This window comes from Sulfurimonas sp. NWX367 (assembly GCF_039667065.1).
Taxonomy (GTDB): Bacteria; Campylobacterota; Campylobacteria; order Campylobacterales; family Sulfurimonadaceae; genus Sulfurimonas; species Sulfurimonas hydrogeniphila.
Genome location: NZ_JALCZM010000002.1, coordinates 633,805 through 691,475, shown reverse-complemented (window position 1 = coordinate 691,475; position 57,671 = coordinate 633,805). Strand labels below are relative to the sequence as shown.

Annotated in this window: 57 protein-coding genes (1 of these 57 running past the window's edge); 26 read left to right on the top strand and 31 right to left on the bottom strand. The window is 37.0% G+C overall.

Translation table 11 applies throughout. The features are described from left to right. The 5 genes from MNY28_RS08205 to MNY28_RS08185 form a co-directional block, all read left to right on the top strand. Positions 1-2,015, top strand: partial view of an EAL domain-containing protein gene (locus tag MNY28_RS08205; protein WP_346389501.1) — the 3' portion only. The gene continues 58 nt to the left of window position 1, outside the view; the window shows 2,015 of its 2,073 coding nt (coding positions 59-2,073); the start codon falls outside the window, past its left edge; the stop codon is at positions 2,013-2,015. A gap of 83 nt (positions 2,016-2,098) precedes the next feature. Continuing rightward, positions 2,099-4,048 carry a methyl-accepting chemotaxis protein gene (locus MNY28_RS08200; RefSeq protein WP_346389500.1) on the top strand — a complete coding sequence of 650 codons (1,950 nt, stop codon included), beginning with the start codon at positions 2,099-2,101 and terminating at the stop codon, positions 4,046-4,048. A gap of 3 nt (positions 4,049-4,051) precedes the next feature. Further along, the gene (locus tag MNY28_RS08195) at positions 4,052-4,606 is read left to right on the top strand and encodes a chemotaxis protein CheB (protein WP_346389499.1); all 555 of its coding nucleotides are present in this window, start codon (positions 4,052-4,054) and stop codon (positions 4,604-4,606) included. After that, a complete protein-coding gene (locus MNY28_RS08190) occupies positions 4,599-5,405 on the top strand; it encodes a CheR family methyltransferase (protein ID WP_346389498.1) in 807 nt (268 codons plus the stop codon). The genes MNY28_RS08195 and MNY28_RS08190 overlap by 8 nt, the downstream gene beginning before the upstream one ends. A 3-nt stretch (positions 5,406-5,408) precedes the next feature. Continuing rightward, positions 5,409-6,149, top strand: a complete 741-nt coding sequence (locus MNY28_RS08185) for a transporter (RefSeq protein WP_346389497.1) — start codon at positions 5,409-5,411, stop codon at positions 6,147-6,149. Here the strand turns inward: MNY28_RS08185 and MNY28_RS08180 are convergent. The 7 genes from MNY28_RS08180 to pta all read right to left on the bottom strand — a co-directional run bounded on the left by MNY28_RS08180 (position 6,146) and on the right by pta (position 16,409). Next, positions 6,146-7,063 (bottom strand): HAMP domain-containing sensor histidine kinase, encoded by a 918-nt coding sequence (locus tag MNY28_RS08180; RefSeq protein WP_346389496.1) that lies wholly within the window; start codon positions 7,061-7,063, stop codon positions 6,146-6,148. The two genes, MNY28_RS08185 and MNY28_RS08180, sit on opposite strands and share 4 nt — an antisense overlap. A gap of 70 nt (positions 7,064-7,133) precedes the next feature. Further along, positions 7,134-7,802, bottom strand: a complete 669-nt coding sequence (locus MNY28_RS08175; RefSeq protein ID WP_346389495.1) for a response regulator transcription factor — start codon at positions 7,800-7,802, stop codon at positions 7,134-7,136. 73 nt (positions 7,803-7,875) lie between these two features. Beyond that, positions 7,876-10,062: a response regulator gene (locus MNY28_RS08170; RefSeq protein WP_346389494.1), complete on the bottom strand. Its 2,187-nt coding sequence runs from the start codon at positions 10,060-10,062 to the stop codon at positions 7,876-7,878. 3 nt (positions 10,063-10,065) lie between these two features. After that, positions 10,066-11,154, bottom strand: coding sequence for a methyl-accepting chemotaxis protein (locus MNY28_RS08165; RefSeq protein WP_346389493.1), 1,089 nt, complete (start codon positions 11,152-11,154; stop codon positions 10,066-10,068). A 340-nt stretch (positions 11,155-11,494) separates the two neighbouring features. Next, positions 11,495-12,994 carry a tyrosine-type recombinase/integrase gene (locus MNY28_RS08160; protein WP_346389492.1) on the bottom strand — a complete coding sequence of 500 codons (1,500 nt, stop codon included), beginning with the start codon at positions 12,992-12,994 and terminating at the stop codon, positions 11,495-11,497. 299 nt (positions 12,995-13,293) lie between these two features. Next, positions 13,294-14,328, bottom strand: coding sequence for an acetate kinase (locus MNY28_RS08155; RefSeq protein WP_151900842.1), 1,035 nt, complete (start codon positions 14,326-14,328; stop codon positions 13,294-13,296). Further along, on the bottom strand, positions 14,325-16,409 hold the full coding sequence (gene pta / locus MNY28_RS08150) for a phosphate acetyltransferase (protein WP_346389491.1): 2,085 nt from the start codon (positions 16,407-16,409) through the stop codon (positions 14,325-14,327). Before pta ends, MNY28_RS08155 begins: the two co-directional genes overlap by 4 nt. A gap of 316 nt (positions 16,410-16,725) precedes the next feature. On the opposite strand from pta, the gene MNY28_RS08145 reads away from it, so the two are divergent. Further along, the gene (locus tag MNY28_RS08145) at positions 16,726-17,070 is read left to right on the top strand and encodes a YchJ family metal-binding protein (protein WP_151900844.1); all 345 of its coding nucleotides are present in this window, start codon (positions 16,726-16,728) and stop codon (positions 17,068-17,070) included. Between the two features lie 209 nt (positions 17,071-17,279). Here the strand turns inward: MNY28_RS08145 and MNY28_RS08140 are convergent, their stop codons facing one another. After that, the gene (locus tag MNY28_RS08140; RefSeq protein ID WP_346389490.1) at positions 17,280-17,645 is read right to left on the bottom strand and encodes a GNAT family N-acetyltransferase; all 366 of its coding nucleotides are present in this window, start codon (positions 17,643-17,645) and stop codon (positions 17,280-17,282) included. A gap of 117 nt (positions 17,646-17,762) precedes the next feature. On the opposite strand from MNY28_RS08140, the gene MNY28_RS08135 reads away from it, so the two are divergent. From MNY28_RS08135 to MNY28_RS08105, 7 genes are read left to right on the top strand one after another with little or no spacing between them, the layout of a single operon-like run. Then, complete coding sequence (locus tag MNY28_RS08135; RefSeq protein ID WP_346389489.1) at positions 17,763-19,535, top strand: hypothetical protein; 1,773 nt, start codon at positions 17,763-17,765, stop codon at positions 19,533-19,535. Then, positions 19,525-21,477 carry an ATP-binding protein gene (locus tag MNY28_RS08130; RefSeq protein WP_346389488.1) on the top strand — a complete coding sequence of 651 codons (1,953 nt, stop codon included), beginning with the start codon at positions 19,525-19,527 and terminating at the stop codon, positions 21,475-21,477. Before MNY28_RS08135 ends, MNY28_RS08130 begins: the two co-directional genes overlap by 11 nt. Continuing rightward, positions 21,470-22,741, top strand: a complete 1,272-nt coding sequence (locus MNY28_RS08125; protein ID WP_346389487.1) for a diguanylate cyclase — start codon at positions 21,470-21,472, stop codon at positions 22,739-22,741. The genes MNY28_RS08130 and MNY28_RS08125 overlap by 8 nt, the downstream gene beginning before the upstream one ends. A 47-nt stretch (positions 22,742-22,788) precedes the next feature. Further along, positions 22,789-24,396 (top strand): ABC-F family ATP-binding cassette domain-containing protein, encoded by a 1,608-nt coding sequence (locus tag MNY28_RS08120; RefSeq protein ID WP_151900849.1) that lies wholly within the window; start codon positions 22,789-22,791, stop codon positions 24,394-24,396. Positions 24,397-24,398: 2 nt separating this feature from the next. Beyond that, positions 24,399-25,247 carry a DUF5718 family protein gene (locus MNY28_RS08115; protein WP_346389486.1) on the top strand — a complete coding sequence of 283 codons (849 nt, stop codon included), beginning with the start codon at positions 24,399-24,401 and terminating at the stop codon, positions 25,245-25,247. Next, positions 25,247-25,462 carry a DUF1653 domain-containing protein gene (locus MNY28_RS08110; protein WP_151900851.1) on the top strand — a complete coding sequence of 72 codons (216 nt, stop codon included), beginning with the start codon at positions 25,247-25,249 and terminating at the stop codon, positions 25,460-25,462. Before MNY28_RS08115 ends, MNY28_RS08110 begins: the two co-directional genes overlap by 1 nt. Then, on the top strand, positions 25,455-25,802 hold the full coding sequence (locus tag MNY28_RS08105) for a translation initiation factor (RefSeq protein ID WP_346389485.1): 348 nt from the start codon (positions 25,455-25,457) through the stop codon (positions 25,800-25,802). Before MNY28_RS08110 ends, MNY28_RS08105 begins: the two co-directional genes overlap by 8 nt. Here MNY28_RS08105 and MNY28_RS08100 read toward each other — a convergent pair. Next, entirely contained in the window at positions 25,799-27,034 is a 1,236-nt protein-coding gene (locus tag MNY28_RS08100; protein ID WP_346389484.1) for a diguanylate cyclase, read from the bottom strand. The genes MNY28_RS08105 and MNY28_RS08100 overlap by 4 nt on opposite strands. 173 nt (positions 27,035-27,207) lie before the next feature. On the opposite strand from MNY28_RS08100, the gene MNY28_RS08095 reads away from it, so the two are divergent. Continuing rightward, positions 27,208-27,639 (top strand): hypothetical protein, encoded by a 432-nt coding sequence (locus MNY28_RS08095; protein WP_346389483.1) that lies wholly within the window; start codon positions 27,208-27,210, stop codon positions 27,637-27,639. Here MNY28_RS08095 and MNY28_RS08090 read toward each other — a convergent pair. Genes MNY28_RS08090 through MNY28_RS08030 form a run of 13 tightly spaced genes read right to left on the bottom strand, consistent with a single transcriptional unit; the run spans position 27,611 to position 41,696 of the window. Beyond that, complete coding sequence (locus tag MNY28_RS08090; protein ID WP_346389482.1) at positions 27,611-28,897, bottom strand: aminopeptidase P N-terminal domain-containing protein; 1,287 nt, start codon at positions 28,895-28,897, stop codon at positions 27,611-27,613. The genes MNY28_RS08095 and MNY28_RS08090 overlap by 29 nt on opposite strands. Beyond that, positions 28,887-29,504, bottom strand: coding sequence for an ABC-type transport auxiliary lipoprotein family protein (locus tag MNY28_RS08085; protein ID WP_188109974.1), 618 nt, complete (start codon positions 29,502-29,504; stop codon positions 28,887-28,889). Before MNY28_RS08085 ends, MNY28_RS08090 begins: the two co-directional genes overlap by 11 nt. Then, positions 29,494-30,456: an MlaD family protein gene (locus MNY28_RS08080; protein WP_346389481.1), complete on the bottom strand. Its 963-nt coding sequence runs from the start codon at positions 30,454-30,456 to the stop codon at positions 29,494-29,496. The genes MNY28_RS08085 and MNY28_RS08080 overlap by 11 nt, the downstream gene beginning before the upstream one ends. Then, positions 30,453-31,187, bottom strand: a complete 735-nt coding sequence (locus tag MNY28_RS08075) for an ATP-binding cassette domain-containing protein (RefSeq protein WP_346389480.1) — start codon at positions 31,185-31,187, stop codon at positions 30,453-30,455. The genes MNY28_RS08080 and MNY28_RS08075 overlap by 4 nt, the downstream gene beginning before the upstream one ends. Then, positions 31,187-32,293, bottom strand: a complete 1,107-nt coding sequence (locus MNY28_RS08070) for an ABC transporter permease (RefSeq protein WP_346389479.1) — start codon at positions 32,291-32,293, stop codon at positions 31,187-31,189. Before MNY28_RS08070 ends, MNY28_RS08075 begins: the two co-directional genes overlap by 1 nt. A gap of 12 nt (positions 32,294-32,305) precedes the next feature. Then, positions 32,306-32,800, bottom strand: coding sequence for a chemotaxis protein CheW (locus MNY28_RS08065; RefSeq protein ID WP_151900859.1), 495 nt, complete (start codon positions 32,798-32,800; stop codon positions 32,306-32,308). Continuing rightward, on the bottom strand, positions 32,800-35,205 hold the full coding sequence (locus tag MNY28_RS08060) for a chemotaxis protein CheW (protein ID WP_346389478.1): 2,406 nt from the start codon (positions 35,203-35,205) through the stop codon (positions 32,800-32,802). Before MNY28_RS08060 ends, MNY28_RS08065 begins: the two co-directional genes overlap by 1 nt. A gap of 11 nt (positions 35,206-35,216) precedes the next feature. Then, entirely contained in the window at positions 35,217-36,158 is a 942-nt protein-coding gene (locus MNY28_RS08055; protein WP_151900861.1) for a chemotaxis protein CheV, read from the bottom strand. 3 nt (positions 36,159-36,161) lie between these two features. Then, positions 36,162-36,902 (bottom strand): metallophosphoesterase, encoded by a 741-nt coding sequence (locus MNY28_RS08050; RefSeq protein ID WP_151900862.1) that lies wholly within the window; start codon positions 36,900-36,902, stop codon positions 36,162-36,164. After that, on the bottom strand, positions 36,892-37,905 hold the full coding sequence (gene argC, locus MNY28_RS08045; RefSeq protein ID WP_346389477.1) for an N-acetyl-gamma-glutamyl-phosphate reductase: 1,014 nt from the start codon (positions 37,903-37,905) through the stop codon (positions 36,892-36,894). Before argC ends, MNY28_RS08050 begins: the two co-directional genes overlap by 11 nt. Continuing rightward, entirely contained in the window at positions 37,905-38,408 is a 504-nt protein-coding gene (gene greA, locus MNY28_RS08040; RefSeq protein ID WP_151900864.1) for a transcription elongation factor GreA, read from the bottom strand. Before greA ends, argC begins: the two co-directional genes overlap by 1 nt. A gap of 50 nt (positions 38,409-38,458) precedes the next feature. Then, the gene (locus MNY28_RS08035; protein WP_346389476.1) at positions 38,459-41,302 is read right to left on the bottom strand and encodes a nitrate- and nitrite sensing domain-containing protein; all 2,844 of its coding nucleotides are present in this window, start codon (positions 41,300-41,302) and stop codon (positions 38,459-38,461) included. After that, the gene (locus MNY28_RS08030) at positions 41,295-41,696 is read right to left on the bottom strand and encodes a PAS domain-containing protein (RefSeq protein ID WP_151900866.1); all 402 of its coding nucleotides are present in this window, start codon (positions 41,694-41,696) and stop codon (positions 41,295-41,297) included. The genes MNY28_RS08035 and MNY28_RS08030 overlap by 8 nt, the downstream gene beginning before the upstream one ends. A gap of 144 nt (positions 41,697-41,840) precedes the next feature. Between MNY28_RS08030 and MNY28_RS08025 the strand changes: the two genes are divergently transcribed. The 5 genes from MNY28_RS08025 (at position 41,841) to MNY28_RS08005 (ending at position 46,740) form a co-directional block, all read left to right on the top strand. Further along, positions 41,841-43,226 (top strand): hypothetical protein, encoded by a 1,386-nt coding sequence (locus MNY28_RS08025; RefSeq protein ID WP_346389475.1) that lies wholly within the window; start codon positions 41,841-41,843, stop codon positions 43,224-43,226. Between the two features lie 10 nt (positions 43,227-43,236). Continuing rightward, positions 43,237-43,749, top strand: coding sequence for a DsrE family protein (locus MNY28_RS08020; RefSeq protein ID WP_346389474.1), 513 nt, complete (start codon positions 43,237-43,239; stop codon positions 43,747-43,749). Between the two features lie 69 nt (positions 43,750-43,818). Then, positions 43,819-44,910 carry a cache domain-containing protein gene (locus tag MNY28_RS08015; RefSeq protein ID WP_151900869.1) on the top strand — a complete coding sequence of 364 codons (1,092 nt, stop codon included), beginning with the start codon at positions 43,819-43,821 and terminating at the stop codon, positions 44,908-44,910. Further along, positions 44,907-45,569 (top strand): response regulator transcription factor, encoded by a 663-nt coding sequence (locus MNY28_RS08010; protein ID WP_151900870.1) that lies wholly within the window; start codon positions 44,907-44,909, stop codon positions 45,567-45,569. Before MNY28_RS08015 ends, MNY28_RS08010 begins: the two co-directional genes overlap by 4 nt. Continuing rightward, a complete protein-coding gene (locus MNY28_RS08005) occupies positions 45,556-46,740 on the top strand; it encodes a HAMP domain-containing sensor histidine kinase (RefSeq protein WP_346389473.1) in 1,185 nt (394 codons plus the stop codon). The genes MNY28_RS08010 and MNY28_RS08005 overlap by 14 nt, the downstream gene beginning before the upstream one ends. Here MNY28_RS08005 and MNY28_RS08000 read toward each other — a convergent pair. Beyond that, positions 46,715-47,395, bottom strand: a complete 681-nt coding sequence (locus MNY28_RS08000; RefSeq protein ID WP_346389472.1) for a MerR family transcriptional regulator — start codon at positions 47,393-47,395, stop codon at positions 46,715-46,717. The genes MNY28_RS08005 and MNY28_RS08000 overlap by 26 nt on opposite strands. A 93-nt stretch (positions 47,396-47,488) precedes the next feature. Here MNY28_RS08000 and MNY28_RS07995 point away from each other — a divergent pair, with 93 nt between their 5' ends. Genes MNY28_RS07995 through MNY28_RS07975 form a run of 5 tightly spaced genes read left to right on the top strand, consistent with a single transcriptional unit; the run spans position 47,489 to position 49,999 of the window. Continuing rightward, positions 47,489-48,007 (top strand): YeeE/YedE thiosulfate transporter family protein, encoded by a 519-nt coding sequence (locus MNY28_RS07995; RefSeq protein ID WP_346389471.1) that lies wholly within the window; start codon positions 47,489-47,491, stop codon positions 48,005-48,007. Continuing rightward, positions 47,997-48,593, top strand: coding sequence for a YeeE/YedE thiosulfate transporter family protein (locus MNY28_RS07990; protein WP_151900874.1), 597 nt, complete (start codon positions 47,997-47,999; stop codon positions 48,591-48,593). The genes MNY28_RS07995 and MNY28_RS07990 overlap by 11 nt, the downstream gene beginning before the upstream one ends. A gap of 16 nt (positions 48,594-48,609) precedes the next feature. After that, positions 48,610-49,137: a carboxymuconolactone decarboxylase family protein gene (locus MNY28_RS07985; protein ID WP_346389470.1), complete on the top strand. Its 528-nt coding sequence runs from the start codon at positions 48,610-48,612 to the stop codon at positions 49,135-49,137. A gap of 4 nt (positions 49,138-49,141) precedes the next feature. Next, on the top strand, positions 49,142-49,588 hold the full coding sequence (locus tag MNY28_RS07980; protein ID WP_346389469.1) for a DsrE family protein: 447 nt from the start codon (positions 49,142-49,144) through the stop codon (positions 49,586-49,588). Between the two features lie 12 nt (positions 49,589-49,600). Continuing rightward, positions 49,601-49,999 (top strand): DUF1566 domain-containing protein, encoded by a 399-nt coding sequence (locus MNY28_RS07975; RefSeq protein WP_346389468.1) that lies wholly within the window; start codon positions 49,601-49,603, stop codon positions 49,997-49,999. On the opposite strand, the gene MNY28_RS07970 is transcribed toward MNY28_RS07975, so the two are convergent. The 4 genes from MNY28_RS07970 to surE are packed head-to-tail and all read right to left on the bottom strand — an operon-like array spanning position 49,991 to position 52,033. Further along, a complete protein-coding gene (locus MNY28_RS07970; RefSeq protein ID WP_346389467.1) occupies positions 49,991-50,233 on the bottom strand; it encodes a thiamine biosynthesis protein ThiF in 243 nt (80 codons plus the stop codon). The genes MNY28_RS07975 and MNY28_RS07970 overlap by 9 nt on opposite strands. Beyond that, positions 50,217-50,600 (bottom strand): hypothetical protein, encoded by a 384-nt coding sequence (locus MNY28_RS07965; protein WP_151900879.1) that lies wholly within the window; start codon positions 50,598-50,600, stop codon positions 50,217-50,219. Before MNY28_RS07965 ends, MNY28_RS07970 begins: the two co-directional genes overlap by 17 nt. 3 nt (positions 50,601-50,603) lie before the next feature. Next, the gene (locus MNY28_RS07960) at positions 50,604-51,248 is read right to left on the bottom strand and encodes a ThiF family adenylyltransferase (protein ID WP_346389466.1); all 645 of its coding nucleotides are present in this window, start codon (positions 51,246-51,248) and stop codon (positions 50,604-50,606) included. Beyond that, a complete protein-coding gene (gene surE / locus MNY28_RS07955) occupies positions 51,248-52,033 on the bottom strand; it encodes a 5'/3'-nucleotidase SurE (RefSeq protein WP_346389465.1) in 786 nt (261 codons plus the stop codon). The genes MNY28_RS07960 and surE overlap by 1 nt, the downstream gene beginning before the upstream one ends. Positions 52,034-52,123: 90 nt before the next feature. Between surE and MNY28_RS07950 the strand changes: the two genes are divergently transcribed. Both MNY28_RS07950 and rho read left to right on the top strand, forming a co-directional pair. Continuing rightward, entirely contained in the window at positions 52,124-52,648 is a 525-nt protein-coding gene (locus MNY28_RS07950) for a hypothetical protein (RefSeq protein WP_346389464.1), read from the top strand. Between the two features lie 123 nt (positions 52,649-52,771). Continuing rightward, complete coding sequence (gene rho, locus MNY28_RS07945; protein ID WP_346389463.1) at positions 52,772-54,124, top strand: transcription termination factor Rho; 1,353 nt, start codon at positions 52,772-52,774, stop codon at positions 54,122-54,124. A gap of 103 nt (positions 54,125-54,227) precedes the next feature. Here the strand turns inward: rho and MNY28_RS07940 are convergent, their stop codons facing one another. The 4 genes from MNY28_RS07940 to MNY28_RS07925 all read right to left on the bottom strand — a co-directional run bounded on the left by MNY28_RS07940 (position 54,228) and on the right by MNY28_RS07925 (position 57,624). Beyond that, positions 54,228-54,557 (bottom strand): thioredoxin family protein, encoded by a 330-nt coding sequence (locus MNY28_RS07940; RefSeq protein WP_151900884.1) that lies wholly within the window; start codon positions 54,555-54,557, stop codon positions 54,228-54,230. A 3-nt stretch (positions 54,558-54,560) separates the two neighbouring features. Further along, positions 54,561-55,790 carry a UDP-N-acetylmuramoyl-L-alanine--D-glutamate ligase gene (gene murD, locus MNY28_RS07935; protein WP_346389462.1) on the bottom strand — a complete coding sequence of 410 codons (1,230 nt, stop codon included), beginning with the start codon at positions 55,788-55,790 and terminating at the stop codon, positions 54,561-54,563. Continuing rightward, positions 55,768-57,114, bottom strand: coding sequence for a hypothetical protein (locus tag MNY28_RS07930; protein WP_346389461.1), 1,347 nt, complete (start codon positions 57,112-57,114; stop codon positions 55,768-55,770). Before MNY28_RS07930 ends, murD begins: the two co-directional genes overlap by 23 nt. 66 nt (positions 57,115-57,180) lie before the next feature. Further along, positions 57,181-57,624: a host attachment protein gene (locus MNY28_RS07925; protein WP_151900887.1), complete on the bottom strand. Its 444-nt coding sequence runs from the start codon at positions 57,622-57,624 to the stop codon at positions 57,181-57,183. Positions 57,625-57,671: the final 47 nt, after the last annotated feature.

The window sequence follows — 57,671 nt, the reverse complement described above, 5'->3', positions numbered from 1 at the left end:
TATTTTTAGTCTTTATCATCGGTGAGTGGAGCTTATGGCAATCTTCTCAGATCAACAAACGAGTCGATAATATCTACACACAAGAGATTGTTCCTTTAGAGAACATATCACATTTAAAGGGTGCTTTGTATAGAATACGAGATAGAAGCTTACGACTACTTGATGCAAAAGAGTCTTTAGAAATCAAACATCACAAAGAGATTATAGCCAAGCAGGTACAAAGAATTAAAAAAGAACTCGACTCTTATGACAACACCAGACTCTCAAAAGAGGAGCAGTTAGAGCTTGATAAGTTTCAAACAAATTTTCAAGAGTATCTTTCAATTATCTACAACAAAGTTTATCCTAATCTTTTAAAAAAGAGTGTAAATGAGCTTGAGCCAATTCTCTACAAAGAGGCTATTTTTGAGTTTCGTCAAGCAAGAGAAGCACTCAATGAACTCTCAGAATACCAGATACAAAGAGCAAAACTGAGACACCAACACTCTGATGAGATTTTCAGTAAGCAAGTTATTATAATTCAGCTTATTATTTTAGTTATAGTGGGTTTAAGTGGTTTTTTTGCAAAAATGCTCATGAATTCTATTATAGAACCAATTAAGCAGATAAATGACGTACTTGCTACCATTTCTCATGAAGATTTTTCTAAGCGTATTCGTGTTACATCAGAAGATGAGTTGGGGAAGATGTCTCAGATGCTTAACAACAGTATAGCGATGCTACAAACGACTTTTCATGAGCTTTCAACTCTAGTCAATTATGATAAACTGACAAATCTGCCAAATCGAAAAATGTTTCAAGAGGAGATAGAGAAGTGTATAAGCAAATGTCTTAAGAGTAATGAACTCTTTGCAGTGATGTTTATTGATGTTGATAATTTTAAAAATATTAACGACACTTATGGACATACAACGGGAGATAAACTTTTAGAGATTATTGCAAAAAGGATGAAAACACATATTCGCTCCAACGATATACTTGCACGACTTGGTGGTGATGAGTTTGCCATACTGCTTCAAAATATCAAAAATCCAACAGTACCTGGCAATATCGCAAACAAAATTTTAGATACTATGCAAAAACCCATATATATAGACCAGCATACTATCTTTACCTCCATATCTATCGGTATATATGTTTCAGACCACCAAAATGAATCAAGAGAAAAGATACTCTCATATGCTGATGTTGCGATGTATGCTGCAAAAAATTCAGGAAAAGCAAAATATATCTATTTTAATAAAAAAATGTATGAAAAACAAGAATCTGAAACATTGTTAGATATTCAACTAAGAGATGCTGTAAAAAACAAAGAATTTCGAGTATATTTCCAGCCTATAGTCGAGCCAAAAACAGAAGCACTCTACGGCGTTGAGACACTACTGCGATGGAAGAGAGATGGAGAAATTATCGCTCCTGCTAAGTTTATAGCCAAACTTGAAAGTAATGGGATGATTCTTGACGTTACTTATATGATTATAGAAGAGGTTTTTGAGATGATAGAGCGAAGAGGCTTTAAAAATGTAGTTTCCATAAACCTTTCCATCTTACAGTTTTATGATGAAAACTTTATCCCATTTTTAAAAAGAGTATTACAGAAGTATCCATCAATCAACCCTCAAAAAATCTATTTTGAGATAACAGAGAGTGTTTTTGCTCAAAACAATGATCTTATTTTTAGCACTATGGAACTTATTAAAAAGTTAGGCTTTAAGTTTTCTTTGGATGATTTTGGGACAGGGTACTCTTCATTGTCTTACATTAAAGACTATCCAATCAATACTATAAAAATAGATAAAAAATTTGTTGATAATCTTTTAGATGATGTAAGAGCACAAGAACTACTTGAAGGGATTGTCTATTTGGCAAAAACACTGCATCTTACTATTGTTATAGAGGGAGTTGAAGATGCTGCAACACTCAAAAGTGTCACAAAACACAACAGTGTAAAAATTCAAGGCTACTATTTTTACAAACCAATGACAAAGGAGTCATTTGAGAGACTTTTAGATTAAATATGAAATATATTTCATATTTAAATCATCATAAATTCATATCGGTTTGCTAGTATTAGATAACTTTAAACAAAGGTGCTTATATGTTGAAAAACATTACTATTAAACAACAACTCCTCATTGTTCCTGTCGTTATCTCCCTTGCATTTATCTATCTCTATTTTGCTATTGATTCTAACTTGGACAAACTTGAAGATAAAAGTCAAAAAGCTTCTATCTCCAACAAAATCGTCAAAGAGATGCTTGAAGCAAGAATAAACGAAAAAAACTATATACGACGAAAAGATGCAAACTATGCAAATGAGCTTCAAAAACTTGTGCAAGAGAGTTTACAAGAAGCAAAAGCTTTAAAGAAGAGTTTTAAAGATCCACAAAACAAACAGCTTGTTCAAGATGTTATAACAAACATAGAGCAGTACCTTCATCTGTTTAAAAAGTTTCAAAAACTTCGAGATGCTTCTTTAGAAGAAGAGGCAAAGATGGTAAAAGAGGCAAAAGATGTCGAAATTATCGCTTCAAAAGTAAGAGATATTCAAAAAAGACAGCGAGATAAAGTCATACGCACCTCAAAAGATGTACGAGTTATAGCAGATGAGATAGAAGAGGCATCTTTAGCAAACAAAATAGTAAAAGAGCTTTTTCTTATGCGAATAGCAGAGAAAAATTACCTTCGACGTAAAGATATAAAGTATCAAGACCAAGTAGAGGAATACATCAGAAATATTGAAAAACTCTCTTTACATGTAAAAGATATTTTAGGCTCTCCAAAAAACAAAAGAATGATAGATGATATTTTAAAGGCTTTGAGTGAATATAAAAAAGCTTTTTATACTTTTAGTGAGCTGCGAGAGAAGTCACTTCAGGTAAATAAGCAGATGAAAAAAGAAGCACAAGAGGCTCAAGAAGCTCTTGTTACATTAAGAAAAGATCAAAAAGAGGAGAAATTAAAACTCACTAAAAATCTTCAAATGCAGTTGATTACTCTTTTTATAGCTATAGGTTTAGGTGTTGTTATTTTTATGCTGATAATATCAGCAACGATTAGTAAAAGATTAGCGAACATCATTGATGCAGCAAAAGAGCTCTCAGAAGGGGATGGTGATTTAACCAGAAGAATTCATATAGAGGGCAAAAACGACTTAGCTACTGTGGCTTTTTACATAAATAGGTTTATAGAAAAAGTACAAAATGCCATAAGCGAAGCAAAATCTGTAAGCACAGAGGCCTCATCTATATCAAACGAACTCTCTGCTACATCCTTAGAGATTGGTAAACGGGTAGAAGATGAAGCTACTCTTGTAAAATCAATCAACAGCGATACAGATCAAACAACAAAAGAAGCAGAGTTTGTTGATGATACAGTTCAAGAGATGCAAAAGATCTCACAAAACTCTTTTGAAGCATTAAGACAAACAACAGAAAAAATAAATATCCTTATTAGTACCGTAAAAGACTCCAGTGTAAAAGAGGAAGAACTTGCACTGAAGATGCAAGAGCTTAAAGAGAGTACTAATGATGTAAAAAGTATACTTGAACTCATAGGAGATATAGCTGAACAGACAAATCTGCTCTCACTCAATGCAGCCATTGAAGCAGCACGAGCAGGAGAGCATGGTCGAGGTTTTGCTGTTGTTGCTGATGAAGTAAGAAAGCTTGCAGAGAGAACCCAAAAAAGTCTTACAGAGATAAATGCCACCATCAATGTTGTTGTGCAGTCAGTTGATGAATCGAGCGATAATATGCAAGAAAACGCAAAAGAGATAGCTCAAGCAGCTGAACAGGCAGGTGATGTAGAAGAGAGTATAGACAGTGTTATGGATGCTATAGAAAAATCAAAATCAATGGCTCAAGATAGTTCTGTTGCAGTTGAAAAACTGAAAAACGGTGTTGTAGAAATATCTAAAAAAATGTCAAAACTAAATGATGTCTCTATAACTAATGCAAGAAGTGTTGAAGAGATTGCCGCAGCAGCTGAGCATCAAAATGATATCATTGAAAAATTAAATGCGCAACTTAGTAGTTTTAAAAGTTAGAAAATGCACAAGCTAATACTCATTGGAGCATCAACAGGTGGACCAGGACATATTAAAAAGATAGTCCAACATTTGGATAAAAACACTAAAGCATCATTTGTCATAGCACAGCATATGAACAGTAATGTAATGGAGAGTTTTACTACAGAACTCTCAAGTATTTCCAAGCTACCTCTACACCTTGTAGAAGATAAAACAAAGATTGAACCATCTTCTATCTATATATGTAAAACAAGTTCAAAGTTCTCAATCCAATTAGATTCTATCTATTTAGACTTTTTAGATAAAGAGACACTTTATACACCAAGCATTGATTCACTTTTTGAGTCTGCACTTGCATGTTTGCCTCAGTATGGAGTTACAGCTGTAATTTTAACAGGTATAGGTGATGATGGATCAAAAGGAATGGATTTACTTTATAAAAAAGGGGCATTGTGCATAGCTGAAAGCAGTGAGAGTGCTAAAGTTTATGGTATGCCAAAAGCCGCTTATGAGCAAAATCAAAACATTGAAATCATGCATATTGACAATATAGCCAAATATCTTCAAAATGTTTAATTTTTTTAGAAAAAAAGCTTTAAATTCTCTTGAGTATTCTCACGAGACTAATAGTGTCGAAGTAAATAGAAGTACTAAAAAAGAACTTTATATATACATTGAGAAGCAATCAGGAATAATTTTAGATGAAAACAAACCTCTTATTGAACAAAAAATAGTCGATTATTGTAAAAATAATAATATAACCTCTTTTTCTAAACTTCTTGAGCATATTCAAGAGAGTACATTTAATTTTGAAGAGTTTATAACCCTCATTACGATTAATGAAACCTACTTTTTTCGTGAGCATATACAGATTCAAGAAGCTTTAGAAAATTATAAAAATACTCATAAAAAATTACATATTTTATCTCTCCCATCTTCAACAGGAGAGGAAGTTTATAGCATTGTTATTACTGCATTAGAGATGAATATAAGTAATTTTACAGTTGTCGGAGTTGATATTGACAAAAATGTTATACAAAAAGCAAAAGAGGGGATCTATAATGAACGTTCACTTCATAGAGTCAAACAAGATATTATAGAAAAATACTTTACAAAGAAAAATAATAGTTTTTATGTAAAAGAAGATGTTAAAAAGTTTGTAGAATTTCATATTGCCAATATATTTGAAACAAATCTTACTAAGCTTGGAAAATTTGACATTATTTTCTCTCGTAATATGTTTATATATTTTAATGATGAGAAGAAGATACAAGCATATAAACATCTCCAACAGTTAAAAAAAGAGAATACAACAAAAATTTACCTTGGGCATGCGGATGTATCAAGTCAATTAGAGCATTATATTAGGAATTGAAGTATGAAAAAAATCTTTTTAGGTACTGCTTTGGTAGCATTTATATCTGTCAATATACAGGCAGAAATTATTGCTGACAGACCAGGTTTTAGTACAGGAACATATACAGTGAAACCTGGAAAGTTTAACATTGAGATGGGATACAATTACACTTTTGACACACTTTCATCTCAAAACAATACTCAAGATTTTCCTCTTTTTGAACTTCGTACAGGGGTTACAGAAGATATTGAATTTGATTTTTTATGGGATGGATGGAGTACTACAAAAGATTTTAATGAGAGCCCTACATCTGATATAACCATAGGTGGAAAGTATAGCCTCATTAAAAATGAGAAATATAATTTTACATTTATGACACTCGTAACATTGCCAACAGATAGGCAAAGCAGCTTTAAAATAGAAAATATTTCACCACTCATTGGATTTTTGTGGGATTATGCACTGAATGAAACTATCTCATTTTTTGGAACATTTCAATCAAGTACTTACAGGGATGAAAAACGAATCTATGATTTTCAACCTGCAGCTGGAATTACTTTTAGCCATACAGAGAATTTTGCCAGCTTTATAGAACTCTATTCCATCATACCATCTTCCTCAATAGTACCTATGGAAAAAGTAGTAGATGGAGGTTTTACATATTTACTACAAGAGAATATTCAACTTGATATAAACGGAGGATTAGGACTCAATAGAGAGTCTGAAGACTTCTTTGGACTCGGCATTGCAATAGGGTTTTAGCTAGTATAAAACTTGACTCCTACAAAGGTTCCTTTGCCTTTTTTACTCCGAATTTTTATAGAAGCACTGTGAAGCTCCAAGATCCAAGTTGCCAAGCTAAGTCCAAGTCCATACCCTTCACTGTTTGAAAAAGCATTTTCACCTCTATAGTAAGGATGAAAAATTAACTTGAGTTCTTTTTTATCTATTCCTATGCCGTAATCAATTATTGCAAGAAAAATAAAGTTTTTCTTTTTTCTAAGGATAATTTTTATCCTCTTATTTGGTAATGAATATTTTATTGCATTATCAATAATATTTCCAATAGCATGTTGAAGTAGTTTTTCATGACCGTGTATTGAGATTGCTTGATTGATCTCTATATCTGTTTTGAGGTGTTTAGCTTCTATCTCACTTTTTTTTGTGTCCAATATAGAGTAGAGGATATCATTGAGTAAAACCCGTTGCATAGAGTTGTTGAGCTTTTTTATATTGTTATTTGAGACATAGAGCATTTGAGAGACTATGTTTTCAAGACTATTTATTTTTTGTATAAATGCTCGCAACTCTGTTGCAAGATTATCTTGAAGTGCTGTGTAGTAAAGAGAGTATTCTAGCTTAGCTTTAAGCTCAGCAAGAGGTGTTTTTAGCTCATGTGCCATATTCGCATTAAATGATTGTGCAACTTTGTTTTTTTGATTCAAATAAAAAATTATTTTATTTACCTCTTCTACAAACTGTTTAATCTCTTGAATGTTTTTAGGTATACAAAGCGGTTGGATATTATCATATAAAATCTCTTTTTCAATACTGACAATAGTATCTGTTATATAACTATTGAGATGCACTAGTTTTATTTTTAGCCAGAGAAAGTAGAGAATGGTAAAAATATTAAATATAATGTAGTATTTTATATATGGCTCTAAAGAGTTCAAATTTTCTAAAAAAACTATATGAACTAAAAGCAGTGTTAGTAAAAAAAGAACTTTTTTATATCTCAAAAGTCTACTCAACAATTTTATAACCAATGCCTCTTACAGTGTGTATGATTTTTGTATCTTTAGAATTTTCTATTTTTTTTCTGAGATTATAAATAGTAACATTCAAAAGATTTGGGTCTATAAAGTTTTCCATATTCCATATATAATCTATAATCTCGGTTTTTGAGACAACACTGTTTTTTCTTTTCATTAGTAGCAGAAGAAGATTAAATTCATTATTTCTTAATTCTATAATTTTATCTCCTTTTTTTAGCTCTCTTGACATAATGTTGAGCGTCAAGTCTCTTGCTTTGAGAATATGACTTTTTATGTTAGTTGAGCGTTTTGAGAGTGCACGGACTCGAGCTACAAGTTCTATGAAACGAAAAGGCTTTGTGAGATAATCATCAGCTCCTTTGTTGAGTCCATCAACAATATCGTCACACTCATCACAGGCACTTAACATTAAAATAGGTACACTATTGCCATTGTTTCTTAGTTCAGTACAAAAAGAGCTTCCATCACCATCAGGAAGTATTTTATCTAATATAATAACATCATAAGTTTTCATCTGAATATATGATTTGGCTTCATCAATTAGAGATACACTATCGACATGCATCCCCTCTTCATATAAACCTCTAGTGAGTGTTGCTTTTAGTTCTTTATCATCTTCTACTAAAAGAATGTTCATTTGTACTACTCTCATATTCAGGTTTATAGTTATTATTTTACAGAAAATTTACAAAGAAAATCATTAAGTTAGATTAATCTTTAAAGCTATCACGAATTTTTAAAAATTTATCTAAATTCTCAAAAAAGAGATCAACAAGTTTTGGATCAAAATGTTTAGCACTCTCTTCTTTAAAAAGTGCCAATATTTTTTCAAGTTCCCATGCTTTTTTATAGACTCTATCACTTCCAAGTGCATCAAAAACATCAGCAATTGCTGTTATACGACCAAAAATATGAATCTCATTTCCTTTTTTTCCTTGAGGATATCCACTGCCATCCCATTTTTCATGATGTGTATATGCAACTACAGCTGCGGCTCTGAGTGTTGGTCTTTTTGATGCTTTTAAGATATTAAAACCTATTTCAGCATGTGTTTTCATAATCTCAAACTCTTCAGAGGTGTGTCGTCCAGGCTTGTTCAAAATAGCATCAGGGATGGCAACTTTTCCGATATCATGCATCGGAGATGCAATAAAAAGTAGATTGGCATTTTTTTCACCAAGTCCAGCTAAAAGTGCAAGAAGCTTAGAATATTCTGCTACTCGTTTTACATGGTTTCCTGTCTCTTGAGACCTGCTCTCACCAATCTCACCCATAGTGTAGATAATCTCTTTTTGTGTCTCTTCAAGTTCTTGATGCACTTTGACAACTTCAGTTACATTATGCATCAAATGTACATACTCCTGTATGTCTTCATTTTTATCTATAAGTGGGTAAATAAATGTATCGGTATAGAAACTATTTCCATCTTTGTCAATATTTTCAAATAAAAAAGAGACTGTTTTTTTATCTTGTAACTGCTTGTGCAATTTGTCGCAATCACCCTGTTTTATATGTTTAATCGCTCTAATAGATTTACACTCTTTTCCATATAACTCATTTTTTGAGTAGCCACTAAGTTGTAAAAAGTTATCATTTACATAGATAATTTTTCCACTTTTATTGGTTTTCATAACAGAGATAAAACTATTTGTAGCATCCTCATGCTGTTTTAAGTAGTTTAAATTATTTCCTGATATCTCAAGGTTTTCTTCTAAAAGTTCCTTATATGCTTCAAGTTCACTGATATCAGTACGAATTGATATAAATTCTACAATATCACCATTTATATCTAGTATGGGCTTAATAGTACTTTTTACATAGTAAGGATGTCCCATTTTAGTACGATTTTTGATGACACCTTTCCATGTTTTTTTTGCTAAAATTGTTTTCCACATTGTTTTAAAAACTTCTGCTGACATATCGGGATGCCTAACTATATTGTGGGGTTTTCCTATAAGCTCTTCTTGGGTGTACCCAGAAACCCTGCAAAACTCATCGTTTGCATAGGTAATAATCCCTTTTGTATCTGTTTTTGTTACTAAAGAGCTCTCGTCAACTATCTCTTTATACTCAGAAACCATCTGTTGTGAGCAAAGCAGTTGCACTCTTTTTCGATATGTCGTTACACTTAAGTCAACTTTTAATGTGAACTCTTCTATGTTAAAGGGCTTTTTTATAAAGTCTGAAGCTCCTAGTTTTAAAGCAGAACGAACCACTTCAGGATCGTTACTTGCAGAGAGGATAATGACCGGAAGATGACAATATTCAGTCGTTACTTTTAGCTCTTGAAGAAGCTCTAAACCATGTTTGTCAGGAAGTTCCATATCTAAGATAAGAGTACTGATACTATTGCTATATAGTATCTCTAAGCCCTCTTTTGCATTTAAGGCAGTAAGTACATTGTAGTTCTTTACATGTAATAGAGTTTCTAACTGTTTACACATAAATTTTGAGTCATCTATAACCAAAATTGTATCTTTTTTATTGAGTTCTACATTTTCAATAATTTTTGCAATTGATTTTAGAGAATATGAAAAAGTCTTATCTTTTACAAGATAATCTAAAATTCCTTTTTTAAAAAGTGTTTCTCTAATCTGAACATCAACTTCAGCCGTTAAAATAATCAATTTGGCTTGGGAAATTTGTTTTATTGCATCAACAAGCTCTTCACCAAAAGCATCAGGAAGATTAAGATCTAAGATGATAAAGTCAAAGTGATCTTCTTGAAGAAGATTTTGTGCATCATTGAGAGTGTATGCTTGTTTACTCTTAAAGTTTTTGTTTTTAGAGAGTTCGCTAGAAATAGCTTTATTAAACATCTCTGAATCTTCAACAATTAATATATTGTACTCAACTTTTTCATCAATTGTATGATAGATATCATCACAATAAAGCATTATTTATTCCCCCCCATTAGAGGTCTTTTCCTGTAATATTTTATCAAGTATTTTAAAAACATCCATACTGTTTTTCTCCATTGTTTCAAAATCTTCGAAGTATTGTTCAAAATGAAGATTTTGTTTCATTTTTTCAAAAATCTTTTTTGTTGAGTTATGCACAATGGCATGAGGAGACTCTAAAAATTTGTAGCTTTTTGTTTGTGAAAACTGTTTTTCTCCATCACCTTTCTCATACCACTTACCAAGTCTACAATTATGATGATCCACAAAAGAAAACTGCTCTTTTGCAGTTAAAATAGAATAGTAAGTATTGATTTTCCATAACACATGATCTAGTTTTGCCAAAGACATAAAAGTATGATTATTTGAAAGATACATTGTATCAAAAGTTTCAAGAAGTTGTAAAAAGTCTTGTTGTAAGTATCTACTTAATCGATTCATAGATTCATTGGAATTTTGAATTAAGCTTTGCATCTCTACAGATTGTTCTGAGACACTACTGACATCCTGCTTCATAGATTGCAATGAAAGTCCTATCTCTCCTACAGCTTTATCAGTTTTATCTGCTAGTTTTCGCACTTCATCAGCAACAACAGCAAAGCCTCGACCATGTTCACCTGCCCGAGCTGCTTCAATGGCAGCATTTAAAGCAAGCAAGTTGGTTTGATCTGAAATATCTTTAATGAGTTGTAGAATGAGTGAGATATCTTCTGTTTTGGAAGATAAGCTTTCAATATTTGTAATAGACTCATCCGCTAAAACTGTTAAACCCGATAATTTTTCTACAATTTCATTAATTCTCTCTATGTCCATTTTTATACTGCTTGAGAGTTCTGTAGTTTTTTCTAAACTGTTTTTAGAAGCATCAATAGCATCTGCCATATTTTTTTGTATATCACTAATGTTGTTTTTTAAATTATTGTTTTGTAATTGTGCAAGTGTGTCAAATGAAGAGTGCATACAAGAGGAATCAGTATCTTGCACTTTGAACTCTTGCAATTCCTTTGCAAGCTTATCATAAGATTCCTGTAACTTTTCATGTTCAGATAAAAGTTGATAATATTTTTCTTTGTATTTATTTTTAAACATCTATAATGCCTTATGTACTTTTAATTACTTAGGATTATAGTTAAGTATTGTGAAATTTATATTTATTATTTATAAAGTTTATTTCATAAATATTTTGATATTAGAATTGGCGGGTGTTTTTTAGTGAAATGAGTAAAAATTTAGCTAGTTAAATTAGGTGGAAATTGCACTTGATATTAGTATTGGCGTATTTTTTTCAAAAAGTTGTAAAATGTTACTGTAAGGGTCAGTTATATTGTCAGTAAAAATCCTATAAAATCAGCTGACAGTTATTAAATCAATTGCTTGAAAGTGCCTATTTTATGGGTATTTGAAGTAGGTGTATGGGGTAGAGGGATTCTTACTCTTCTAAAAATTCATTTACAAAACTGGACACATCATCTTTTGCGGTGGATGGAGCTAACTGAGAATATATTTCAGTTGTCCTTGTGGATGCATGATCTAAAACTTGAGCGATATGAGCGATAGATGTACCATTCATTGCTAAATGAGATGCAACAGTATTTCTAAATTCTTTAATTGTCAAATAATTTAAATATGATCTATTGCAATTGACCGTATAATCTAAAACTTCCTTCATCTTTGGAGGAAATGCAGTTATTGCTACACCTGAAGAACCTTCAAACAAAAATCTACTAGGCTCTCTATTATTTTTCACCCTAATCAATTCAGCTTTAATCACTGGACTTGCTATTGAGCTTGTAAAATTATGTTCAGTTTTAAAATTCCGTAATTGTATATTATTGTTCTCTAAGTCTATATCTTCTATCTTAATATTTAAAATAGTATCTCTTCTGGCAGCTGTCGATAATGCAAGAAGCGATATTAAATAGAGATAATTATGTACTTCAGGATTATCATATGTAACCTTTTTGACTTCTTTCAAATAGCTTTTGATCTCTTCTTTAGTTAAATATCTAGGTTTTACATTATTAACACTAATGTAGTTTTTATTACCTCTAAGTATATGAAACTGATTAAATATATTTAAATGTTTATGAGTATTTGCATATGTAACTATCGTACTAGCCATAAGCAATAACTCTTTAATGGATTTCCTTGATAAAATTCCGAGTAGAGCATTTAATTCATCAATTCCTAAAGTCTTGTCTTTTAAAAGCTTTTTTCTTGCTTCTGGAGAAAATCTATATTCCAGAACTCTATTTCTTTCTTTCAATACTTTAATCTTATTCTCTTCTCTCCAGCCACCATTTTTAGATTCAAGTTCTTTGATTTTAACAAGATTATTTTCATATTCCTCTTTTTCTCTCTCTTCAAGAGATAAATCGAGAGCTTTAGATTTTCTTTTTCTTTTTGGAATAAAACCTTGTTCATGCAACTTAGTCACATTACTTGAGTTTGATCGACGGTTATCTGCTCTTTGTTTGCTTTTTCTTAGTATAAAATCTTCTATATCATTCTCTGTAACTAAGTGTATATTTTTATTTGCAAAAGCTTCGTCTGAAAAATGATAATTGTATTTATTCTGCATAGCTCGTTTACTTTTACTCTTATTTTCATGAAAATAATATTCAGCAAGATCATTGAGTGTATAAACCTGTTTATCAACTTTTTTTCTAAGCATCTTAGGAATTGGTGAGTTTGGATTTTTTTCTAATTCTTTTTTTGCTTCAATTTCTTGACGTATTTCATTCAAACAATCCAAAGCTTTTCTTTTTGTCATCTCTGGTGCTACACCAACTTTTTTTCTTCTTACTTTGGACTCAATATCTCTAAATGTAATATAAAAAGCCAAATCACCATTCTTTAGTTTTTTAGTCAATATTCCCGAGTATTTACCACCATAACTATTATATTCTGACACTTTATTTTTCTCCAATACATAGAAAATATCTTCATTTATATGCTAAAATTGACTTCTCATTTCAGGACAACATTAGGACAACAATAATATCTAAAAGGACAACAAAATACAAGTTAGGACAACATTTTTCTATTTTATTTTAAGTTATTTTTGTTTACTTGGGTATTCTTCAAACCCCTAAAAATAGGTATTTTAATGGAAAAACCCCTAAAAATAGACATTCTGAAAAATAGTCTAAGAAAGAGAACGTAACTCCTCTTTAGTAGTTAACCTCACACCCCTTTTATGCAGGCTTTTATGCCTGTATGATTTTTCTATCTTTTTAAAACTTCCAAACACTCGTTTACTATTTGCAACTCTTCATCTGTTTTTATCACTAATGATTTTATATTTTTAAGTATTTTATTATTCATAACCGCTTCTCGAACATATGCAGAATTTTCGCCTATACCGCCGCTGAATATTATGGCATCCACATCCTCAAGCAACACCATATACGCACCTATATACTTTTGAATCCGTCGCACCATAATGTCGAGTGCCAGTTTTGCCGCATCATCTTTGCGGTTTTGTATCTTTCGTACATCATTTTCGCCGCACAAACCAAGCAGTCCTGACTTTTTATTGAGCATTTCATCTATTTCATTCGGCTTTACATGTAAAGACTCTTGCAGATATAAAACAATAGCCGGGTCAATGTCACCGCTCCTTGTTCCCATCACAAGCCCTTCAAGCGGAGTAAATCCCATAGAAGTATCGCAGCTTTTCCCGTTTTTAACAGCACAGGCACTTGCTCCGTTTCCAAGATGCAAGCTTATAATATTTGTATCTTCTGCTTTTTTCCCAAGCAATAATGCCGCTTGTTGCAGTAAATAGGCATGAGACGTCCCGTGAAAACCATAACGGCGGATTTGATGTTTTTCATACAGCTCATGGGGAAGTGCATATAAAAATGCCTCTTTTTTCAGTGTTGCATGAAAAGCCGTATCAAAAACAGCTATTTGGGGGATGTTTGGCGCATAGTGACGAACGACTTTTATACCTTCAAGATTTGCCGGATTATGCAAAGGTGCCAAAGGAATTAAATCACTTATAGCCTGCATAACCTCATCATCTATAAGAACAGAAGCTCTAAACTGCTCACCGCCGTGAACTACTCTGTGCCCTACTGCATCAATCTCTGCAAAGTTTACATGTAAAGACTCTATCGCCTCAAAATGGTTTGCTACAGGCGAATTTGGCTCGCCTATATGTTCTACAAGTTCGCTTTGCAAAATTTTTGCACCCGGCATTGCAAAAAGTTTGAATTTTAAAGAAGAACTTCCGGCATTGATTACTGCAACTCTCATTGGTTTTCCCCCGCTTGAATAGCCGTAATAGCTACGGTATTGACAATATCCTCCACCAGACAGCCTCGGCTCAAATCATTTACCGGCTTGTTGAGTCCCTGCAAAACCGGTCCTATGGCAATCGCTCCGCTTGAGCGTTGTACGGCTTTATAGGTATTGTTGCCTGTGTTTAAATCAGGAAATACAAATACCGTCGCCTTCCCTGCCACTTTTGAGTTCGGCAGTTTGATTTTTGCCACCTCTTTGTCAATTGCCGCATCATACTGAATAGGCCCTTCTACAAGTAAATCCGGTCGCTTTTGGCGTACAATTTTTGTGGCAGTTCTTACTTTGTCAACATCAGAGCCGTGCCCGCTCTCTCCCGTCGAGTATGAAAGCATGGCAATTTTTGGCTCAATACCGAACATTTTTGCACTTTGCGCCGATGCAATGGCGATTTCTGCGAGCGTTTGCGCGTCCGGGTCCTGATTGATTGCACAGTCACCGTACACAAGCACCTTTGTTTTGAGACACATAAAAAAGACACTTGAAACAACAGAAAATTCCGGTTTTGTTTTTATAATCTGCAAAGCGGGACGAATGGTATCTGCCGTTGCATGAATAGCACCACTGACCATACCGTCGGCATAACCGAGTTGTACCATCATTGTGGCAAAATAGTTCACATGTAACATTGCATCTTTGGCTGCCTCTTTTGTGATGCCCTTGTGTTTTCTCAGCTCGTAAAAAACATCCGTAAACTTTTCTATCAATGGGGATGAGAGATGATTGACTACAGTTGCCGCGGACAAATCAAGCCCCAAACGCAGATAACGCCCTTTGAGTTCTTCTTCATCACCTATAAAAATAATCTCTGCGACCCCTCTTCTTAAAATTATTTCTGCTGCCCTTAAAATGCGTTCATCACTTGATTCGGGCAACACGATTCTTTTTTTATTTTGCGATGCCATGTAAAAAAGTTTGTATTCAAACATCTGAGGTGTCATAATATCACTGTAGGCTGTTGCTATCTTTTCTTCTATGCTTTTTATATCCACACTGCTGTTAAAAAGTCCCAAAGCAAGTGCGATTTTTCTCTCAGAATGAGCACGCAGTCTTGAGTGCACTTTCATGACATCTCTTGCTGTTTCAAAAGTATCGGTATCGACACAGAGTATAGGCACTTTGAAGCTGTTTAGCCCTTCTATGAGCTTTTGAATATTTTTATTAAGCTTCATGCTAAAAGGAAAAATAATCGCAGCAATATTCGGATAACCTGAAGAGTGCAAGGCCCCAAAAAGCCCTAAAATAATGTCAGATCTGTCAGCGGGAACAATGACCAAATCTTCTTCTTCGATATGTTCTAAAAAATTATCGAGTGTCAATGCTGCAACTTTGACATTTCTTATCACTCTGGTATGGTCATAGCTCTCAAGCAGTATCTTTTTTGCGCCAAGCGTCTCTATCACATCTTCAATAGTAGGCAAGTTCAATTCCTCTACCTCTTTTAAAAAATAAATTGTATAAGGCACTTTTTCAAACATTTTTTGCAGCTGCTTGTACTTTTCATCATTGACACGGTTCACAAAAGTGGCAAAATGGGTACATCCCTCAGAAGTCAGATACTCATTTTCAATCAAAACATTTTCATATATCTCTTTTGTTGTGGCACTGTCGGCTTTAATGACGCTTATCACGGGTGCAGCAAAATTTTGGGCGATTTTGACATTTAAATCATAACTGATGGTCGAGGTTAAAAAAGAACGCCGAATCCCTTCACACAGTACAAAATCATACTCACGTTCAAGCTTTTTGAATTTGTCTATAAGACGGGTTATCAGAAGATTGTCCTCTTTTTTAGAAATCATCTCTTCGACTTCTTTAATGTCAAAACCATAACATGCTGCATAGTCTATATCGAGATTATAACGCTGCAAAATAAAGTCTATATCACCGTCACGTATGTTTTTGTCAAAGATTATCGGGCGAAAAAAAGCGACACGATGCAGTTTACGCTTGAGTATTTCCATCATGCCCATAGAGACAAAAAGTGTCCCTGCATTTTTTTCCTGTGCGGCAATATAGAGTGATTTTATTTTCATGTTTTTACCTTTTTGCTTACGAACAAGTTTATAAGCTTTCAGTCTGGGTTCCGTTATATCTCGGAATCGGTACTTTCTATGCTAAAGCATGACTTGTGAAAAAAACTAAATTTTTTTCTGCAGTGCCGACTGCTGTTACTTCCCTGCCATGCTCGCCCGCACTGAAGTACGGGTTCCAAACAAGATTATAAGCTTTCAGTCTGGGTTCCGTTGTATCTCGGAATCGGTACTTTAGTGCCGACTCTCAAGGCTATAAAAGTCTGAGTTCTGAAATGGTTCAATATACAGTATAATTCTATCTAAAAAACGGAACCTTATGACACCAAAAGAGTTAATGATAAGCAGATATGAGGCATTTGTAAAAAAAGACTGGGAATATTTGGCACACACTTCTGTTTCACAGACAGTTGAAGATTTGCGACATACGCCTGCATTAGAGTGGCTGAGGCTTGATGTGTTACATGTAACGGCAGATACGGTCGAATTTAAAGCCTATTACAAAGAAAACGACACCTTACATGTACTGCATGAAAAAAGTTTTTTTGTGCAGAAAGATGGCCAATGGAAATATAAAGACGGAACACTTTACAACTCCAAAATAGAGCGAAATATCAGCTGTCCCTGCGGAAGCGGCAAAAAATACAAAAAGTGCTGTGGCTGAATATTTGTTTGTTATGCAGGTTTTACACAGTTAAGACACAAAGTCGGCACTAAAGTACCGATTCCGAAATACAAAGGGACCCATCCTTCAGGGTGGGCTGAAAGTGGCAGGAAAGCAACAACAGTTTTTTTTTGGAACCCGTACTTCAGTGCGGGCGAGCATGGCAGGAAAGCAACAAACAGTCGGCACTGCAGAAAAAAACCAAATTTTTACACTTGAATAACATTTTTTCCTTGCCATTTGAAGGAGAGTACAAGTTTTTCGCAGGCGGCAGTTTTGGCATAATCCTGCAGATACTCCAGCATCATTTTAGCATAACCTTTTTCACGATATTTTTCATCCGTGACCAAATCAAAAACATAGAGATGTCTTTTATGGCAGAGGCTTGTCTGCACCGCTGCACCTCCGTAGCATACCAGTTCACCGCGTTCCAGAATACCGAACATCTTATATTCCATGTGTCGCATATCGTATATAAGGTCTTCAAATTCATCGTAGCTCAGCTCTGTGTAAAGCTGTTTTACCAGGTCATACACGGGATAAAGTTCTTTGAGTGTCATTTCTCTTATTTGCATAATGTTATTGTAGCACATAATAAGAAGCTAAAGAAACCCGTACTTTTAACGCTCAAATGTGTATTTAAGAAAGTACAAAAGTTTTCTGTTCTATAATGAAAAGAAAACGGGAAGAATATGAAATTTATACAGCTTTTTTTACTCTTTGGGATATTTTTATACGCTTCGGTAAAAACACCTTCTGATGTCTATTCTCAGTCTATTGTCCTCAAACAGATGGTTGAAGAACTGCGCAAAGAAAACGGCATCACAAAACCACTTAAAGAGGTTGAACAGCAACATAACAAACTGCCGCGGCATGTTATTCAAAAAACACTTGAGGTGTTGACAAAAGTAAACAAATACAGAGAAATACACAACTTTGGTCCTATTGCCATTCCGCCTGTTCCTCCAAGAAAAATTACCCCGCAGGATGTATATAACAATGTCATACGACTAAAAGAAGAGATTCACTACCTGCTCAAAAACCAAAAAAAGTACTTTGCTTACAAACAGTACAAAGACAAAACACCGAGTGATGTTTACCAGGTACTCTGGACAGTTTCTCTTGGTTTTGATGAGTTGCTGGGACAGGGATTTACCCCAAGTGATGTCTATATCCAGTCACAGCAGATTCTTGAGCGCATTGAGTTTTTACGCTCTTCACAAAGAGAGTACAGTGATGTAAAAATGCCGCCAAAACGACCAAACCTTCATCCGAATCATGCACTCTATGCCTCAATAGATTTGATAAAAAAGATAAGTGAAGTTGAAAAAAAACTCTGGATGACGCCCGTACCTGTACCAAAAGCCAAGCACAAAGTCATCTCTCCCACAGAAGTATATGACTCTCTGCAAACCGTCAAAGCAGAGCTTAACAGACTCTCTCGCCGTTTGGGAATAGAAAGAAGCTTTCCACCAAAAAAACTCCAAACAAAAAAGACACCTTCGGATGTCGTCCAAAATCTTGAGTATGCAAAAGCACTTCTGCCTGCTTTTGATTTTTCTCATCCGCTCAATCAGTATCCACAAAAATCACTTACCAAAACACCTAATGAAGTTTATGCTCTCAGCGAATATATTTTGCATAAAATTATGCGAATCAAAGAGAGAAGAGGCATCCAGCTCAAAGCGAAAAAAGTACCGTATGTCTATGGACTTGAGCCTATTTATGTCTATGTTAAAGGACTTGAAGATTTGGAAAAAACAGCAAAACTAAAATCACTCGAAGGATTTTACCCCTCACAAATCCCTGATGCACCAAATACAAAAATAACACCAAGCGAGGTATATGAACTCATTTTACGACTTGATGATGAAATCAACCTAGTTTACAATACAAAAAAATATAATTATAATTTTATCTCCTACAGAAACTACCTCGAGAAAAAAATATACCAGGACAAGACACCTTCTGATGTTTATAATCTCTTATGGAAAATATCGTATGAACTTGATACAATTTTAAACCAGGAGTATACTCCGAATGAGACCTATATTCTTGCTGTCAAACTCTACAAAAACATCCAGACTGTCAGTTATCATTTGACGCAAAAACAGATACTTGTTCCTTTGCTAAAGTATGAATCAAAAGCTCCCTCTGATGTCTTTATGCAAAGTCTGCAACTCATGCAGACACTTACAAAAATCAAAAAAAGAGGCAATCTCAACTCAGCAACACTTACTATTCCGCGTGACAAAATCATCACACCAAACTCTGTATATAATGCCTTGCGCCTCATCAGCGGGACTGTTTCAGAACTGCGCGTTTACTATAATATACAAGAGCATACAACTGCGCTCTCACAAAAAACACCAAAGAACAAAACACCTTCAGATGTTTTTAGTGTCTTAGAGGCAACAAACAAACTCGCACAACAAATTCTCAAAGACAGTACCTATGCGCATTAGTCTCTCAACAAAGGTTGCCATCGGCACTTTTATTATTGCCACGGTCGGAATACTTGTGATTGTCTTTTTATCTTTTTCTCTTATGATGCAGTATTCAAAAGAGAATTCCCTTGAACATCTCAACTTTGAGCTCAAACAAAACAAAGAAAGTATTCACAATGACATCCAACAGGTTATTTATGATGCAAAAGTTCTCTCAAAAAATGAAGATGTTGCAGCATATTCGCGGGCATTTTACAATCCTTACAATTATGATAAAAAAACAAACAGAACTTTAGAAGGAATAGAGTCTTCTCTTGAAAAAAACTTTATCGCTCTTTTATCGCACAACGATGCCTATTTCAACATCCGTCTTTTATATAAAACCGGTTGGGAACTCCTTGTCACATATAAAGACAAACAGGGAGTACATATTCAGAAAAAGAGTCTTTTGCAAGACAAAGCAGCAAAAAAATACTTTCAAGAAACAATAAAACTCCATCCGGAAGAGGTTTCTGTCTCAGATATAACACTCAATGAAGAGTATGGACAGCTTTCCTATCCGCTTACGCCGACTATTCGCATCTCTTTACCAATATATATTGACAAAAAACTCTTTGGTATGCTCATCATCAATGCAAATATCAATAAACTTTTTCGGGTGATTAAACAATATGATGACAAAAACAGCCCTAAAAACATCTATCTTGCAGACAAAAACAAATACTATATTTACAATAAGGACCAAAGCAAAACATTCGGATATGTGTTTGGGCACAAAGACTACAGGCTTGATTATGATTTTGATCTGAGTAAACAGAGTTATTATAAAGACGATATATTGTTTACCTATACAACACTTCACTATACAAAAGATAAATTCATATACATTGCACTGACATCTACAAGCAGTTTTTTACAAAAAGACTATGAAAATTTTATTCGCTCGCTTGCTCTTTACAGTTTGTTAGTCTCCCTGCTTATTGCTTTGATCTCACTTATACTTGTCCGCCGGCTTATTACACCACTCAGTAAAATCACCCAGGCTGCAAAAGCCATTGCCGATGATACGTCAAAAAACAACATTGACTTCAATACTATTCATACGCATGATGAAATCGAAGAGTTGGCAAATTCTCTGCAGATTATGCTTCAAAAGTTAGAAGAGTCAAAAAAAGATGTCGAGAAAAAAGTCAAAGAACGCACAGAAGAACTTAACAAACTCAATGAAACACTCGAACAACTGGTGAAAGAAAAAACAAATGAAAATATCAAACAGCTTGAAACACTCCAACAGCAGAGTAAACTTGCATCCATGGGAGAGATGATAGGCGCCATTGCCCATCAGTGGAGGCAACCCCTTAACGAGATAAGCATAGCCGTCCAAAATCTCAAATATGATTATGAAGACGGATTAATTACAAAAGAGTACCTTGATGACTTCATAAAATCAACAAAAAAAGTAATTCAGTTTATGTCCGATACCATTGACGATTTTAGAAATTTCTACCGGGTTGACAAAACTCAGGAACGCTTCAGTGTAAAAGAAGCGGTACAAAGAGTTCTTTCTATTCAAACAGCGCAACTGCAAAACAACAATATCAAAGTTACGCTGCTTGGTGAAGATTTTGAAACAGTCGGGTACAAAAATGAACTGCAGCAGGTTATTTTAAACCTTATAAACAATGCAAAAGATGTTTTGCTTGAAAGAAATATCAGTGACGCTAAAATTACAATTATTTTAAAGAATCATACAGTAATAGTACGTGATAATGGTGGCGGAATCACTCCAGAGGTTATAGACAGGGTTTTTGAGCCCTACTTTACGACAAAAGAACAGGGCAAAGGAACAGGGATGGGTCTGTATATGTCTAAAATGATGATTGAAGAAAATATGAACGCAAAACTGAGCGTAAAAAACACCGGAGAAGGTGCAGAATTTAGGATAGACTTTGATGAGTAAGAATGATATTGCTATATTGTATGTGGAAGATGAAGTACATGTAAGAGAGATGCTCTCACGCTTTTTGCAGCGTTTTTGCACTAAGCTTTATATTGCAAAAGATGGAGAAGAGGGGCTGTCTTTGTACAAAAAGCACCATCCGGATATTGTTATTTCAGATATCCGTATGCCAAAAATGAGTGGACTCGAGATGGCTGAAGCCATCAAAAAAATCAATCCTTCCCAACTTATTATGCTCATAACAGCCCACAATGACAGTGAATTTTTACACAAAGCCATTAACCTTGGAATAGACGGCTACATTCTCAAACCGGTAGATTTGGATGCTGTGAATGAAAAATTAAAAACTCTTATACAACGCATACAAAATGAAAGAGCGGCGCAGCAGCTCAAAGAGAGCGAAGAAAAGCTAAAACTTCTTTCACAGGCTGTGGAACAGATGCATGAAATGGTACAGATTACAGATGTTGACGGAAAAATCATTTATGTAAATCCTGCTGCAACCGAGAATACGCAATATGAAGAGAATGAACTTATAGGAAAAAGCAACCGTATACTCAAATCAGGAGAACATTCAAAAAAGTTTTATGGTAATTTATGGAAAACTGTTTTGGACGGGAAAACCTACCAGAATACTTTAATCAACAGAAGAAAAGACGGAAGTCTGTACTATGATGAAAAAATCATCTCTCCCATAAAAGACAAAGATGGAAAAGTGCGCTACTTTGTCTCCACAAGCCGTGATATAACACAACGGGTTGCCCTGGAAAAAGAACTTCAAAAACTTGCAACCAAAGATGCGCTTACAGGTCTGTATAATCGATATAAAATGTCAATACTTATAGAAGATGAAATAAAAAGAACAAAACGCTACGGTGAAGTTTTCAGCCTTCTTATGCTTGACATAGACAAATTTAAGAATGTCAATGACACCTATGGACATGATGTGGGCGATTATATTTTGCAGGAGTTGAGTCGTATTGTTTTGCAAACCATAAGAAAAACGGACAGTTTCGGACGATGGGGCGGTGAAGAGTTTATGCTGCTGGCCCCCCATACAAATACACAACAGGCTATGGAACTTGCCCAAAAAATACGTAAAAGTGTAGAAGAACATCCTTTTGAACATGTAGAAAAAATCACAGTAAGTATTGGCGTTACAGAGTACATAAACGGAGAAAAGGAAACATCACTCTTAAAACGCGTTGATCAGGCTTTATACGAGGCAAAAGCTTCCGGGCGCAACCGGGTAGTCTTTTTTTAACCATATTTTAGATATAATCGCGAAAAATATTAACTAGGCTAAACAATATGGTAACAGTACAAAACTTAACAATGCGCTTTGGAAACAGAGTGCTTTTTCAAGACATAAACTTAAAACTAGACCGTCACAAAAGATACGGTCTTATCGGAGCAAACGGAGCCGGTAAAACAACATTTTTGAAAATTCTTTCAGGTCAAATCAATGAATATGACGGGGAAGTCATCATTCCAAAACAAAACAAAGTCGGCGTTTTGGGACAAAACCAGTATGCTTATGAAGACTTTACAATTATGGATGCTGTTTTGTACGGAAACAGACGCTTGTATGATGCTATCAAAGAAAAAGAAGAAATTTATATGTCCGGTGATTTTGAAGACGATGCTGTCAACAACCGTCTTGCTGAACTTGAAACTATCTGTGTGGAAGAAGACCCGACCTATGAATACGATGTAAACATTGCAAAAATTCTGGAAAATGTCGGAATTGCGGCTGAAAAGCACAATGAACTGATGAGCACACTTGACTCTGCTGACAAATTCAAAGTTCTTTTGGCGCAGGTTTTATATCCAAAGCCTGATGTATTGTTTTTGGATGAACCGACCAACAACCTTGATATTGAAACAATCAGCTGGCTTGAAAACGAACTCAAAAGACATGAGGGAACGATGGTTGTCATCTCGCATGACAGACATTTTCTCAATGCAGTAGTCACAAACATTCTTGATGTTGATTACCAGAAAATCCGAGAGTTTACCGGCACCTATGACGACTGGTATATTGCGGCAAATGTCATGGCAAAACAGATGGAACTCGACAATGCAAAAAAGCTCAAAGAAAAAGAGCAACTAGAAGCTTTTGTTCGTCGATTCAGCGCCAATGCATCAAAAGCAAAACAGGCAACTTCAAGACAAAAACAGCTTGAAAAATTAAATATAGAAGAGATTAAACCGTCATCCCGCCGTGATCCTTCTATCGTTTTCAAACCAAAAAGAGTCATGGGAGATGAAGCCTTAAATGTTGAGCATATCTGTCATTCATACGGAGACAATGAAGTCTTAAAAGATGTTACTTTTAAAGTAAATCCGGGTGAAAAAATCGCCATTATCGGCGGCAACGGTGTAGGAAAAACAACACTTGTAAAAATAATTATGGAAGAGCTCAAACCAAGCTGTGGCGGTACTGTAACCTGGGGAGCAACAATTGAATCTTCCTATTTTCCACAGGATACAGCGGACATTATCAAAGGCGACGGCACACTTTATGACTGGCTGCGTGCCTTTGATCCTAAACGGGAAATATCAGAAATCAGAAACTGTCTCGGAAGAATGCTTTTTAACGGAGAGCAGCAGGAGAAAAATGTCGAAGCGATTTCGGGAGGAGAAAAGCACCGAATGATGCTTAGCAAGATGATGCTTGAGGGTGGTAACTTCCTGGTGCTTGATGAACCGACCAACCACCTTGATCTTGAAGCGATTGTTGCCCTTGGTGAAGCACTGCATGAGTTTAAGGGCAATGTTATCTGTGTCTCGCATGACCGTGAACTTCTTGACGCTTTTGCCACACGCATCATAGAACTGCATGATGATCATACCTATACCGACTTTCAGGGAAGCTATGAAGAGTTTGCTGCTGCCAAAGAAGCCGGAACACTCTGAAAATGAAAAAATACGAAGAGTATTTGGGTCTTGGAATCGCCGGCAATTTTGCCCTGCACCTTGCCCAGGCCGGAGAACTTGAAGAGTTCAAAAATATTGCAACAGAGGATGAGGCCGCGCCAAAAGGGCTTTTTCCTTTCTACCTGCCCTGTGAAAAAAAGAAAGAGACTTCTCGTCCGAGTGAGATACTTTTCACCTATCCGCTTTCTTCTACACTGATACAACTGCCAAAAGAAGATGTCAATGTCCAGGCAGAACCCGAAGTAGGACTTTTGTGTGAACTGACCTATCAAAACGGACAAATCACGGCTATTGAACCAAAATATTTCGGTGCATATAACGACTGCTCTATTCGTGTCAGCGGTGCCAAAAAAATCAGTGACAAAAAAAACTGGGGACAAAACTCCAAGGGATTTGCTTCGCAACTCATTTCAATTGACAAATTTGAAGAGGGCGGCGTAATGGATGACTTCAGCATCTGCAGTTTTTTACGTCGCAATGATGCCTTGCATCCCTATGGCGAAAATGTAGCACTTAGCGGTTACAGCTACTTTTATGAAAAACTCACACAATGGATATGCAAACAGATAAATACCCAAAAAGATTTTGGACCGCTCGAAGATTTAAAAAGTTATACAGTTACATGTAACTACCCCAAAAAAGCGCTTGTCAGCATAGGGGCTACACGATATACGCCCTATGGAGAGACTACTTTTTTACAAAAAGGGGATGAAATATTTGTTGTTCTTTATAATCACAAAACTTACTCCCTGCGCGATGTCACAGATACGCTTCATGATAAAAATTACACACAAGAACAGATGAGTATTTTGGCACAGAGCGTTTGCTGATGAAAACAGGTATTTATGAACACTACAAAGGTAAAAGGTATCAAGTGATTGATACCGTAAGGCACTCTGAAACAGAAGAGCTTATGGTTCTTTATCGCGCCCTGTATGGAGACGAAGGACTCTGGGTACGGCCTTACAGTATGTTTTTTGAAACTGTATCTGTCAATGGCTGTATGCAACCACGATTTCGCTATCTTGGAGAAAAAAATGAGTAGAGGGAAAAAAATCGATCTCTTTATCGGTGCGAGTATAGATGATGACAGCTGGGCTGAAGTTCATAATCCCGGCCCTCCAAAAACTTCAAACATTACGGAAGAACCCGCGAAACATTTTTTACTTTTTAAAAAAGAAAAACGCAGAGGCAAAACAGTTACACTGGTTGGAGAATTTCACAGACCAAAAAATGAACTGGCACTCCTCTTAAAATTACTGAAAAAAAAGCTTGGTTGCGGAGGCACTCTTAAAGAAAACTGGATGGAATTTCAGGGAGATATAAAAGAAAAGCTTCGCCCGCTTTTAACTGAAGAAAAATTTCGTTTCAAAAACGGACACTAGGCAATTTTTGCCTTTGAGGCATTGGATGTGATTATATACCTGTCTCTTCCGGCCTCTTTTGCTTCATAAAGCATTTCATCAGACCGTGAAATCAACACATCTTCATCCAGCGCTTCATCTGCTACACAACAAACGACTCCAATAGAGAGTGTAAGATACTCATGTACTTTTGAAGCTTCATGTTTTATTTCAAGGCCTCTTACAGCATTGCAGATTTCCCGGGCAATATTTGCACTGTTTGTCTCACTCGTATCACTCATAAGTACTCCAAACTCTTCACCGCCAAGTCTAAAAACATAGTCTCCCGGTCGTTTGAGTGTCTCTTTTAAAACTTTTGCAACACTTTTAAGTGCTTCATCTCCTGCCAGATGTCCATAAGTGTCATTATATTGTTTAAAATAGTCAATATCAAGCATCATAAATGTAATATAGGCTTTATTTCGTTTTGCACGTTTGACTTCTCTTTCATAAATGAAATTAAAATATCTTCTGTTGTGAAGATTTGTCAAAGAATCTGTATAAGAGGCATTTTCAAGCTTTTTATTGACAAGTTTAAGTTTCTTCGCTGCAATTTCCAGTCTTGTCTGATCTTTTTGAATACTCTCAAATACATAAAAAAGAATTATCAGCAGTCCCACAATAATAAGTCCGAGTGAAGTACCAATTTTTAGCAAAATTGAATCATAGGTATATAAAAACTTCTTTCTCTCATAATTCGCCATATTGACTTCATAATTGATCAGTTTTTCCAAAACATTATGAATTGTCTCAACTTTTTTTTCAAGTGTTGTTATTGATATATGCGCTAAATTTTTGGAAACTTTCACGGCTTTTAGAACTTTGGAAAAATAATTATTGGCACGATTAATCTCCAAATCAGCATATTCGAGATAATATAATTCCTCTTCTGTCTTAAAATGAGACTTATAACTTTGCCATTTTTTATTGATATATTTTAGAGATGTTTCTATTTTAAAAGCTGCCTCACTGGGGCTGATTTCATCTCTACGCACCTTGTAAACAGTAGCTGCCAGGTCGTAACTGTATGTTTTGACTATCTCATTCAATTCTGTTACAGGTATCAAAGAACCAAAGTACAAAGAATCCATATTTTTTTTCATTGCATTGACATAGTTTGTTCCTATAAAGCCAAGAGCAAACAGCCCGACAGTAATCAAAAGAAAAAGAAAAAAAAGCTTGCTTCTAAGTTTAAGTGCTTCGATAAACTGCATATATATCCTTCTTTGATACAAATAATTAAGCATATTTTGTACCATAATCTTTATAGATATTGCCATCCCGCACTGAAGTACCGACTGTTTTTTTTCTTGTTCTTCCCCCTCTTATATGTTAAAATTCCAAACAAATTTAAAAACTGACATTTTGTCATAAAAAAAGAGCAATCATGAAAGCCCAGGCAATAAAAACAGACCGATATCTCAACAGACAACAGATAAAAGAGCATTTAAAAAATGTAGAGTACATCATTATGGCGGCACCGGCACCGGATCATTTCAAACAGACACCCATACACTTTACACTCTTTTTAAATACAGAAGAGGCACTGCCAAAAGATATTCAGGATGCCGTACTGAAAAAATTTTTGCAGGAACATAAAATAGGCAAACCTGCAGAACTCATGAGTCAGCTTATGCCAGTGGGGTTTGCACTCAGCAAGGCACAAGATACCCCCATGCCTATGTTACTGGTAAAGCCGGAGGATCAAAAAAGTATTCCCTATACAGTAATGCATGTCATGGATTTCTTGGCAGATTCAGATGCCTTTGATGAAGCAAAAAAAGAGAATCTCACCGGCTGGAGTTACTCTTACGAGTAATTTCCTCTATCTCTTTTGCAATATGTGAAGAGAGATTTTCACAGCCGTTTTTCGTAACTAAAATATTGTCTTCAATTCTTATGCCTGTACCTCTGTACTTTTTAGGAATACTTATATCTGCTGCATCAAGGTAAATACCGGGTTCTATGGTCATAACCATACCGGGTTGCAGCGGAATCTCTTTGCCGTTTGGTTTTTTATAGGGACATTCATCATGCACATCGAGCCCCATCCAGTGTCCGATACCGTGCGGATAATATTTTTTGTGTGCTTTTTCTTTTAGCAGTTTTTTGAGTTCTCCCTGCAATATTCCCAAATCTATCATTCCCTGACACAGTAACTCTTCAGATTTTTTCTGCAGTACACTTTTGAACACGCCCGGAAAAATCATCTTTATAATCTCTTTTTGTACATGTAAAACCATTTCATAGAGTTCTTTTTGTGCTTTTGTATAACTTCCGCTGACAGGAATTGTGCGCGTTATATCACTTGCATAATACCGGTATTCGCATCCGGCATCTATGAGTATCAGATCACCTTGCATCAATTTTTTATCGTTGTTTACATAATGCAAAGTATTGGCAGAGTTTCCACAGGCTACAATAGAGGTATAAGCATCGCTGTAGGCACCGTTTTTTTTAAAAATGTACTCTAAATTTGCCTGCAGTTCATATTCATAATGCAGTTTCGCACTCAATTTCATCGCTTTATGATGTGCTTTTTTTGTAATATTTATAGCTTTTTTGATAAGCTTAATTTCAGATTTTGACTTTATGAGACGCATTTTTTCAATATATGTCGCCAGATTCTCATAACTTTGTATGCTTTTTTTGAAGCGTTTTAAGATTTTAACCTTTGCATATTCCAGTTTGAAATCATGATAGATATGTTTTTTATTTTCTATAAACTCTTTAAGTTTTTCTTCAAACTCATCAATTTCAAAAACATCATCCACCATGAAAAGCTCTTTGGCTTTCTCTTTTCCCAGCCTTTTTCCATGCCAGAGTTCCTGCATTTTGTCTTTTTTGGCAACAAACAAAAAAGTGTGAAATTTTTTTGCATCTTTTACAATAACCAAAGCAGAATTGTCTTCTGTGAAACCGCTCATATAGTAAAAATTACTGTTTTGCCGGTATGGATATTGTGTATCATTGGAACGTGTTTTTTGCTCTGCACTCAACAAGACAGCTACACTCAAAGGCTTCAGTTTACGTCCCAAACGTATTCTTCTTTGTTTGTACTCTTTTTCACTTATCAAGACATACTCCCTGCAGCCATAAACCACACTCTTTTAAAATTTCATCTAAGGCATTGCTGAGTGCAACAACCCCGCCTTTTGCATCATCTGACAAAGTTTTTTGTTTAAAATAAAAAGTTTTTGTCGCTACTGTCTTATGGCTTGCTTCATCAACCAGGTTACATGTAATGACAACATTGACAAAAGAATTTTTTTCGTTTTCATCAAAATACTGCATAAAATCTTCTATATTTATTTCCAGTCTGTAGTCGTTTTTTGTTTTTGATTCTGCACTTTGCACACTCTTAAAAAGCTTCAGATCCCGCAAATACTCTGTAACAGCATATGTTAGAGCATCATTTGGCGTCTGCGCCCATCTTGACTGGGCATAAGAGTATTGTGCATATTTTCCCTCTACATAGTACATTTTCAAGGACATATAGAGTTTGTCACCAAAAGAGCGCTCTACTTTGAGTGTTTTTTTCCGACATTTGCCTGTCTGTACTTTTACTGCTTTTGGCTGTATATTGAGTCGGTACTGATTCTGCGCCGGTGTCGGCGATGTGCATCCGGTAATTGTTATTACCGCGATACATGTAAGGCATATAATTAATAATCTATTTTTCACCAGGTCCCCTTTTGTATCTTTCTTTTTTATATAAAATATCACTCGGACTGCGGTCATAATGTTCTAACAGCTCATCTAAATTTATCAATGTCTGTTGCATTTGTGTCACAGTGCTGTTAATCAACGGTACGGACTGCACTGTAATATCTTCAACATTATTCTGTACATCAGAAAAAGATTTTGCCATATCATTCATAATATGTCCCATTTCCAGATATGTTTGTTTGATACTCGAAAAAGAGTCATTGATTTTCTTTTCCCATGCAATGCTGTGTGCAACCAATTTATTCATATTGGGAATACTTTTATCAATCTGAGCTGTGATATGTTCCATATTTTTCGCACTTTCCTGCAGGTGTGCAATGGTTTTTTCATCAAGTATTGTATCAATTTTTGCCATAACCATAGCACTCTCGTGTAAAAATCTAGAAAACTGTTCCTGGTTTTTTTCACTCAACAGCTCATTGGTTCTGTCAAGCGTCATAAGCAACAGTTCAGAGACCGAATCCAGCGACTGTTCCACATTTGCGAAAAAAGAAGGAGCTGACTTGATTACAGGATACATTTCTCCTTTTTTTGCTTTAAGCGGCGGTGCATTATTGCTTCCCTCTGTCAGATTTATATAACTCAGTCCGGTAATGCCCTGTGCAGTAAGCTTTGCCACCGTATCTTCTTTGACAGGTGTCGTCTTTAGCATACTGACTGTCACCTCCACCTGTTCGGTGTTTTTCGGATTTATGCGCAAGCGTATTACTTTGCCTACTTTTATACCCTTGTATTTCACAGGTGCATCAAGATTGAGTCCCAACACCGATTCGTTAAAATATATAATATACTTTTGTGTCGCCTCTGCTTTTTCAGGTTTGAGCATCCAGTAAACAAATCCGAGTATGCTGAGTATTCCCAACAAAACGACAAACCCTATCAATGTATAATTTACTTTATTGTTCATATTGTATCTCTAAAAAAAGTCTGTATAAAATCATTCTTCACAGAAGTAACCTCTTCTAAACTGCCCTCATAGGCAATTTTTTTATTATCAATTATAGCCATTCTATCCAAAGTATTATATATAGAATGTAAATCATGTGTGACAATTACCATAGTAAGTCCCAGCATTGAACGCAACTGCAATATAAGTTCATCGAACTCTCTGGCAGAAATCGGATCAAGTCCGCTTGTAGGTTCATCCAAAAAAAGCAGTTTGGGATCCATTGCCAAAGCTCTGGCAATCCCCGCTTTTTTTCGCATACCTCCGCTTATTTGCGAAGGATACAAAAATGCATCACTTGGTTTCAAACCTACCAGATCAAGTTTAAATGCCACTATTTCTTCTATCATTTTTTGGGAGAGTGTTGCATACTCCCGCAGCGCCAACGCAATATTTTCCGCCAGAGTCAAAGAAGAAAAAAGAGCACCAAACTGGAACAATACACCCCATTTTCGCCTGAGTTCCTGTGCCTGGCTTTCACTGATACTCTCTATTTTCTGTCCCAAAATCTCAATACTTCCTGAGTGAAACTCCTGCAGCATGACCATTTCACGCAGCAGTGTTGTTTTTCCGCAGCCGCTTGGTCCCAAAAGCCCGTAAATTTCACCTTCGTTTACATGTAAATTGAGCCCGTCATGCACTACTTTGTCACCAAAAACTGTTTTGACACCGCGTACTTTAATCAGTTCCATTATATCCCCAGATTTGTAAAGGCTATAGAAAAAACCGCATCACATACAATTACGGCAAAAAGTGACTCGACAACACTTTTTGTAGTATTGTAGCCTATACTTTGTGTATCATCTTTGACAATCAACCCTCTGTAAATACCGATAGAAGCAATCAAAAATGCAAAAAACGGTCCTTTGACAAGTCCCACATAAAAATGTTTCATTGCCACTACCTCTTGCAGTCTGTCAATGAAAAGTGCCGGCGGCAGGTCCAGACTCAAATCGGCAACGATAATGCCTCCGAGCATAGCCATAATATCTGCTACAAAAATGAGTATCGGCAGCATAACAACAAGAGCAACTATTCTTGGCAAAACCAAAAAAGTATATGGGTCAAAGCCCATAGTCCGCATAGCATCGATCTCCTGTGTGATTTTCATCGCCCCTATCTGTGCCGTATAGGCTGAACCGCTTCTGCCTGCGATGACTATTGCCGTAATCAAGGGGGCAAGTTCTCTGAATATAGAAATACCCATCATATCCACAATAAAAATATTGCCTCCGTATCGCTGAAGCTGATAAGCAGCCTGATAGGCTGTCACCAAACCAATCAGAAAACTTGTCAATGCTACAATACCAAGAGCACGTAGTGCACTTTCATTGATTTCAAAGGCTATCTCTTTTATACGGATATTTTTAACACTTTTAAAATAGAGCAAAAAAGAGACAAAAACCTTCCCGATAAACTCCATAAAAGAGATAAATGAAAGGTAGGAGCGATAAAAAGTTTTTCCCATACACTCAAATATATTTTCTTTTGAAGGTTTGTATTTTTTATCGAGCTTTTTTTTATGCTCTTTGGTCAATGCAAGTGTATGCAAAAAGTTTGTATTTGTACACTCTGTGTTTACATGGTACTCTTCTTGCAGATCAGTTAAAAAAAGAGCAAAGGCGGTATCAAGATAGCGGGCATCTCTTAAATCAACAGTAATTTTTTTAAAATTTGAGAGCTCGATTTTTGCAATGAATTCTTGGGCTTGATGAAGATTGTAGAGTGTCAATTCCCCTGAAAATTCAAGGGAAATACTCTCTTTGTCAATGGTAGTGCGCAGTAGGTTTTCAGGCATGAGACAAAAAGGCTAAAAATCTCTTTCTAAAAGTTTGTTCACTTTTAAAATAGTAATAATTTTATCTGCCTGCTTTCCTACACCGTCTATAATAGTGTCATCACCGTTGACAGTATCAGGCGGCGGTCCCACATTCTCTTTTTTAATGCGAATTGCCATTGTGAGTCTGTCAATCACAAATCCTGCCACATCAGAGCCGTTTCGCATAACAATAAAGCGTGTATCTTCGCTCTGTTTTTTAGGAGGCAGTCCAAATTTTGTACGCAGATCTATAAGCGGAATAACAGAACCGCGAAGATTAAACACACCCAAAACATACTTAGGCACCTGAGGAACTCTTGTCCATGGAAAAGGTTTGATAATCTCCTGAATGGAAAGAATAGGTACTGCATACTCTTCATCCCCTATGACAAATCCGACAAGTTGTACCACATCATCGAGCTGATCAACAACACTGTCATTTTGTTCAGCCTGTTTGTTAATAATATCTTTTAATTTATCACTCATTATAAAAACTCCGGTTTAAAGTTAACATTTCTCTGTACAACACTTGCCAAATAGTCGGCAGAATAAGGTTTCGTGATATACTCAACCATACCTGATTCAACCCCGCGCATACGGTCAGATTTACTTGTTCTTGATGTTACGGCTATAAGCGGCAGGTTTTTATATCTGTTGTATTTTTTAATCTCCGAGGCAAGTGTATATCCGTCCATCCTTGGCATTTCGATATCAATGAGCATTGCATCTATATTGTGATCGCCTGATTTCAAGAGGTTAAGTGCTTCTTGTCCGTCACTCGCTTCAACAAGAGTAATCCCCATAGGTTCCAGTGCTTTTCGCATAATCGTTCTGTCTGTTTTGGAATCATCAACGATCATTACAGTATAGTCACTCGCTTTTGTTTTCTCTTTCACCGCAGATTCATCTGACGAGCTTATCTGCGTGGCTTTTGTCTCTTTGGCCATATCCATAAGCGCCACGACATCAACGATAAGTGTCACTCCTCCGTCTCCGCGGATGGTAGCTCCCGCAATCCCTTCAATACCTTTGAGGTACTCGCCGAGAGATTTGATAACAATCTCTTCCTGCCCTACCAAAATATCTACAATAAGCCCCAGTTTGCTTGTTCCGAGTCCCAAAACAACAACATAGGCATGTTCACTCGCATCCAAAATACGCTCAACTTCAAAAATATCTCCGATATGCACCAAAGAAAGAACATCATCACGCAATCGCATTACAGAACGTCCCTCTACTGTATATATTTCATCTTTTGAAATTCTGACCGTTTCAAGAACAGAGGCTAAAGGAATGGCATAATGCTCTTCTTGAACACCCACAAGAAGTGCCTGAATAATTGCCAGAGTCAGTGGAATTTTCAGTTTTATAGAAGTGCCCTTGTCTATTTCACTGTCAATATCTATGATACCGTTGAGTTTTTCGATGTTTGTTTTGACAACATCCATCCCGACACCGCGTCCGGATACACTTGTCACGGCAGCAGCTGTTGAAAATCCCGGTTTAAAGATAAGTGTATATGCTTCTTTGTCACTCATCTGCTCTGCTTCTTTTTCAGTGATGATGCCTTTTTCAAGCGACTTTTGCTTAAGCATCTCCGGGTCAAGCCCTTTTCCGTCATCATCTATCTGAATCACAATCTGGTTGCCCTCATTATAGGCTTTGAGTGTAATCGTACCCTCTTCCGGTTTTCCTTTCGCAAGACGCTCTTCTGGCGTCTCTATACCATGGTCACAGGAGTTACGGATAATATGCACAAGCGGATCCCCGATCTCTTCCACAATTGATTTGTCAAGCTCTGTATCTTCACCGGAGATAACAAGTTCAATCTTCTTGTTGAGTTCGCGGGAAAGATCCCGGATCATTCTAGGGAATTTGTTAAAAACTTTTCCTATTGGCAGCATACGCGTTTTCATAACCGCAATTTGCAAATCAGTCGTTACAAGAGAAACAATAGAGACAACCTGGTTGAGCTCTTCTAAAAACTCTTCTCCCTCATAACGCTCTTCAACATCATCATTGATTTTAATCAATCTGTTTTTTGCCAAAACAAGTTCACCGATCAGATTCATCAGATGGTCAAGTCTTTTGACATCCACACGAATCGTCTGCTCAACCGTGGCAGGTGCACGTTTTGCCGGTGCTGCCGCCTTTGGATCCTCAGCAGAAGCATTTTGCGATGCTTTTTTATTTTGTGAAACAGGAGCAGGAGTCGGTGCCTTTGGAGCTTCTTCTTTTTTCTCTTGTTTTTCTTCTTTTTTCGGCTCTTCTTCATTTGGTTCTGGTGGCATTACAGGCACTTCTTCACCCGCGGCTATTTTTGCTTCTCTTTTGGCTCTGTCTTCGGCCTGGCGCTGTGCCAAAAGTCTTTCTATTTCAGCTTCTATCTCATCAGGGTCCATATTGTCATAGTCCGGTTCTTCTTCCTGAGTCTCTTCTTCAGCTGCCGCAGGCTCTTGTTCTTCTTTTTCCTGTGCTGCTGTTGCATCGGCAAGTCCTGAAAGGTCACCGTTGCTTATTTTGTCAAGTCTTGCGACACAGGCGGCCACATCTATGCCTTCATCACTGCTCGTGTCACGGATTTTTTCCAAAAGTGCTTTCATCAGGTCAATAGACTCCAGAATAACATCCATAACATCCGGAGTGATACTCAACTCTCCATGACGGGCTTTATTGAGCACATCTTCCATATGATGTGTCAAATGTGTCAAGGTGTCAAAATTCAAAAACGATGAAGCCCCTTTCACGGTGTGTGCAACACGAAATATCCCGTTTAGCAATTCCAAATCATCCGGACGGGATTCTAATTCGACCAAATCTTCGTCAAGCTTTTCAACAAGTTCAAACGATTCAACTAAAAAATCTTGCAGTATCTCTTGAAATTCATCCATATTTACACTCCCTATTTCTTCATATGTGCACGTACAATACGTGATACTTCATCAAAAAATGCACCTGCCTTAAACTTAACCAAATAAGCTTCTCCGCCGGCTTCCTCACCTCTTGTTTCACTAAAATGATCACTGATTGAGGAGTTAAAGACTATAGGAATATCACTGAACCTTTCATCTTCTTTGACTTTCGCCGCAAAATGAAAACCGTCCATTCTTGGCATTTCAACATCTGAAATAATTATTTTTAAATTATCTGCCAAATTATCTCCATAAGTTTCATAGAGATCTTTCAGTTTATTAAGACCCTCTTCTCCATCCATCGCTTCTACAACATGAAAGCCCATTTTCATCAATGCATCTTTGACAATTTTACGAGCCGTTGCACTGTCATCAAGCACCATTGCCAGACCTGAAAATGTTTCTATTTTCTCCGGTGCGGAATCTGTTTCAGGTTCATACAGTCCCAAATCCTGAACAACACTTTCAAGGTCCAGGATTAAAAGAACATTATCACCCTCTATCTTTGTTACTCCAGTTATTTTATTGCTCTCAAGTCCTGAGGAACTGCTCATAAAAGTTGCCGGTTCTATATCACTCCAGCTGATTCTTCTGATGCGTTTTGCTTCATGAACTATAAAGCCTATCAGCACATTGTTAAACTCTGTAATAATAACGCGGGCATTTTTCTTTGCATCTTCGGGTTCAGTCACACCCATCCATTTTGCCAGATTGACAACAGGAATGACCACTTCACGCAAATCAAATATTCCCTCTATGAACTCCGGTGTACTTGGCAGCTCTGTCAGTTTTGGCAAACGTATAATTTCTCTGACCTTAGAGACATTGATACCGTAAATACCTTCATAAACCTTGTCTTTTTCCTGTTTGAATATGCGAAAATCAACAAGTTCCATCTCATTGGAACCAACTTTTAAAGACTTTTCATCCATCTTTTATATCTCCCTAGAGTATTTTTTTTCTTCCAACAACTCTATGTCTTGAGCTGATTTTACAATAAAGTATCTTTGATTGCAAGCAAAAGCACCCAGATTTATATAGTAAAAACCGTCTGTGTCAAAAGAAATATTTTGATGATAATGTCCCTCTATAAAGTAGTCGCAGGTATATTTTTCTGCCAAACGCTTTTGTACAAACTCTCTAAAACCCGTAAATTTCTGACAGTCATTTTTTTTACTCAAATAGCTGTCAAGATTTTTCAAAATCGCATGTTTTGAAAATATATCTATATACTTTAAAACAAAAAGAACAAAAGGGCTTCGTATCAAAGATGTGTAGAGTTTATAGAGTCTCTCCCCGTCAAAGTCTCCATGTGCAAGATAGACTTTTTTCTTTTGATACAATGCTTTTACCGGCTGGTTTTTAATCGAAAAAACCCTGGCCTTTGGAAAAACATTTTTTATATTAAAGTCATGGTTCCCCTCCAGATAGACAACTTCCGTATCTTTGGAAATATCATTTATAAGCGCTATAACCTCTTTGTTCTGCTTACATGTAAAGTCTATAGACCCAAACAGAGCGTCAAAGATATCTCCCATCAGAATAAGCTGGGGTACTGCCATATTTTTACTGTGTATTTCTCGTAAAAAATATAAAAGTTCCGGACGCAGGTGTGAATAGTGCGCATCAGAAACAATAAACGCACCCTCTTGGATAATAACCGGTTTAGGGGACATAGGCTATATCTGGTATCGCCGTCGTCTCATCAATGCCCATCATCAGATTGGCGTTGACAACGGCCTGAGAAGATGCTCCTCTCATCAGGTTGTCTATGCTTGAAGATATAAAAAGTATATTGCCTTTTCTTTGGGCATAGATGTCACAGAAATTTGTTCCGGCAACATTTTTCATGTCCACCGGCACAGAACTCACCCTTACATGTACGTCATTTTTATAAAATTCTTCTACAACATCCAGGGCATCGAAATCATCACTGACCTGTATATAAATCGAACTTATCATACCCCGCGTCACAGGAACCAGATGCGGTACAAAACTGACTTTGTCAAAAGAGACATTCAGTTTGTCTGCAATTTCGGGAGCATGTCTGTGCAACAAAGGATTGTAGGCAAAAAGATTGTCATTGACATTCACAAAATGTGTCACTTCACTGAGCTTTTTGCCTGCTCCGCTCACTCCTGTTTTTGCATCAATTATAATCGGTGTATCCGTAATACGTTTGTCCATAAACGGAAGCAGTCCCAATATCGCGGATGTAGGGAAACATCCCGGATTTGCAACCAGTTTTGCAGACTTTATCGCTTCACGATTGAGTTCAGGGAGTCCGTAGACAACATGTTCCAGATTTTTTGGGTCTGTATGGGGACAGTAAAATGCCTCATAAATATCCTGCGGCAGTCTGTAGTCAGCTGAGAGGTCAACAACTTTGATACCCTTCTCTAACAACGGCTTGACGTAAGCCATTGCTGTTTTATGCGGCAGTGCCAAAAAAACCAGTTTACATGTAAGCGCCATTGCATCAATATCTGCTTTTTGCACCTCATCTTCGCACACACCGTTTAAAGAAGGATGGAGCTTGTTTATGGTCGTTCCGCCTTCAGAGTTTGCGATGTATGCCAAATGAAAAAAAGGATGTTTTATGAGCATTTTGACAAGTTCCAGCCCTGTGTAGCCTGTTGCCCCGACCACGCCTACATTTATTTTACTCTTGTTTTGCATTACTCTTTACACTCAAAAACAATATCCTGGTATTTCACCTCGTCTATTTCAAACTCTTTTTCACCGCCGGGGAGACGGACTTTGACCTCGTCACCCTCTTCTTTGCCAAGAAGCTGTTTTGCCAGAGGAGAGTTAAAAGAGATGAGCCCTATGTCAGGATTGCTCTCACAGCCGCCAACTATCGTGTAGGTTACCTCTTCGTCTGTGTCCATATTTGTCATGACAACCGTTGAGCCAAAGCTCACCTTGGTGTGCTGCAGATCTTTAGGATCAACAATCTGGGCATTTCCTAAAATCTCCTGAAGCTCTGCCAAACGGTTGTCTATACTTTTTTGCTGCTCTTTTGCCGCATGATACTCTGCATTTTCTTTTAAATCGCCGTGTTCAAGCGCTTCTTCAATCGCTTTGACAACGCCGGGACGTTTTACCTCTTTTAAGTCTTTCACTTCGGCCTGTAACTTCTCGTAGCCAAAAAGTGTCATCGGTTCTATGTTGTTTTGCATAATCTATTCTCTTTATTAAATTTTTTTAGTTGTATGATTATATCAAAACTTTACACTTTGTTAAATTTATTTTTTTCTATTTCGCTCAAGGCTTTGAGAGACATCTCTTTGACATCCCGTGCCACCTCATTGACTTCAGCCGCAGTCTGTGCATTAAGCTCTGTCATAGCATTTACCTCATCAACTGCTTTGTTAATAGAATTCGCACTCTCGCTCTGTTCGGAAATATTGGCCTCAACATCGGTAATGGACTGCGTCAGGATACTCACTGTTGTATTGATTTCAGCCAGTGATTTTTGTGTTCCCTCTGCAAGCTTTCTTACCTCATCGGCAACAACGGCAAATCCGCGTCCATGCTCACCCGCACGTGCTGCTTCAATGGCAGCATTAAGTGCCAGCAGATTTGTCTGATCCGCTATATCACTGATAACCTGCATCACATTTTTAATATCCTGTGACTGGCTGACAACTTCATTTGCTTTTTGGGATGTCTCTTCTATGGTCTGCGCTATAGTATTGACCGCCTGCGTTGTCACACTCAGCTCTTTTGCCTGTGAAGCCGTAGAACTGTTTAATTCCTGCATTTTTGACTCAAGCATATCTGCCCGCTCAAGCAGTGCATTTGCATTGTTATAGGAATCGTTCAAAAGTTTTGTGATGGCATCGCCAAGATTGTTGACTCTCTCTACAACCGCTTTTGTCTCTCCTGTAATTTTTGCATCAAGAACAATCTTATCCAGGTAGTTATAGTTTGCATACTTTTCAAGACCTTCGAGTATATCGTCCATCACTTTTTCCTGGGTATCGAGCATTTTATTGATTGTATTTGCCAAAGTCTGGATTTGCGAGTTTGTTGCCTCGGAATTGACTCTGCATTTAAAAGAACCCTGCTGTACCTTATTGAGAGTAAGAATTGACTCTCCGACACAGAGCATATCATTCTCTATTCCCTCATTAATTGTAACTGTCTGTTCGTTGACCATTTTTGCAACACGGGCGAGTTCATCACTGCCAGACAAATCAATCTTTTCGATTACATTGTGTTTTCTGTTTAAAAACTCCAAAAACTGTTCCATACCTTTGCTTATTTTTGAAACGGAGTGTGTGATATTTTTGCTGATTAGCCACGAAAGCACTGCTGTAAACAAAATAATAAAAAGCATTACAAAAAGATACAGATAGAGCGCATTTTTTTCATTCTCATATTTTTCATGTGCCAACCGGGTAAGATTTTGGCTCAGGTGGTCATCCACTTTCTTCAAAAGATTGATTTTTTGCGTGATGGTATCAAACCAGTAAGAAGCATCCACACCAAATCCGCCTATGGTATTGGCCTCAAGCGCAATTTTTCGCATCTTTTCAACCTCCTGCACTGCCTGTATAGCCATCTGATTTGTATAATATGCCACCAGATAGGAAGGGGCTACAGAGCGAAATACTCTCAAAAAGCTTTTTTGTTCTGTTATGAGTTTTACAAATTTGTCTTTCATACCCGGCAGAAATTTGTTTCTGGCAAAAGCATTTGAGAGCACTGCCCGCTCTATGCCCGCTCTCTCTTTTGCCATTAAAAAACTGTAATAGGCAATGAGCTTTCTTCCGCTTTTTATATCTGTTGCCAAATGTGTCATATAGGCAATCGTGTCAAGCATAGATGTATTTGCGGCAGTATAAGTATTTAGAGCACTTTTTACATCAATATCCAGTGATGTCACACGCTTTCTTACACCCTGTAATTCTTGAATTTTTTGCAAAAATTGATTTACACGTTTTTGTAATTCATGCGGATAGTTTTGAAAATGAAAACTTTTGATATCACCTTTAAGCCTTGCCAGTTTTTTATCACTTGCGGCTCTCTGTGCCGGAAGTCTGGTAACGAATTTTTTGGCATTTGAGCCTATATACCCTGCTGTAGCACCTCTCTCTTTTTGTGTTTCATGTACAAAGTTTGCGATGTCTTTGGCAAGCTGAAAGAGTTCTTTGCTTCTTTTGTCACTGCCTTTCAATCCTTTTTCTATTTTTTCCTGCACTTTTTTGAGTCTGTTTATTTTTTTTGTAATCGTATCAAACCAGTAGGTGGCATCCACACCAAAACCGCCAATCTCTTTGGCACTCAGCAAAATGGTTTCCATCCGTTTGACTTCTTCAATCACCTTACCCTGCAGAATCTCTCTCTTGTATGCAATATCTTTTTTTGAGGCAAGGGTCTCAAAGCTGCTCATAAATGCTTCTTGTTCAGAGATCAGCCCTGCCAGTTTTGTTTTTGCCCCTTTGATAAACTTGTCATTTGCGAAAGTGGCACTTCCGACTGCACGCTCTATGCCCGCTCTCTCTTTGGACTGTAAAAAATCATAATACGCCAGGGTCTCGGCACTGAGCTGTGCATCCGCTGCCTGCAAAGAAGCTTTTGCTATAAAATTTAAAAACTTTGCATTCATTTGTGTATAGTAGGCAATCGCCTCCTTTGCTCCCATACTCTGTGCCGTCACCTGAGAACGAATGGTATTTATCCTTGAGAGATCCTGTAATGCTTTTTCAAGGTACTCTTTGACATCCTTATCCAACAGACTGATGACATTCCCGTTTTGCAGATACTCTTGCAGTTCTTGAATTTTTTTGTCAGTCTCCTCTTTTTGCGAGACAAGTTTTTGTGCAAACTTTTTCCCTTTTGAACCCAAAAATCCGGCAGTTGCACCCCGCTCTTTTTGTGTCTCATGTACAACTTTGGAAATTTTTTGATCCAGATCGACGATGATGCTGTATGTTTCATACTTCTGACTGTTTTGCAAATGACTGTAAATTGCACTTATGGCTATGATGACAATGACCGCAAGAGGCACTGCAACATTGAGCAGCATCTTGTTTCTTACTGAAATCTTTGTTAAAAAATTAACCATTATGGCGCTCCTTTGCTCTCATCTCTTTATAAATTTTTTCATATTTCTCTTTTTCCATTTCTGAAACTGTTCTTCTGCAGGAGATATAACCCGGTTGCCCATCACAGGAGGTAAAGGGGTAAACTGTGGCAAAAACCCAGTAGTAGTCACCGTTTTTTGCCTTGTTCTTCACAAAGCCCCGCCATCGCTTCCCGCTTTTTATCGTATCCCACAAATCTTTAAAAGCGGCACGCGGCATATCTGGGTGACGGACAATATTATGCGGTTTGCCAACAAGTTCATCAACACTGTATCCGGCATAATGACAAAACTCATCATTGGCAAAACGGATAATCCCTTTCGTATCTGTTTCTGAGACCAAAAAAGCTTTGGTATCCAAATGTATTTCAGCCATTCAAAATCCTTAAGTATATTTTAAAAGTTAGATATAGTACTTTTAGAAAGCTTTGCTTTTAGTTAAAGGTTCTAAAAATTCTCTTTTTTACACTTTCTTTTCACTCTTGTTTTACACTGCCGACATCTTTCATAGGAGGAAAATATGAAAACAACTTTAAAAATAAAGCTTCTTGGACTGGCAGGTCTCGTCTGTGCTTCACAAATTGAGGCAGCTGACTGGCTCAAGCTGCAAGGGTATCAACCGGAGTTTTTTGCACCAAAAGGGGTAATCGTTCCTTATCGCAGTCACAAACCGAAAGTCTGGGGATTCATTCAGGCAAATTACAAAAAAGACGAGGGAAAAGTTTTTATTGCTCCTGACGGTAAAAACAAAACACCTTTTTCTCTTTTAAATCCTGATTTGGAATCGCAATCCGGTATGAGTCTTTTTCGGGCACGTTTGGCGATGAGAGGGATGGCTGACAATGACAACCTTGTCAACTACTTTTTTATGACAGAGTTTGGAAACAACGGTGTCAATAATCTTGCCGGACATAGAAATGTCGGTACTTATTTTACAGATGCTTCTGTAACTCTCAAACATATAAAAGGGGCAAAAATCAGAGCCGGTATGTTCAAATATCCGGGAAGTGAAGAGGGCTTGCAGGCTGTCTTTGTCTCTCCTTACATCGAGTTTACTTCTATGACATTTCAACAGCTTTTAGAACGACAGGTAACAAAAGTAGGAGCAGCGCAGACAGGTGCAGCAGCAGGCGGTGCACAGACAGTTCACTATACCAGTACAGAAATCAACAGACCAATCGGCGCTTTTAGAGATACGGGTGTGCAGATTTTTGACACCTTGCCGCTGGTAGATTCATGGAACATCTCTTATGCTTACATGTACGGAAACGGAAACGGTATCAGTATGAGCAGTTCCAATGCACAGGCAACCCATTACGGATACTTCGCACTGGAGAAAATTTTTGCAAATCCCGGCAAAGGATACTATACAAACTCACTCAAAATGTTTGTCTGGGGACAAAGCGGAAAAAGAAAACTTCTCTCCAACAACGGAACAGCAACAACCCAAATTGATGCAGACCGCAAACGATACGGTTTAGGCTTTACCTACCATAAAGACGGCATCAGAGTCGAAGGAGAATATATGAGAGCCTCTGGGATGATTTATACCGGTGCAAAAGATACAGATCCTGATCCACAGACTGAAAACTGGCAGTTTCAATTCGCTGCAGGCAGTGAAAACAAAGCGGACGGCGGATATGTGAATCTTCAGTATGAAATCGTAAAGAGAAAATTTGAAGTATTTGGCAGATATGACTACTTAAACCGTCTGACCAATGACACCAAAGGCGAACGTGACTTTAAAACCCTAACGCTTGGTGCCTCATACAGATTCAAAGGAGCAACAAGAGTCGATCTGAACTACATGATACGGGATGCAAAAGCTCCGGGTAATGCAAATGCACAAAAAGTTTTAGACAATATGGGGAACCGTATTGCTATTCAAATAACAGCAGCTTTTTAAAGGATTGACAATGAAATTATTCAAAAAACTCTCAACAGTGGCATTACTTATGTTGCTCGGAACAGGTCTCTATGCGCAAAACAGTGACGCAGATGAAGAAAATGATGTAGTCAAGATAGTCTATCAGTGTGATTTTCCCGATATCAAACGTATACACCTGATGCTCAATACTATTAATAACGCAGCCAGCTATTTTGACAAAAATCTTATTCCGTATGAGATTAATGTTGTTGCTTTTGGTCCATGTCTTCAATACATGATGAAAGATTTTAAGGGCACAGGTTTTGTGAAGATGCCTTACTGCGAGCACGGAGGTCCGACAGGTGCCGGAACAGTTTCACGTTTTAAATCTTTAAAACAGCTTGGCGGAGACAACATCAACTTTTTTGCCTGTGGCAACACTATGAAGAAAAAGCATGTCAAAGATGAGCAACTCCAGGATTATGTGAAAAAAACACCTGCGGGCATCATTAAAATAGTCAATTTGCAAAGACAGGGATGTGCATACGTCAAAATTAAGTAATTTAACGCCAAGATTTGTGTATTATTATAAAAAATAATACACATTCTTTATGTATGAAGTAAAAAGAACATGAAACTCTATCAGAAATATCTCGCTGTAATATTGTTAATGCTGGTAATTTTTATAGGCTACTTCTATACACAAAACAAGCAGGAGTTTACTGACAGAGTGCATACTGTTTTACTCAATATTTTAAACAAACAGATAGAAAATGAAAAGGCAAGGGCTTTTAATTTTGCCTTTGCCCTTTCTCAAAATGAAACACTCCAGCGCGCGCTTAAAAACAATGATGCAAAAAAAGCCTATGAAATTCTCCAGACACATATGAAGGCACTTGAAACATTCAGCGGCTCAAAAATCCGTATTCAGATTCTTTCAAAAGACATTACTATATTTGCACGCAGCTGGGATAACAGTGATGCGGGTGTCAATGTCAAAGCCTACCGTCCTGACTTGGTAGAGATGAAAAAAACACTCAGCCCGCATCTCTCCTATGAAGCGGCAAGACGGCTTGTGCTTATCGCTTCTATTCCTATTGTAGAGAACAAAAAGTGTCTCGGGTTTGTTGAGGTTATTCAACGTTTTGCTTCCCTTGAAAAATATTTTGCCCAGTACGATATAGATATGATTGCACTCCTCGATGACAAATACCAAAACCAGTCCGTACTGCTAAAAAACAATCCTCGGATTGCTAATATGATAGTGGCAAACAACGGAGCAAACATAAATCACATTCAAAATCTCCGCAGACTGGACTTGAATAAACTTGAAAGTTTGGGTTCTGTGCAGACCGAAGAGTATCTCTACATATCAAAAGTCATTCTCAACTCCAAAGCAGAACGTATAGGTTACTTTATACTTATACTTTCACAAGAAAAACTCAAACTTTTCAGCAGTTTTGAGAATGAACTTGAAAGCTTTTTCAGCTACTCAAGAAAAGATCTTTATTCTACTATTGTCAATAAAGACAAAGCTTTTGACCCTTATACCGACTTAACAGCAAAAGAGCTTGTTTCACTGAAAAAATGCACAACACAAAAAGACAGGGCCTGTTTGGAGAAAAATTTACGTAACAAACTCAACAGATACACAAAAGAAGAGTTAATATCCCTGTTGCTGGATGCCAACTCTCAAAAAATTTCAAGAGGAAAGATAAAATGAAAATACTTTTGCTCGAAGATGAGACAATTTTAAAAGAGAGCATTGAAGAATTTCTCAGCTCAAAAGACTATACAGTAGACAGTTTTGAGAACAGCAGTGATGCTTTTGATGCCATTTTTTGCAAAGAGTATGACTTGCTCCTTCTGGATGTCAATGTCCCCGGAGAATTTGACGGATTTTCTTTAAGAAAAGAACTTGGAGATGAGGGAAAGAACATTCCTACAATTTTTGTCACTTCCATGTCAAGTGCCGATGCAATGCTGCAGGGATATGCAAACGGCTGCTGTGACTATATTAAAAAGCCTTTTGATTTAATCGAATTACAGTTAAGAGTACAGCATGCCCTAAAATCAAACTGTTTTAAAACCGACAGTGATATGCTTCAGCTTCCCTGTGACTACCGGTATGATGTTAACAACCGAAAACTTATCGGTATATCGGGAGAGATTCAACTGAGCAAAACAGAAAATGACATTCTTACTCTGTTCATCAAACACAGAAACCAGATTGTCACTTTTGAAATGCTGTATGAAGAGATCTGGGAGAACAATGTTGAAGCTGCCAATGCGAGAGTGCAGATAAACAACCTAAGAAGAAAGCTGCCAAAGGATGTCATTGAGAATATTTACGGCATAGGATACCGGCTTGATTGTCAATGAAGAAAAGTTTGTAAAAAAATACAGTCTTATTTATACACTGATTGTCTCTTTTATACTCCTGACGCCTTTGTCATTGTATATCAATCATAAAATAAACCTGCAGGAAGTGCAAACAGAAGTGGAACTCAAATCCATCCAGGCGCACATCATAAAAGCCATGGACAACTTTGGAAACCATCCTCAGGAGATCTTTGAGTTTCCCAGGTTTGCCTCTTTTGCCTCAGGTCTTTACAAAAAAGATTTTACTCCGGTCTATACACAAATAGACGAACCCCTCCCCTCCTATATGCCAGGATACCATTCCAAAGGTTCTCATAGATACCTCATCACAGAACTCCCGGATAAAAAATACTTTTTTGCAAACTATTTGGTCACAAAAACAGAAATCTCTTTCGCTCCTGTTTTTTTTGAAGCCAGCCTCATTGCCTTTGGAATCATTACGCTCATCTTGCTGCTCTCTTTTTATTTTTTAAAAAGCTTTTCAAAACCCTTCAGAAGAGTCAATGAAAAGCTCGATGATTTTATCAAAGAGTCTATGCATGAAATCAACACCCCTTTGAGCATCATCAATGTAAATGTTGACCTTTTTGATGCGCTTTACGGCAAAAACAAATATTTCAACCGCATAAAATCAGCAACACGCTCTCTTGCCACCATTTACAATGACATGGATTATCTCATAAAACAAAACAGAGTTGAATACAAAAATGAGCCCATTAACCTTTATGACTTTTTACAGGAGCGTGTCTCTTATTTTGAACTTATCTGCCAGTTAAAAGAGATAGAACTTCTCTTTACATGTAAGGTAGGACAACCTGTACTGTTTTTCAGCACAACTAAACTGCAGCGAATCGTTGACAACACACTTTCCAATGCCATAAAGTTTTCATTTGCAAAAAGTAAAATAGAGATAAAGCTTTTCCATGACAATGAACTGAATATATGTCTGAGTATCCAAGATTATGGAAAAGGCATCCAAAACCCGCAAAAAATTCTCGAACGTTACTACAGGGAAAATGAATATAAAAACGGATTTGGTATCGGTATGAGCATAGTCAAATCAATCATAGACGAGGCAGGTATTGACCTTGATATAAAATCTAAACCGGGAAAAGGCAGTCTGTTTACCTACACCTTCAAAAAATCTATGTTCCAATCAGTTCCTGTTTGATTGCTCTGTAAAATTCTTTGTAGGTGGCACGATGAAAAATATACTCTTTGGTTTTAAAAAGTGTATCAAATACTATTTTCCACAAAGCAGAAAAATTTTTATCATCTCGCAGTGCACATAGTTTTTCCTGCATTTTAAGTTCCAGTTTTGCCAATTCCCGGGCATGTTTTACATACTCTTTTATCAACTCATAATCAACCCCGACTTCCCTGCAGTTCTCTATCAAATTCACTATACAAGCTTCTTTTTGAGTATAATCATTCTCCCCTATTGGCATTAAAACACCATCAGCAAGCAACCTTTCCAGGAGTTCCTCATCAATATCAAAATGCTCTGTAAACTCTTTTTTGCTGTAGTGCTCGCTGTGAATCTCAATACCGCTTAAAGTATTCATGAGCGGTGCCAGCATTGTGTAAGAACTTGAAAATGAATTGTTTTTTTTCTCTAAAACCAGTTTCACCTGTTCGTTACTGCTACCCATCTCCTCTTTCATATACTTGATATATTTGATGAGCTCTATATGCTCATCACTGTATTTATGAACATTTGCCTTTACTTTTACAGGATTTGGCAAAAGTCCCTCTTTTATATAGTAAAGTATAGTCGATTTTGGAACACCTGTTTTTGCCACAAGTTCAGACATTTTATAATCCATTTTTCATCCTAATTAATAACTGATTAAGAATTATATCATATAATTCAAATTGTAAAGTGTAGCTTTACACTATTTATTTCAAATGGAGTTTATATGCCTAGACAGATACCTTGGTGGGTTGGCGGAATTGCAATGAGTTTACTTTTTTATTTTAGTTTTTCAACTTTTGGAGCGAATCGTCCTATCGGTGCTTCAACCGGAATGGCGTACCTTGCAACTGTTTTATTTGGACTTGATGCAGGCAGTTATGCTTATACAGCAGAGATACAACAATCCGGAGCATGGGAAGGTGTCATGCTGATCGGTCTGTTCTTTGGCGGACTTTTTATGTCAATTTTTGTAACAAAGTCTTTTCATTTGAGTCTTATCCCCACACTCTGGAAAGAGAGAAAAAACAGATCAGTCAAATCTCGTATGCTTTGGAGTTTTATTGCCGGATTTCTGCTTGTATTTGGTGCCAGACTAGCAGGCGGATGCAATGCCGGGCATATTTTGTCCGGTGGCAGTCAATTGGCACTCAGTGGTATAATCTTTGCCGTTTTTGCGCTGGGAACAGGTGTGATAACAGGAAGATTTTTTTACAAAAAAAAGGTTTGCAAAAATGACAGATAGAATTGTACATATGTTTGATATAGTGGCAAGGCAAGGACATGGTTCTGTTTGGACGGTACTGTTTACAGGCTTTGTTTTTGGTGCCGTTATTTTATACTCAAGATTGGATAAATTTGAAAAAATGGCTGGTTTTATGCTTTTTGAAGATACCCTTGTTCCTCGTATGGCGATGACAACCGTTGCACTTTCAAGCCTGGGATTTTATATTTTGGTACAGACTGGTTATGCTTCTTATTCTGTAAAACCTGTTTTACTTGCAGGACTTATCACGGGGGCAATACTTTTTGGTATCGGCTTGGTTATTTTAGGAAAATGTCCCTCTGCTTTTTTTGTTTCGGTATCTGAGGGCCGAATAGATGCCCTTGTCGGCGTTTTGGGAGGAATGGTCGGTGGAGCGGTTTTTACGCTTTTTTACCCTCAGATAAAAAACTTCATGGGTCCGGATTTGGGAAAAGTGCAAATATTTCATTATTTTGAAGATCACGCTTTACTTGTTGTAGTAATTTTTAGTACTATTTTACTGATTACTGCATATCTGCTGCCGACAATAGAATATAAAGACCCTGCAGATTTCAAAAAAAATTAGATACAAAGGAAAAAATATGGCATATATACAACTACCGGAATTTGAAGAAATGAGCCCTGCAATTCAGGACAAAGCAAGACCTATTTTAGAAAAAACAGGAAAACTCGGAGAGATATTCAAACTCTTGGCTCTTGATGAAAAAGTTTACTTTGCAACAGACACAATGATACAAAAATACCTTTTGGATGAAACAACACTCTCATACGATATAAAAGAGTCTATCGCTTTGCTTATATCTTTGGAAAATGGCTGTAAAATGTGTGTAGATGTCCATAAAAGTATCGCAAAAATGTTAGGTATGAGTGAGGAGAGAATCGAAGAAGTTTTACAGGGTGTCGATGATTTGGATGCTGATGAAGCAGAAAAAGCACTTTTAAACTTCTGTATACGCGCATCCAGAAAAGACAACTACAAAGTTACAAAAGAAGAGATAGACAACTTGAAAAAACTCGGCTGGAGTGATGTCCAAATAGTCGAAGCAGTTGCTATTACCGGTTACTTTAACTACATTAACACACTTTCAAATGTTTTTGGCTTAGAGTAAGAATATGAAAAATGTTTTTTTAATTCTCAGCCTTTTTAGTGTACTTGTCAATGCCAGAGAGTATAAAGTTGTCTTTGACTGCAGTTCGGCTGATGCATCTTATATAAAAAGCCGTATGTGGCTTGTCGGAAAAACTATAGATATGATTGAAGAACAGGGAGATACTGCAAAAGTAGCACTGACACTTCACGGCTCCTGCGTTGCAATGGTGGCAAAAGATTACGACATGACAGTACCGGATGAAGATGTCCCAGATATAAAACAATCCCAGCAATACCTCAAGAAACTTGCAAAAAGAAAAAATGTCACCATCACTGCCTGCGCTATGTCTCTGGCACATAATGCTATTGAAAAAGAAGATGTTCTGCCTTTTGTAAAGATTTCAAAAAACAGTTTCTTAGATACCATCAGATACCAAAATGACGGGTATGCACTCATGAGTTTCAAATAAAAAGGTTTGGCAATGCAAAAATTTTTTATACTGCTTTTTGTTTTGTTCTCCTGTGCACAGGCACAAAACAGCGTTACAGATACAGCGCAAGAGTTACAATGGCTTGATACAAAGGATATGCAGAAGTTTAACGGTATATGGAAACTGGCAAACAGTTACTGTAAAGCATTACATGCAGCGCAAAAAGATGACTGGCGACTGCCGACAAAAAAGGAACTGCAACACCTGGGAGAGTCAAAAAAACTCAAAGCAAAATTCAGGCACCTTGATACTGCGCTGTACTGGAGTAAAGATATAGACAAAAGCAGTGACGGATTTAATGCTTATACCGTCTATACAGGAAACGGTTTCATCTCATCAACGGATAAATGCAATACAAACAAACTGGTATGTGTCAGAAAACTACAGTGATGAAAGATCAAACTCTCTGGTTTGATCTGAACACTCTATTGTAATAATACAGGCAGATTTACTGATTTTTTGAACATTTCTCACATTATCCAGGAGTATCATAGACTTTTTTGTCACGGGGTCAAAGGTTTTCAGTTTTTCATCTTGAACATAAAAAATACGTCCGCCTCCACAGCCGTCACCGACAATCCCCTCACAAACAAGATCAGAACTCAAATCAAAACCATGAATCATCCAGACACTCCTCTTTTGCATCTTTTACAAACTCTTTATACTCCGTACTGTTTTTGTCCAGATTTTTATACTCATCATAGGTATACTCTTTGAAAGTGGCATCATCCAGACATTTGCAAAGCTTCGTAGAGTTTTCGTCACCGCTGCAGTGCGAAAGCATCTCTTTTTTCTGTTCCTCTTCCCAACCGATGTAGGAGTTATAGTACGGATAAAGCGCCCATATTGCAAAAGCTATTGTCAGGACAATATTGATGATATATTCTCTCTTTTTTGTCTCAAAATACTTTTTTACATCATAAGAGATTAAAATTATAAAAACAACCTCAAGCCCTATATTAAACCAGTCGCTCTCTAAAAAATCAAACAAATCCTATTTTTCCTCTCTTAGCTTTTTGATTGCTTCGGCACACATGGTCAGACCGAAAGTTGCCGTGACACCCATAAAGCTGCCTTTTTCTTTTATGACTGCTTCCTCGCTTGAAAAAATCACTTTATATTTTTTGTTAAAACCGCGTTTTTTCAATTCATACCGAATTTTTGCACCGAATTTATCGCCGTAACTTTTCCAGATATCACCCACCTGAACCTTTGTCGGATCAAGCCTTTTGGCACTTCCAAAAGAAGAGATGAGTTTTTTATGGCATTTTTGTGCGATTGCGAGTTTTGCATTTCTGTCATCTATCGCATCAAGTACCAAGTCATATGGTTCAAAATCAAACTCCTGCACCCACGCTTCGTCTATGCGTCTGTTGATTACATGTAACTCCGGATAGTGCTCTTTTAAGGCATTCACCTTTGTCTCACCTTCATGCAGTTCCGACCACATCTGACGATTTTGGTTGGATGCGTCATAGGTATCAAAATCTACAATCGTGATATCTCTCACACCGCTTCTGTATAAACAGTCCAGGCAGAAGCTGCCGACACCGCCGACACCCAGCAGTAATATTTTAGCATCTTCGAGTTTAGAAAAATCATCCTTTAACACAAGTTTTATGCGGTCATATTTTTGCATCAGTCCAACCATTCTTCTAATGTTTTCATGCTTTTGTATGCACTCAGATCAAGCATAATCGGGGTCACAGATATAAATCCGTCACGTATCGCTTCATAATCGCTCACACCTTTGACACCTTCTCTTGCTCGAAAATTCAGAGGATGCAGCCCAAGCCAGTAGTGTTTCTCGCCTCGTGGATTACTGTGCACATCGGCTTCATTCGAGTAGACCCTGTACCCTGCATAGGTTATCTTCATCTGTGCCTCTTCAACTGCCGGAGGAATGTTGATATTTAAAAATTCTCTCTCAGGCAGAGGGAACTTTTCATTTCGTATTTTTGTCACTATCTTTTTGATTGTTTTTTGCGCGAGCGTAAAATCTCCCTTGGGATTGGTAAAATCCATTACCTGCGAAATCGCAACAGAGGGAATATTGTGCAAAACACCTTCCATAGCACCTGCCGCTGTCCCGCTGTAGGTAATGTCTTCACCCATATTTGAGCCTCTGTTTATCCCGCTGACAACAAGATCAGGTTTGTTTCCCTGAAAAATTGCATTCAAAGAGAGATAAACACAGTCTGTCGGTGTTCCGTCCTCGAGCTTAAAGAAGTTCTCTTCAATCCCGACAAAACGCAAAGGTCTTGTCAGGGTCAAAGAGTGCCCGCAGGCAGACTTTTCATTTGCCGGAGCCACAACAGTCACCTCCACATCTGGGAGCTCACGTAAAGCTTCCACCAGACACAGCAGTCCTTTCGCCTCATATCCGTCATCATTTGTTACTAAAATTTTATACTTGTTCTTCATAATGTAATTGTATAGAAAACATCATTTACATTTGATAATTTTTCATTATTACCGATATAGATTAAAAGTAAAAAAGAGAAGAAAAGAAAAATGAACACATCCTATGCAGCAAACAGTTACTACCGCCATGATTTGAACATTACCATGAAAACCTCAAGCGGAGACGTCATAACAATGGACTTTGCAAACGAGAAGTCTGCCTCTGCAAACTATGAGACAGATGGCAGTTCACGCAAAACATCAATGAGCTTTTCCTCAATGTCCTCATTTAAGTTCTCCATAGATACAAACGGCATCGATGCTCAGGACCAAAAAGAGATAGAAGCTTTCATGAAAACAGCCCAGCCTTATATAGACAAATTTATACAGGAGTTGAGCGAAGATGCCCCAAAATCACCGGTAACAAAGCTTGCCAAAAAAATAGCCGCACTGTTTCAACCCAATGAAAACAACAGTGAGGCACGCAACAATACTATCAAAACAAATATTGTAGAAATGTTTGACAGATCACTGCAAAAAGTACAGGAACCTCTCAACATTTTCAAAGAAACACAGAAGCTTCTGGAAAAAACACTCAAAGAGTTTGATACCTTTAACAAAGAACTTTACGCCTAAAAATGCAAAAACTTGACAATAGCGTCAGAGTTATTGTAAAATTCCAGCAACAAGACAGATACACAAGGTATCTTTGAATCTTTCCTACAATTTCAATCCTAATCAATTAAGGCAGTCATACATATGAGTGAAAATGAATCTTCCACACAATCGCGTAAAAACACTAAAAACAATCATAAAAACAATTCAAAATCCAGAACACACACTCCTGTAAAAGGCTCAAGTGTCGAAGAACTTCGTACAAAAAGCATTCAAGAGCTTGTTGATATAGCGACACAGCTTGGTGTTGAACAGCCAAATGAACTCAAACGCCAGGATGTAATCTTTGAAATACTCAAAGCGCAGACTGCACAGGGCGGCTATATTCTTTTCAGCGGTATTTTGGAAATCATGCAAGACGGTTACGGTTTTATCCGTTCAATCGATCAGAGTTTTAATGAAAGTATCAATGATGCCTATGTATCAAACACACAAATCAAACGCTTTGCTCTGCGAAACGGAGATGTTGTAACGGGTCAGGTTCGTCCCCCAAAAGATCAGGAACGCTACTACGCGCTTATAAAGATAGAAGCAGTCAACTCCCTTCCTCCGGAAGAGAGTAAGAAAAGACCTCTTTTTGAAAACCTCACACCACTTTATCCGACAGAACAGCTCAAACTCGAATACCGTGAAAAAGGCTTGACGGGCCGTATGATGGATCTTTTTTGCCCTATCGGAAAGGGACAGCGCGGTTTGATAGTTGCGCCTCCAAGAAGCGGGAAAACAGAGCTTTTAAAAGAGATCGCACACGGTATTACGACAAATCATGCTGAAGTTGATTTGATGGTACTTCTTGTGGACGAACGCCCAGAAGAGGTAACAGACATGGAGAGAAGCGTCAAAGGCGAAGTCTACAGTTCTACCTTTGATATGCCTGCAAAAAACCATGTAAAAGTTGCCGAGATGGTCATAGAAAAAGCAAAACGTAGAGTAGAGCTTGGGCGTGATGTCGTTATTCTCCTGGATTCTATCACTCGTCTTGCACGTGCCTACAACACAGTTACCCCTTCAAGCGGAAAAGTGCTCTCAGGCGGTGTGGATGCAAATGCCCTGCATAAGCCAAAACGTTTCTTCGGAGCGGCGAGAAACATTGAAAACGGCGGCAGTTTGACTATTATTGCCACAGCTTTGGTTGATACGGGAAGCCGAATGGATGAAGTTATCTTTGAAGAGTTCAAAGGGACAGGAAATATGGAAGTCGTCCTTGACAGAAAAATTGCAGACAGACGTATCTACCCTGCTATTGACATTCTCAAATCAGGAACACGTAAAGATGAACTCCTTATCGGTCCAGAAGTATTGCAGAAGGTATTTATTCTTCGTCAGATGCTGCATAAACAGGATAACGAAGTCGAAGCACTCAAATTTATCTACAACACTATGGGCAAAAAATCTACGAATGAAGAGTTTCTTGAAAGTATGAACACAAACAGCTAGTGTTCATGTTTTTAGGAACCCGTACTTAAGTGCGGGCTAAGAGTGGCAAGAGTATTACAACAGCCGGCACTGAAGTACCGGTTCCGAAATTGAGATTAAGTCCTTAACACTCTTTCAAAATCACATCTATCATATCATCGGCAAGAGTAATCCCTGTTCTGTAAAAAAGCTGTTTCTCTGCCTCTTTAAATATCAAAGTAGTCGGCACTTCTTCAACAAAGTACCGCTGTGTCAGATACTCCGACTTTCCGCTGTCAATGCTCAAAACAGAAACATTCGCAAGCCTGTCACACAGCTCCTCAAGCTCCATGTCCATAATCTGGCATGCATCACAGTAGTAAGAACCAAACTTTAAAACGACAAATTTTTCTTTTTCAAATTCTCTTGCCAAAACAACATCAAAATTATCTTCATCCACATCTATAAACGCCATTGTCTATCCTTTTAATTGCTTAACTGCTCTTTTAAACTCATCCCCACGCTCTGCAAAGTTTTTATATTCGTTAAAACTCGAAGCAGCAGGAGAGAACAACACGGTTTTTCTTGCTATATTATAGGCTTTTTTGACACTCTCTTGCAAGTTTTTTTGCAAAAACAGATTTTTTTGTTTCACTTTTACATGTAAAGCATCATAAATTTTTTTCCCTGTATCTGAAAAAAGTATGATGTTTGCGACATCACTTGCAAGCAAAAAATCTATCAGCACTTCATAATGCACACCTCTGTCATTCCCCCCGATTATAAGCGTATCAACATTTTTTAAAATTTTCACAGCCTCTATGGTAGCCTGAGGGATTGTTGCTATTGAGTCATTTATATAAGACACACCCTTGACTTCTTTGACAAATTCCAGCCTGTGAGGAAGCGTTTGAAAAGTGTTAAGTGTTTGCATATATGCCTCATCACCGAGTGCCAAAATTTCTTTGAGTTTTTCAAGTATCTGCAAAGTAGATTGATGAATAAACCCGTTTTGCAGACTGAAATCCACACTGTATTTGAGTTCATTTTCATATACATTATATCCGCAGTCCAATTTTTGCGCCAGATTATAGATAAAAACATCCTTTTTGCTCTGATACCTGTATATATTGAACTTGGCTTCATAGTATTGATGTACATCTTTGTAATAATCCAAATGTTCTTCAAACAGATTGGTCAAAATCGCAATATGAGGGGAGTGCGTTACATGTAAGAGCTGATGAGAGGAGAGTTCCATCACTATTTTTGTCTCAGCACTGATCTCTTCGAGCATATCAAAAGCGGGTATACCGATATTGCCGCATAAAATACTCTTTTTTTCTGCATTTTTCAACAAACTGTCTATAAGTGTTACAAGGGTACTTTTGCCTTTTGTTCCCGTTACTCCGATAATCTGATGTTTAAAATGCTTGAGCAACAGTGCTGTTGTAGAAGAAAAATGAAAAGAGTGATAATCAATGTCCAAATTATACAAAGAGATGCCGGGTGATTTGATAATCAGTTCTGCTTCATGGAGCTTGTCCAAATAATTCTCATCACAAGAAGGATGATTTTTATCTATGATAACAAGTTCAGTACCCGGTAAATATTTTTGTGCAAAATTATAAAAAGATTTCCCTTCTACACCAAAACCGAAAATCCCGATGCTTTTATACTGTTTTAAATCAGAAACTAAGTTTTTCAACATGGCTTTTGAGGTTCTTTTTAAATTTTTGCGGCAGATTGTTTTGCCCGTCATAGTTTACATGTAAAGGATATTCCATATTTTTTGGTTTGTAGGTTTTCAACAGGGACGGCAATTCTTGTTGAGAATACGAATAATATTTTTTGCTTAATGCGTAATTGACCTCATCATAGGTCCCCACACACTCAAAAGGTTTGACGGCATCACTTTGGGAAAGTCCGTCAAAAAGTTCTTGCAGTGCCAAATCGTCAAGCATATCTTTGCCAAATATTTTTTGCAGTGCAGCGTCCTCTATATAATTGCACAGCATGATATAGGTAAATAGGCATTTTGGGCATTTGCCACACCATTCATTGCGCTTGCTGCCAACATTACAGCTGCGAAACGTAAAAAAGTGTTCTTTTGCAAAGCTGGCAAAAAGCTTGGCAATGTGTATCTCGTCCAAAGGACGCAAAAAACTGAAATACTCTACATCCTCCGTTATAAAACTAAAAACATACTCCCGAAAATCATTTTCAAACTCTATAGATTTTGAGTACTGATGGTTGATTTTCTGTCCGTTGTAGATGATGTTTTCTTCATTGGCACTTGATTCGTTTGAAAGGACGATGTACTTCGTTTTGTACAGCAGACCAAGCCAGATGGAGATAAAGCCGACAATGGAGGAAAAAGGGATATGTCCGTTTAAGTAGCCACGCGCATTAAAATCCAGAATTTTCTCCAGGTCAAGCTCTCTTTTTAGTTCTATCGCATGTTTTGGATGCTGCTTCAGTATCTCTTGTGAAGCAACAATAGGGTTCATAGAAAACATCAATGCATCAGGAAACTCCTTTTTTAAAAGCTCATAACTTACAAGAGAGTCTTTTCCTCCGCCAATCGGTATGATGATGTTTTGCTGTGTGCATAAAGCTGTTTTGTCAAATGTCTTGCCTTTACATGTAAAGCGAACAAGATCTTCTTGCTTTACCTCGATGCCATTGAGATAAATATACTCCCCCAGCCCATTAAAATAAAGCTTTTCAAACCATTTTTTCTGCATTTCGTTTATTGTTCCGCATTCTATGACAAACTCTTGCGGCAGAGCGATTTTGTAGTAACTGATGGCTTCTGCAAGGCCGATATGAAAAACAATATTTTGCATAGAAAAATCTGTAGATATTTTTTCATTTTTTTTAATGCTGAGACGATGAAGAAAGTCAGTCGTTTTTCCTTCTTCATCAAGTTGATAGTGAAAGTGCAGAGCTATTTTATCTTCATCTTCTTGAATTTCATAGCTTTTGTATATAAATTTATTTGCTTTTTTACGCAACTCTTTAAATTTTTTCATGAGAACCATTTGATATTTTTAAAAGATTATATAATCTTTTAACTCTATATCAACTAAAAGTTCCCATTAGTTAAAATACTCAAACAGTTTGTTTTTATCGATTTTCACCAAATCAAGCGCCACATTCTTTTTCAAAACAGCCTTTGTTTCCTGGCTGAGTTTATCAAGCAGTTCGGCATTGTTCTCCTGTGGAAACGCTAAAAACAGAGATTTTGGCTGTATCTGCTGTACAATCATATCTATATCTTCTGCCACCTCAGTAAGTGTTCTTTTTGCAATCGTCTCTTCAACACTGTGTTCTTCAATTGTTGCGTGTCCTTTTCTGCCATTGGCATCACTTTTGAGTTCATGGAGTTTTTTTCTGCCCTCAATAAAATCCTCAGCATTCACCAATTCCAAAGAGTAGTTAATTTTCAATTCATTGTTATAAATATCTTCATGTTTTACTGTTTTATATGCTTTTAATTCCCCTAAGTCTGCCACGATTATAACTGTATTGTCTAATTTCATAATTCATCCTTGTAAAAAAATTTAAAAACATCATCAAAACAAAAGAT

What these genes read in the sequence shown, in the direction of transcription:
- MNY28_RS08200 (WP_346389500.1), top strand. Translation starts at nt 2,099, where the DNA reads ATGTTGAAAAACATTACTATTAAACAACAACTCCTCATTGTTCCTGTC.
- MNY28_RS08195 (WP_346389499.1), top strand. Translation starts at nt 4,052, where the DNA reads ATGCACAAGCTAATACTCATTGGAGCATCAACAGGTGGACCAGGACAT.
- MNY28_RS08190 (WP_346389498.1), top strand. Translation starts at nt 4,599, where the DNA reads ATGTTTAATTTTTTTAGAAAAAAAGCTTTAAATTCTCTTGAGTATTCT.
- MNY28_RS08185 (WP_346389497.1), top strand. Translation starts at nt 5,409, where the DNA reads ATGAAAAAAATCTTTTTAGGTACTGCTTTGGTAGCATTTATATCTGTC.
- MNY28_RS08175 (WP_346389495.1), bottom strand. Translation starts at nt 7,802, where the DNA reads ATGAACATTCTTTTAGTAGAAGATGATAAAGAACTAAAAGCAACACTC.
- MNY28_RS08170 (WP_346389494.1), bottom strand. Translation starts at nt 10,062, where the DNA reads ATGCTTTATTGTGATGATATCTATCATACAATTGATGAAAAAGTTGAG.
- MNY28_RS08165 (WP_346389493.1), bottom strand. Translation starts at nt 11,154, where the DNA reads ATGTTTAAAAATAAATACAAAGAAAAATATTATCAACTTTTATCTGAA.
- MNY28_RS08155 (WP_151900842.1), bottom strand. Translation starts at nt 14,328, where the DNA reads ATGAGAGTTGCAGTAATCAATGCCGGAAGTTCTTCTTTAAAATTCAAA.
- pta (WP_346389491.1), bottom strand. Translation starts at nt 16,409, where the DNA reads ATGAAAATAAAATCACTCTATATTGCCGCACAGGAAAAAAATGCAGGG.
- MNY28_RS08145 (WP_151900844.1), top strand. Translation starts at nt 16,726, where the DNA reads ATGACACCAAAAGAGTTAATGATAAGCAGATATGAGGCATTTGTAAAA.
- MNY28_RS08140 (WP_346389490.1), bottom strand. Translation starts at nt 17,645, where the DNA reads ATGCAAATAAGAGAAATGACACTCAAAGAACTTTATCCCGTGTATGAC.
- MNY28_RS08135 (WP_346389489.1), top strand. Translation starts at nt 17,763, where the DNA reads ATGAAATTTATACAGCTTTTTTTACTCTTTGGGATATTTTTATACGCT.
- MNY28_RS08130 (WP_346389488.1), top strand. Translation starts at nt 19,525, where the DNA reads ATGCGCATTAGTCTCTCAACAAAGGTTGCCATCGGCACTTTTATTATT.
- MNY28_RS08125 (WP_346389487.1), top strand. Translation starts at nt 21,470, where the DNA reads ATGAGTAAGAATGATATTGCTATATTGTATGTGGAAGATGAAGTACAT.
- MNY28_RS08120 (WP_151900849.1), top strand. Translation starts at nt 22,789, where the DNA reads ATGGTAACAGTACAAAACTTAACAATGCGCTTTGGAAACAGAGTGCTT.
- MNY28_RS08115 (WP_346389486.1), top strand. Translation starts at nt 24,399, where the DNA reads ATGAAAAAATACGAAGAGTATTTGGGTCTTGGAATCGCCGGCAATTTT.
- MNY28_RS08110 (WP_151900851.1), top strand. Translation starts at nt 25,247, where the DNA reads ATGAAAACAGGTATTTATGAACACTACAAAGGTAAAAGGTATCAAGTG.
- MNY28_RS08105 (WP_346389485.1), top strand. Translation starts at nt 25,455, where the DNA reads ATGAGTAGAGGGAAAAAAATCGATCTCTTTATCGGTGCGAGTATAGAT.
- MNY28_RS08100 (WP_346389484.1), bottom strand. Translation starts at nt 27,034, where the DNA reads ATGCAGTTTATCGAAGCACTTAAACTTAGAAGCAAGCTTTTTTTTCTT.
- MNY28_RS08095 (WP_346389483.1), top strand. Translation starts at nt 27,208, where the DNA reads ATGAAAGCCCAGGCAATAAAAACAGACCGATATCTCAACAGACAACAG.
- MNY28_RS08080 (WP_346389481.1), bottom strand. Translation starts at nt 30,456, where the DNA reads ATGAACAATAAAGTAAATTATACATTGATAGGGTTTGTCGTTTTGTTG.
- MNY28_RS08075 (WP_346389480.1), bottom strand. Translation starts at nt 31,187, where the DNA reads ATGGAACTGATTAAAGTACGCGGTGTCAAAACAGTTTTTGGTGACAAA.
- MNY28_RS08070 (WP_346389479.1), bottom strand. Translation starts at nt 32,293, where the DNA reads ATGCCTGAAAACCTACTGCGCACTACCATTGACAAAGAGAGTATTTCC.
- MNY28_RS08065 (WP_151900859.1), bottom strand. Translation starts at nt 32,800, where the DNA reads ATGAGTGATAAATTAAAAGATATTATTAACAAACAGGCTGAACAAAAT.
- MNY28_RS08060 (WP_346389478.1), bottom strand. Translation starts at nt 35,205, where the DNA reads ATGGATGAATTTCAAGAGATACTGCAAGATTTTTTAGTTGAATCGTTT.
- MNY28_RS08055 (WP_151900861.1), bottom strand. Translation starts at nt 36,158, where the DNA reads ATGGATGAAAAGTCTTTAAAAGTTGGTTCCAATGAGATGGAACTTGTT.
- MNY28_RS08050 (WP_151900862.1), bottom strand. Translation starts at nt 36,902, where the DNA reads ATGTCCCCTAAACCGGTTATTATCCAAGAGGGTGCGTTTATTGTTTCT.
- argC (WP_346389477.1), bottom strand. Translation starts at nt 37,905, where the DNA reads ATGCAAAACAAGAGTAAAATAAATGTAGGCGTGGTCGGGGCAACAGGC.
- greA (WP_151900864.1), bottom strand. Translation starts at nt 38,408, where the DNA reads ATGCAAAACAACATAGAACCGATGACACTTTTTGGCTACGAGAAGTTA.
- MNY28_RS08035 (WP_346389476.1), bottom strand. Translation starts at nt 41,302, where the DNA reads ATGGTTAATTTTTTAACAAAGATTTCAGTAAGAAACAAGATGCTGCTC.
- MNY28_RS08030 (WP_151900866.1), bottom strand. Translation starts at nt 41,696, where the DNA reads ATGGCTGAAATACATTTGGATACCAAAGCTTTTTTGGTCTCAGAAACA.
- MNY28_RS08025 (WP_346389475.1), top strand. Translation starts at nt 41,841, where the DNA reads ATGAAAACAACTTTAAAAATAAAGCTTCTTGGACTGGCAGGTCTCGTC.
- MNY28_RS08020 (WP_346389474.1), top strand. Translation starts at nt 43,237, where the DNA reads ATGAAATTATTCAAAAAACTCTCAACAGTGGCATTACTTATGTTGCTC.
- MNY28_RS08015 (WP_151900869.1), top strand. Translation starts at nt 43,819, where the DNA reads ATGAAACTCTATCAGAAATATCTCGCTGTAATATTGTTAATGCTGGTA.
- MNY28_RS08010 (WP_151900870.1), top strand. Translation starts at nt 44,907, where the DNA reads ATGAAAATACTTTTGCTCGAAGATGAGACAATTTTAAAAGAGAGCATT.
- MNY28_RS08000 (WP_346389472.1), bottom strand. Translation starts at nt 47,395, where the DNA reads ATGGATTATAAAATGTCTGAACTTGTGGCAAAAACAGGTGTTCCAAAA.
- MNY28_RS07995 (WP_346389471.1), top strand. Translation starts at nt 47,489, where the DNA reads ATGCCTAGACAGATACCTTGGTGGGTTGGCGGAATTGCAATGAGTTTA.
- MNY28_RS07990 (WP_151900874.1), top strand. Translation starts at nt 47,997, where the DNA reads ATGACAGATAGAATTGTACATATGTTTGATATAGTGGCAAGGCAAGGA.
- MNY28_RS07985 (WP_346389470.1), top strand. Translation starts at nt 48,610, where the DNA reads ATGGCATATATACAACTACCGGAATTTGAAGAAATGAGCCCTGCAATT.
- MNY28_RS07980 (WP_346389469.1), top strand. Translation starts at nt 49,142, where the DNA reads ATGAAAAATGTTTTTTTAATTCTCAGCCTTTTTAGTGTACTTGTCAAT.
- MNY28_RS07975 (WP_346389468.1), top strand. Translation starts at nt 49,601, where the DNA reads ATGCAAAAATTTTTTATACTGCTTTTTGTTTTGTTCTCCTGTGCACAG.
- MNY28_RS07970 (WP_346389467.1), bottom strand. Translation starts at nt 50,233, where the DNA reads ATGATTCATGGTTTTGATTTGAGTTCTGATCTTGTTTGTGAGGGGATT.
- MNY28_RS07960 (WP_346389466.1), bottom strand. Translation starts at nt 51,248, where the DNA reads ATGCAAAAATATGACCGCATAAAACTTGTGTTAAAGGATGATTTTTCT.
- surE (WP_346389465.1), bottom strand. Translation starts at nt 52,033, where the DNA reads ATGAAGAACAAGTATAAAATTTTAGTAACAAATGATGACGGATATGAG.
- MNY28_RS07950 (WP_346389464.1), top strand. Translation starts at nt 52,124, where the DNA reads ATGAACACATCCTATGCAGCAAACAGTTACTACCGCCATGATTTGAAC.
- rho (WP_346389463.1), top strand. Translation starts at nt 52,772, where the DNA reads ATGAGTGAAAATGAATCTTCCACACAATCGCGTAAAAACACTAAAAAC.
- MNY28_RS07940 (WP_151900884.1), bottom strand. Translation starts at nt 54,557, where the DNA reads ATGGCGTTTATAGATGTGGATGAAGATAATTTTGATGTTGTTTTGGCA.
- murD (WP_346389462.1), bottom strand. Translation starts at nt 55,790, where the DNA reads ATGTTGAAAAACTTAGTTTCTGATTTAAAACAGTATAAAAGCATCGGG.
- MNY28_RS07930 (WP_346389461.1), bottom strand. Translation starts at nt 57,114, where the DNA reads ATGAAAAAATTTAAAGAGTTGCGTAAAAAAGCAAATAAATTTATATAC.
- MNY28_RS07925 (WP_151900887.1), bottom strand. Translation starts at nt 57,624, where the DNA reads ATGAAATTAGACAATACAGTTATAATCGTGGCAGACTTAGGGGAATTA.